The 55,229-nt window shown below is 70.2% G+C and carries 55 protein-coding genes, 1 tRNA gene and 2 pseudogenes; 29 read left to right on the top strand and 29 right to left on the bottom strand.

Annotated elements, in window-relative coordinates; translation table 11 throughout:
• Positions 1–12: 12 nt before the first annotated feature.
• From BGO91_RS11630 to BGO91_RS11670, 9 genes are all read left to right on the top strand, one after another.
• Positions 13–966, top strand: a complete 954-nt coding sequence (locus BGO91_RS11630; protein ID WP_290472918.1) for an ABC transporter permease — start codon at positions 13–15, stop codon at positions 964–966.
• Between the two features lie 2 nt (positions 967–968).
• Entirely contained in the window at positions 969–3,026 is a 2,058-nt protein-coding gene (locus tag BGO91_RS11635; protein WP_290472919.1) for a dipeptide/oligopeptide/nickel ABC transporter permease/ATP-binding protein, read from the top strand.
• Positions 3,023–3,814, top strand: a complete 792-nt coding sequence (locus BGO91_RS11640) for an ATP-binding cassette domain-containing protein (RefSeq protein ID WP_290472920.1) — start codon at positions 3,023–3,025, stop codon at positions 3,812–3,814. The genes BGO91_RS11635 and BGO91_RS11640 overlap by 4 nt, the downstream gene beginning before the upstream one ends.
• A 104-nt stretch (positions 3,815–3,918) precedes the next feature.
• The gene (locus tag BGO91_RS11645; protein WP_290472921.1) at positions 3,919–4,845 is read left to right on the top strand and encodes a dihydrodipicolinate synthase family protein; all 927 of its coding nucleotides are present in this window, start codon (positions 3,919–3,921) and stop codon (positions 4,843–4,845) included.
• 11 nt (positions 4,846–4,856) lie between these two features.
• A complete protein-coding gene (locus BGO91_RS11650; RefSeq protein ID WP_290472922.1) occupies positions 4,857–5,885 on the top strand; it encodes an ROK family protein in 1,029 nt (342 codons plus the stop codon).
• Positions 5,882–6,577, top strand: coding sequence for an N-acetylmannosamine-6-phosphate 2-epimerase (locus BGO91_RS11655; protein ID WP_290472923.1), 696 nt, complete (start codon positions 5,882–5,884; stop codon positions 6,575–6,577). Before BGO91_RS11650 ends, BGO91_RS11655 begins: the two co-directional genes overlap by 4 nt.
• Complete coding sequence (locus BGO91_RS11660) at positions 6,574–7,560, top strand: DUF4862 family protein (RefSeq protein WP_290472924.1); 987 nt, start codon at positions 6,574–6,576, stop codon at positions 7,558–7,560. The genes BGO91_RS11655 and BGO91_RS11660 overlap by 4 nt, the downstream gene beginning before the upstream one ends.
• 166 nt (positions 7,561–7,726) lie before the next feature.
• Entirely contained in the window at positions 7,727–7,876 is a 150-nt protein-coding gene (locus tag BGO91_RS11665; RefSeq protein WP_290472925.1) for a hypothetical protein, read from the top strand.
• Positions 7,873–8,160, top strand: a complete 288-nt coding sequence (locus BGO91_RS11670) for a hypothetical protein (protein ID WP_290472926.1) — start codon at positions 7,873–7,875, stop codon at positions 8,158–8,160. Before BGO91_RS11665 ends, BGO91_RS11670 begins: the two co-directional genes overlap by 4 nt.
• A 13-nt stretch (positions 8,161–8,173) precedes the next feature.
• Here BGO91_RS11670 and wecB read toward each other — a convergent pair whose 3' ends face one another.
• The 3 genes from wecB to BGO91_RS11685 all read right to left on the bottom strand — a co-directional run bounded on the left by wecB (position 8,174) and on the right by BGO91_RS11685 (position 10,532).
• Positions 8,174–9,295 (bottom strand): non-hydrolyzing UDP-N-acetylglucosamine 2-epimerase, encoded by a 1,122-nt coding sequence (wecB, locus tag BGO91_RS11675; RefSeq protein ID WP_290472927.1) that lies wholly within the window; start codon positions 9,293–9,295, stop codon positions 8,174–8,176.
• A gap of 393 nt (positions 9,296–9,688) precedes the next feature.
• Positions 9,689–10,315, bottom strand: coding sequence for an exosortase R (gene xrtR, locus BGO91_RS11680; protein ID WP_290472928.1), 627 nt, complete (start codon positions 10,313–10,315; stop codon positions 9,689–9,691).
• The gene (locus BGO91_RS11685) at positions 10,305–10,532 is read right to left on the bottom strand and encodes a hypothetical protein (RefSeq protein WP_290472929.1); all 228 of its coding nucleotides are present in this window, start codon (positions 10,530–10,532) and stop codon (positions 10,305–10,307) included. Before BGO91_RS11685 ends, xrtR begins: the two co-directional genes overlap by 11 nt.
• A 321-nt stretch (positions 10,533–10,853) precedes the next feature.
• Between BGO91_RS11685 and BGO91_RS11690 the strand changes: the two genes are divergently transcribed.
• Positions 10,854–11,774, top strand: coding sequence for a zinc-binding dehydrogenase (locus BGO91_RS11690; RefSeq protein ID WP_290472930.1), 921 nt, complete (start codon positions 10,854–10,856; stop codon positions 11,772–11,774).
• Between the two features lie 11 nt (positions 11,775–11,785).
• Here the strand turns inward: BGO91_RS11690 and BGO91_RS11695 are convergent, their stop codons facing one another.
• The 3 genes from BGO91_RS11695 to BGO91_RS11705 all read right to left on the bottom strand — a co-directional run bounded on the left by BGO91_RS11695 (position 11,786) and on the right by BGO91_RS11705 (position 14,149).
• On the bottom strand, positions 11,786–12,577 hold the full coding sequence (locus BGO91_RS11695; RefSeq protein WP_290472931.1) for an NAD(P)-dependent oxidoreductase: 792 nt from the start codon (positions 12,575–12,577) through the stop codon (positions 11,786–11,788).
• A gap of 61 nt (positions 12,578–12,638) precedes the next feature.
• Positions 12,639–13,454: an alpha/beta hydrolase gene (locus BGO91_RS11700; protein WP_290472932.1), complete on the bottom strand. Its 816-nt coding sequence runs from the start codon at positions 13,452–13,454 to the stop codon at positions 12,639–12,641.
• A 32-nt stretch (positions 13,455–13,486) separates the two neighbouring features.
• Positions 13,487–14,149: a DUF4097 family beta strand repeat-containing protein gene (locus tag BGO91_RS11705; RefSeq protein ID WP_290472933.1), complete on the bottom strand. Its 663-nt coding sequence runs from the start codon at positions 14,147–14,149 to the stop codon at positions 13,487–13,489.
• 230 nt (positions 14,150–14,379) lie between these two features.
• Here BGO91_RS11705 and BGO91_RS11710 point away from each other — a divergent pair.
• A pseudogene (locus BGO91_RS11710) lies at positions 14,380–14,550 on the top strand (helix-turn-helix domain-containing protein); the annotation flags it as partial.
• A gap of 144 nt (positions 14,551–14,694) precedes the next feature.
• A pseudogene (locus BGO91_RS11715) lies at positions 14,695–15,120 on the top strand (MarR family transcriptional regulator); the annotation flags it as partial.
• Positions 15,121–15,135: 15 nt separating this feature from the next.
• Here the strand turns inward: BGO91_RS11715 and BGO91_RS11720 are convergent.
• Entirely contained in the window at positions 15,136–16,602 is a 1,467-nt protein-coding gene (locus tag BGO91_RS11720; protein ID WP_290472934.1) for an MDR family MFS transporter, read from the bottom strand.
• Positions 16,603–16,675: 73 nt separating this feature from the next.
• Here BGO91_RS11720 and BGO91_RS11725 point away from each other — a divergent pair, with 73 nt between their 5' ends.
• Positions 16,676–17,308 carry a TetR/AcrR family transcriptional regulator gene (locus BGO91_RS11725; protein ID WP_290472935.1) on the top strand — a complete coding sequence of 211 codons (633 nt, stop codon included), beginning with the start codon at positions 16,676–16,678 and terminating at the stop codon, positions 17,306–17,308.
• Between the two features lie 36 nt (positions 17,309–17,344).
• Here the strand turns inward: BGO91_RS11725 and BGO91_RS11730 are convergent, their stop codons facing one another.
• Positions 17,345–17,899 (bottom strand): CGNR zinc finger domain-containing protein, encoded by a 555-nt coding sequence (locus tag BGO91_RS11730; protein WP_290472936.1) that lies wholly within the window; start codon positions 17,897–17,899, stop codon positions 17,345–17,347.
• Positions 17,900–17,969: 70 nt separating this feature from the next.
• Between BGO91_RS11730 and BGO91_RS11735 the strand changes: the two genes are divergently transcribed.
• A complete protein-coding gene (locus BGO91_RS11735) occupies positions 17,970–18,926 on the top strand; it encodes an EamA family transporter (protein WP_290472937.1) in 957 nt (318 codons plus the stop codon).
• Here BGO91_RS11735 and BGO91_RS11740 read toward each other — a convergent pair.
• From BGO91_RS11740 to BGO91_RS11810, 15 genes are all read right to left on the bottom strand, one after another.
• Positions 18,919–19,320 carry a hypothetical protein gene (locus tag BGO91_RS11740; RefSeq protein WP_290472938.1) on the bottom strand — a complete coding sequence of 134 codons (402 nt, stop codon included), beginning with the start codon at positions 19,318–19,320 and terminating at the stop codon, positions 18,919–18,921. The genes BGO91_RS11735 and BGO91_RS11740 overlap by 8 nt on opposite strands.
• A gap of 70 nt (positions 19,321–19,390) precedes the next feature.
• Positions 19,391–20,818 (bottom strand): aldehyde dehydrogenase (NADP(+)), encoded by a 1,428-nt coding sequence (locus BGO91_RS11745; protein WP_290472939.1) that lies wholly within the window; start codon positions 20,816–20,818, stop codon positions 19,391–19,393.
• A complete protein-coding gene (locus BGO91_RS11750) occupies positions 20,815–21,978 on the bottom strand; it encodes an acyl-CoA dehydrogenase family protein (protein WP_290472940.1) in 1,164 nt (387 codons plus the stop codon). The genes BGO91_RS11745 and BGO91_RS11750 overlap by 4 nt, the downstream gene beginning before the upstream one ends.
• A gap of 27 nt (positions 21,979–22,005) precedes the next feature.
• Positions 22,006–23,124, bottom strand: a complete 1,119-nt coding sequence (locus BGO91_RS11755; protein ID WP_290472941.1) for a CoA transferase — start codon at positions 23,122–23,124, stop codon at positions 22,006–22,008.
• Positions 23,125–24,576 (bottom strand): aldehyde dehydrogenase family protein, encoded by a 1,452-nt coding sequence (locus BGO91_RS11760; protein ID WP_290472942.1) that lies wholly within the window; start codon positions 24,574–24,576, stop codon positions 23,125–23,127.
• Between the two features lie 4 nt (positions 24,577–24,580).
• Positions 24,581–25,369: an SIS domain-containing protein gene (locus tag BGO91_RS11765; protein WP_290472943.1), complete on the bottom strand. Its 789-nt coding sequence runs from the start codon at positions 25,367–25,369 to the stop codon at positions 24,581–24,583.
• A gap of 28 nt (positions 25,370–25,397) precedes the next feature.
• A complete protein-coding gene (locus BGO91_RS11770; protein ID WP_290472944.1) occupies positions 25,398–26,153 on the bottom strand; it encodes a hypothetical protein in 756 nt (251 codons plus the stop codon).
• Positions 26,150–27,070, bottom strand: coding sequence for a carbohydrate kinase family protein (locus tag BGO91_RS11775; protein ID WP_290472945.1), 921 nt, complete (start codon positions 27,068–27,070; stop codon positions 26,150–26,152). The genes BGO91_RS11770 and BGO91_RS11775 overlap by 4 nt, the downstream gene beginning before the upstream one ends.
• Complete coding sequence (locus BGO91_RS11780; protein ID WP_290472946.1) at positions 27,067–27,642, bottom strand: isochorismatase family cysteine hydrolase; 576 nt, start codon at positions 27,640–27,642, stop codon at positions 27,067–27,069. Before BGO91_RS11780 ends, BGO91_RS11775 begins: the two co-directional genes overlap by 4 nt.
• Positions 27,643–27,664: 22 nt before the next feature.
• Positions 27,665–28,567, bottom strand: a complete 903-nt coding sequence (locus BGO91_RS11785) for an ABC transporter permease (protein WP_290472947.1) — start codon at positions 28,565–28,567, stop codon at positions 27,665–27,667.
• On the bottom strand, positions 28,564–29,673 hold the full coding sequence (locus BGO91_RS11790; RefSeq protein WP_290472948.1) for an ABC transporter permease: 1,110 nt from the start codon (positions 29,671–29,673) through the stop codon (positions 28,564–28,566). Before BGO91_RS11790 ends, BGO91_RS11785 begins: the two co-directional genes overlap by 4 nt.
• Positions 29,670–31,238, bottom strand: a complete 1,569-nt coding sequence (locus tag BGO91_RS11795) for an ATP-binding cassette domain-containing protein (RefSeq protein WP_290472949.1) — start codon at positions 31,236–31,238, stop codon at positions 29,670–29,672. Before BGO91_RS11795 ends, BGO91_RS11790 begins: the two co-directional genes overlap by 4 nt.
• Positions 31,239–31,251: 13 nt before the next feature.
• Complete coding sequence (locus BGO91_RS11800) at positions 31,252–32,322, bottom strand: BMP family protein (RefSeq protein WP_290472950.1); 1,071 nt, start codon at positions 32,320–32,322, stop codon at positions 31,252–31,254.
• A complete protein-coding gene (locus BGO91_RS11805) occupies positions 32,243–33,154 on the bottom strand; it encodes a GntR family transcriptional regulator (protein ID WP_290472951.1) in 912 nt (303 codons plus the stop codon). Before BGO91_RS11805 ends, BGO91_RS11800 begins: the two co-directional genes overlap by 80 nt.
• 373 nt (positions 33,155–33,527) lie before the next feature.
• The gene (locus BGO91_RS11810) at positions 33,528–34,592 is read right to left on the bottom strand and encodes a DUF4917 family protein (protein WP_290472952.1); all 1,065 of its coding nucleotides are present in this window, start codon (positions 34,590–34,592) and stop codon (positions 33,528–33,530) included.
• A 492-nt stretch (positions 34,593–35,084) separates the two neighbouring features.
• Between BGO91_RS11810 and BGO91_RS11815 the strand changes: the two genes are divergently transcribed.
• The 8 genes from BGO91_RS11815 to BGO91_RS11850 all read left to right on the top strand — a co-directional run bounded on the left by BGO91_RS11815 (position 35,085) and on the right by BGO91_RS11850 (position 42,937).
• Positions 35,085–35,639 (top strand): nucleoside triphosphate pyrophosphohydrolase family protein, encoded by a 555-nt coding sequence (locus BGO91_RS11815; RefSeq protein ID WP_290472953.1) that lies wholly within the window; start codon positions 35,085–35,087, stop codon positions 35,637–35,639.
• A 40-nt stretch (positions 35,640–35,679) separates the two neighbouring features.
• Positions 35,680–37,032, top strand: coding sequence for an ImmA/IrrE family metallo-endopeptidase (locus tag BGO91_RS11820; protein WP_290472954.1), 1,353 nt, complete (start codon positions 35,680–35,682; stop codon positions 37,030–37,032).
• Positions 37,016–38,674 carry an adenylosuccinate synthetase gene (locus tag BGO91_RS11825; protein ID WP_290472955.1) on the top strand — a complete coding sequence of 553 codons (1,659 nt, stop codon included), beginning with the start codon at positions 37,016–37,018 and terminating at the stop codon, positions 38,672–38,674. The genes BGO91_RS11820 and BGO91_RS11825 overlap by 17 nt, the downstream gene beginning before the upstream one ends.
• A 4-nt stretch (positions 38,675–38,678) precedes the next feature.
• On the top strand, positions 38,679–39,344 hold the full coding sequence (locus tag BGO91_RS11830) for a hypothetical protein (RefSeq protein WP_290472956.1): 666 nt from the start codon (positions 38,679–38,681) through the stop codon (positions 39,342–39,344).
• Between the two features lie 656 nt (positions 39,345–40,000).
• On the top strand, positions 40,001–40,447 hold the full coding sequence (locus BGO91_RS11835; RefSeq protein WP_081703984.1) for a MaoC family dehydratase N-terminal domain-containing protein: 447 nt from the start codon (positions 40,001–40,003) through the stop codon (positions 40,445–40,447).
• Positions 40,447–40,887, top strand: coding sequence for a MaoC family dehydratase (locus BGO91_RS11840; protein ID WP_290472957.1), 441 nt, complete (start codon positions 40,447–40,449; stop codon positions 40,885–40,887). The genes BGO91_RS11835 and BGO91_RS11840 overlap by 1 nt, the downstream gene beginning before the upstream one ends.
• Positions 40,884–42,035 (top strand): UDP-N-acetylmuramate dehydrogenase, encoded by a 1,152-nt coding sequence (locus BGO91_RS11845; RefSeq protein WP_290472958.1) that lies wholly within the window; start codon positions 40,884–40,886, stop codon positions 42,033–42,035. Before BGO91_RS11840 ends, BGO91_RS11845 begins: the two co-directional genes overlap by 4 nt.
• A gap of 98 nt (positions 42,036–42,133) precedes the next feature.
• Complete coding sequence (locus tag BGO91_RS11850) at positions 42,134–42,937, top strand: hypothetical protein (RefSeq protein ID WP_290472959.1); 804 nt, start codon at positions 42,134–42,136, stop codon at positions 42,935–42,937.
• Positions 42,938–42,956: 19 nt separating this feature from the next.
• Here BGO91_RS11850 and BGO91_RS11855 read toward each other — a convergent pair whose 3' ends face one another.
• From BGO91_RS11855 to BGO91_RS11875, 5 genes are all read right to left on the bottom strand, one after another.
• On the bottom strand, positions 42,957–45,053 hold the full coding sequence (locus tag BGO91_RS11855) for a RecQ family ATP-dependent DNA helicase (protein WP_290472960.1): 2,097 nt from the start codon (positions 45,051–45,053) through the stop codon (positions 42,957–42,959).
• 109 nt (positions 45,054–45,162) lie between these two features.
• Positions 45,163–45,975 (bottom strand): ABC transporter permease, encoded by an 813-nt coding sequence (locus BGO91_RS11860; protein WP_290472961.1) that lies wholly within the window; start codon positions 45,973–45,975, stop codon positions 45,163–45,165.
• Complete coding sequence (locus tag BGO91_RS11865; RefSeq protein WP_290472962.1) at positions 45,972–46,850, bottom strand: ABC transporter ATP-binding protein; 879 nt, start codon at positions 46,848–46,850, stop codon at positions 45,972–45,974. The genes BGO91_RS11860 and BGO91_RS11865 overlap by 4 nt, the downstream gene beginning before the upstream one ends.
• Positions 46,851–46,857: 7 nt before the next feature.
• Complete coding sequence (locus tag BGO91_RS11870; protein ID WP_290472963.1) at positions 46,858–47,295, bottom strand: hypothetical protein; 438 nt, start codon at positions 47,293–47,295, stop codon at positions 46,858–46,860.
• 8 nt (positions 47,296–47,303) lie between these two features.
• The gene (locus BGO91_RS11875; protein WP_290472964.1) at positions 47,304–48,938 is read right to left on the bottom strand and encodes a PspC domain-containing protein; all 1,635 of its coding nucleotides are present in this window, start codon (positions 48,936–48,938) and stop codon (positions 47,304–47,306) included.
• 116 nt (positions 48,939–49,054) lie between these two features.
• Between BGO91_RS11875 and BGO91_RS11880 the strand changes: the two genes are divergently transcribed.
• Both BGO91_RS11880 and BGO91_RS11885 read left to right on the top strand, forming a co-directional pair.
• Entirely contained in the window at positions 49,055–50,260 is a 1,206-nt protein-coding gene (locus BGO91_RS11880; RefSeq protein WP_290472965.1) for an ATP-binding protein, read from the top strand.
• Positions 50,257–50,955: a response regulator transcription factor gene (locus BGO91_RS11885; protein ID WP_290472966.1), complete on the top strand. Its 699-nt coding sequence runs from the start codon at positions 50,257–50,259 to the stop codon at positions 50,953–50,955. Before BGO91_RS11880 ends, BGO91_RS11885 begins: the two co-directional genes overlap by 4 nt.
• Before the next feature lie 5 nt (positions 50,956–50,960).
• Here BGO91_RS11885 and BGO91_RS11890 read toward each other — a convergent pair whose 3' ends face one another.
• Complete coding sequence (locus tag BGO91_RS11890; RefSeq protein WP_290472967.1) at positions 50,961–51,854, bottom strand: hypothetical protein; 894 nt, start codon at positions 51,852–51,854, stop codon at positions 50,961–50,963.
• A gap of 363 nt (positions 51,855–52,217) precedes the next feature.
• Between BGO91_RS11890 and BGO91_RS11895 the strand changes: the two genes are divergently transcribed.
• From BGO91_RS11895 to rplA, 5 genes are all read left to right on the top strand, one after another.
• Positions 52,218–52,290 (top strand) — tRNA-Trp (locus BGO91_RS11895).
• Positions 52,291–52,332: 42 nt separating this feature from the next.
• Positions 52,333–52,605, top strand: a complete 273-nt coding sequence (secE, locus tag BGO91_RS11900; protein WP_039923027.1) for a preprotein translocase subunit SecE — start codon at positions 52,333–52,335, stop codon at positions 52,603–52,605.
• Between the two features lie 73 nt (positions 52,606–52,678).
• Entirely contained in the window at positions 52,679–53,599 is a 921-nt protein-coding gene (nusG, locus tag BGO91_RS11905) for a transcription termination/antitermination protein NusG (protein WP_290472968.1), read from the top strand.
• A gap of 101 nt (positions 53,600–53,700) precedes the next feature.
• Complete coding sequence (gene rplK / locus BGO91_RS11910) at positions 53,701–54,132, top strand: 50S ribosomal protein L11 (protein WP_021764077.1); 432 nt, start codon at positions 53,701–53,703, stop codon at positions 54,130–54,132.
• 91 nt (positions 54,133–54,223) lie between these two features.
• On the top strand, positions 54,224–54,913 hold the full coding sequence (gene rplA / locus BGO91_RS11915) for a 50S ribosomal protein L1 (protein WP_021764078.1): 690 nt from the start codon (positions 54,224–54,226) through the stop codon (positions 54,911–54,913).
• Positions 54,914–55,229: the final 316 nt, after the last annotated feature.

A 55,229-nucleotide genomic window follows, 5' to 3' on the forward strand; every position in this document is an offset into this window, starting at 1 on the left:
TAGGAGCACCGCATGGCCCAACTCGTGCGCCTCGCCGGCCGCCGCCTCATCGCGCTGCCGTTCATGATCCTCGGCATCACCCTGCTGGTCTTCCTCGTCCTGCAGCTCGCCCCCACCGACCCGGCGACGAACGCCCTCGGCGAGAGCGCGAGCGACGCGGCGAAGGCGGCGTGGCGCCAGGACAACGGCTACAACGACCCCCTGATCGTCCGCTACTTCGGCTTCCTCGGCCACCTGTTCCAGGGCAACCTCGGCAACACGGTCCCGCCGGCGCAGCCGGTCGGCAGCCTCATCGCGACCGCCTTCCCGCTCACCCTGCAGCTGACCTTCCTCGGCCTGGTCATCGCCGTGGTCGTCGCCGCGATCCTCGGCGTCGTCGCCGCGCTCTACCGCGACCGGTGGCCCGACCAGGTCATCCGCGTCGTCTCGATCGCGGGCATCGCGGTGCCGTCGTTCTGGCTGGCCATCCTGCTCATTCAGCAGTTCGCGCTCACCTGGCCGATCTTCCCGACCGGCGGATACACCTCCCCGCAGGACTCGTTCACCGGGTGGCTGCAGTCGATGTTCCTCCCCGCCGTCGCGCTCGCCGTCCCGGTCGCGGCCTCCCTCACCCGCGTCGTCCGCACGTCCATGGTCGAGGAGCTCGACCGCGACTACGTGCGCACCGCCATCGGGAGCGGGCTGCCGCGCACGGTCGTGATCGGCCGCAACGTCTTCCGCAACGCGCTCATCACCCCGATCACCGTGCTCGGGCTGCGCGTCGGCTACCTCCTCGGCGGCGCCATCGTCATCGAGGTCATCTTCGACCTGCCCGGGATGGGCCAACTCATCCTCGGCGGCGTGACCGCGGGCGACACCAACCTCGTCCAGGGCGTCACCATCACGATCGCGCTCACCTTCGTGATCGTGAACACGATCGTCGATCTGCTCTACCTGGTCGTCAACCCCAGAATCAGGACGGTGTAACGATGAGACGCACCCTCGCCGAGCGGCTCTCCGCTCCGGGACTGCGCTTCCGGGCGCTCCCGATCTCCTCCAAGATCGCGCTGGTCTTCTTCGTGATCGTCGTCCTGGCGGCCGTGTTCGCGCCGCTCGTCGCGCCGCACGACCCCCTGAAGTCGGGCATCCCGGCCCAGCCGCCGTCGCTCGACAACTGGTTCGGGACGGACCGCAGCGGCCGCGACATCTTCTCGCGCCTCGTCTACGGTGCGCGCTCGTCGCTGGCGATCGGCGTGGGCGCCACGGCGCTCGCCCTCATCGTCGGCGGCACGATCGGCGCCATCGCCGCGACCGCGCACCGCTGGGTCAACGAGGGCATCATGCGGGTGCTCGACGTGATCATGTCGTTCCCGGGCATCGCGCTCGCGATCGTCTTCGTCGCCGTGTTCGGCAAGAGCCTCCCCGTGCTCATCGCGATCATCGCCTTCCTCTACGTGCCGCAGCTGGCGCGCATCGTGCGGGCCAACGTGCTCAGCCAGTTCGGCGAGGACTACGTGGCCGCGGAGCGGGTGCTCGGCGCGAAGACCGCGTACATCCTGCTCAAGCACGTCTTCCGCAACTGCGCCGCCCCGATCCTCGTCTTCGCGACGATCCTGGTCGCCGACGCCATCGTCTTCGAGGCCAGCCTCTCTTTCATCGGGGCGGGCGTGCAGGAGCCGGCGCCGTCCTGGGGCAACGTGATCTCCAGCGGCAAGAACCTGCTCCTCGCGGGCGGCTGGTGGGCGACGCTCTTCCCCGGCCTGCTCATCCTGATCACGGTGCTGGCGCTCAACGTGCTGGCCGAGGGACTGACGGACGCCATGGTGCGGCCGAGCGTCCGCAAGCGCGCCGTGGCCCCGGAGGAGCTGCCGAACGACGCGGGCACCGCCTCCCTCGCCGCCGCCGAGCCGCTGGACGCCGCCGGTGTGCAGGAGGAGGAGTTCGAGCTTCTCACCGACGCCGACCCGATGGAGAACCGCCGGATCGACCCGGCCCTGGCGCAGCACCTGCAGCGTCTCGGCGAGGCGGAGGCGCTCCGCACCGACCGGCTCGTCTTCGACGGGGACGTGCCGCCCCTCCTGCAGGTGGAGGACCTCTCCATCCGCTTCCCGGAGCGGCACGGAGACGTCGCCGTCGTCGACCGGCTCGGGTTCGCCGTGCGGCCGGGGGAGACCATGGCACTGGTCGGCGAGTCGGGCTCGGGCAAGAGCCTCTCCAGCCTGGCGATCATGGGCCTGTTGCCCGCCAACGCCGAGGTCACCGGCCGCGTGCTGTTCGAGGGCCGCGACCTCCTCACGATGACGGAGAAGCAGCGCAACGCCCTCCGCGGCCACGAGATGTCGATGGTCTACCAGGACGCGCTCAGCTCCCTCAACCCGTCGATGCTCATCCGCGCCCAGCTCAACCAGCTGCTCAAGCGCGGCGGCACACGCTCGGCCGAGGAGCTCCTCGAGCTGGTCGGACTCGACCCGAAGCGCACGCTCAAGAGCTACCCGCACGAGCTCTCGGGAGGGCAGCGCCAACGCGTGCTGATCGCCATGGCCCTGACCCGCAGCCCGAAGCTGGTGGTCGCGGACGAGCCGACGACGGCACTGGACGTCACCGTGCAGGCGCAGATCATCGACCTGCTCAACGACCTGCGCGCCCAGCTGGGCTTCGCTCTGGTGTTCGTCAGCCACGACCTCGCCCTCGTGGCGGAGGTCGCCCACCGGATCACGGTCATGTACGCCGGTCAGGTGGTCGAGAGCGCCCCCACCGTGGAGCTGCTGCGCAACCCGCAGCACGAGTACACCCGCGGCCTGCTCGGGTCGGTGCTGTCGATCGAGTCCGGCGCGTCCCGCCTCCACCAGATCCCCGGCACGGTGCCGACGCCGCGCGAGTTCGCGACGGGCGACCGCTTCGCCGCGCGCTCCGTCGAACGCCCCGGCGTCGGCCGCGACATCCGGCCCGAGCTGCGACTCGTCGACGGGACGAGCGACCACTACGTCGCGCTCGCGGAGCGATCCGCGCTCGCGGAGACGTTCGCACAGAAGGGAGCGGCCTCGTGACCGGAGACGACATCCTCACGCTGGACCACGTCCACGTCGGACACACCGCCCGCACGGGCAAGCTGTTCCGCCCCGACAAGGTGCACGCCGTCAACGACGTGAGTCTCTCCATCCGGCGCGGCGAGACCATCGGCATCGTCGGCGAGTCCGGCTGCGGCAAGTCGACGCTGGCCCGGGTGATCGTCGGGCTGCAGCAGCCGACCGAGGGCGACGTGCTCTACCAGGGCCGCAGCGTCCTCAGCCGCGATCGCGCCACCCGCCGCCAGCTCGGCCGCGCGGTGTCGATCGTGTTCCAGGACCCGTCGACCGCGCTCAACGCCCGCCTGAGCATCCACGACATCCTGCGCGACCCGCTGGATGTGCACGGGATCGGGACGGGCGCCCAGCGCGAGCGCCGCATCCTGGAGCTGCTCGACCTGGTCGGGCTGCCCCGGTCGGCGGCCGAGGTGCTGCCCAGTCACGTCTCGGGGGGCCAGCGGCAGCGCGTCGCGATCGCCCGAGCGCTGGCGCTGGAGCCGGACCTCATCGTCGCCGACGAGCCGACGAGCGCGCTCGACGTCTCGGTGCGCGCGCAGATCCTCAACCTGCTCGGCGACCTCAAGCAGCAGCTGAACCTCGCGATGGTCTTCATCTCGCACGACATCCAGACCGTCCGCTACGTCTCCGACCGCATCGTCGTCATGTACTACGGCCGGATCGTCGAGGAGGGGACGGCCGCCGAGGTCTTCGACCACCCCTCCGACGACTACACGCGCACGCTGCTCGGCGCCGCGCCGACGCTGCTCTGAACGGCCGGCCGGCGCCTGACCCGCCGGCCGGCACCGCACCACCTGCATCACCCGCACCGCCGCACCACCTGCACCGCCACTACGCACCACCATTGGAGAGAATTGTGAGCACTTCCCGTTTCGCCGGCGTCGTCCCGCCGCTCGTCACCCCGTTCGCGCCCGACGGCGCGCTCGACGTGGCCTCGTTCGAGCGTCTGATCGAGTCGCAGATCGCGGCGGGCGTCGACGGGCTGTTCGTTCTCGGCTCCTCGGGCGAGGTCGGATTCCTGACCGACGCCGCCCGCAGCGAGGTGCTGCGCGAGGCCGTGCGCATCGCCGCCGGCCGCGTGCCGGTGCTCGCCGGGGTGAACGACATGTCCACCTCCCGCGTCGTCGAGCAGGTCCGGCTGGCCGAGTTCGCCGGGGTGGATGCCGTGGTCGCGACCGTGCCGTTCTACGTCCGTCCGAGCCTCGAGGAGATCGAGGCGCACTTCCGCACCGTGGCCGCCTCGACCGCGCTGCCGGTGTTCGCCTACGACGTCCCGGTCCGCGTGCACGTCAAGCTGGGCCACGAGCTGCTCGTCCGCCTCGGTCTCGAAGGCGTGCTCGCCGGTGTGAAGGACTCCAGCGGCGACGATGTGGGCTTCCGCCGTCTGGTTGCGGCGAACCGCGCCGCCGGCAGCCCGCTCGTGCTCTTCACCGGGCACGAGATCGTCGTCGACGGCGCCCTGCTCGCCGGAGCGGACGGCGTGGTTCCCGGCCTCGGCAACGTGGACCCCGCGTCGTACGTGCGCCTCGTGGCCGCTGCGCGGGCGGGCGACTGGGCCGAGGCCAAGCGTATCCAGGACGGCCTGGCCTCCCTGTTCGAGATCGTCTTCCAGGCGCAGGGGGTGAGCGGGGAGGCGGCCGGGCTCGGCGCCTTCAAGACGGCGCTCCAGGCGCTCGGCGTGATCGAGAGCAACCGGATGGCGCACCCCGTGCCCGCGCTCGAGGGCGAGGCCGTCGAGCGCATCCGCGCGATCGTCGAGGAGTCGGGGCTCCTGGTCCGATGAGCCCCCGGCCGATGGGGTACGCCGTGGGTGTCGACCTCGGCGGCACCAAGACCGCGGCCGGTCTGGTCGCCGCGGACGGCTCGGTGCTGCTCCGGCGGGAGGCGCCCACCCCCGCGGCCGAGGGACCGGAGGCGGTGCTCGCCACCGTCATCGGACTCGCCGCCGAGGTGATCGCCGCGGCCCCGTCGGCACACGCGAGCGACGCCCCGCTCATCGGCGTCGGCATCGGCGCGGCGGGAGTCGTCGACCCGCGCACGCGCACCGTCCTCTCCGCCACGGACACCCTGCCCGGCTGGGCGGGGACGCGGATCGGAGCGGAGGCGGAGTCCGCCCTCGGGCTCCCCGTCGCGGTCGACAACGACGTGCGCGCCCACGCTCTCGGCGAGGCCCGGTACGGCGCGGGCCGCGGGCGGTCGACCGTGCTCCTCGTCGCCGCCGGAACCGGCGTCGGCGGAGCCCTGATCGTCGGCGGCGTTCCGCTCGTGGGTGCGTCGAGCGCCGCCGGCCACTTCGGGCACATGCCGGTCGTGGAGGCCCAGGGCCTGCCGTGCACCTGCGGCCGTCAGGGTCACGTCGAGACCATCGCCGCCGGGCCCGCGATCCACGCCGCCTACCTCCGCCGTGGCGGTCAGGAGCCGGTCGCCGACGCACGAGCCGTCTTCGCCCTCGCCGAGACGGGGGACCCGCTGGCGCTCTCCGTGGTCGAGATCGCGGGACGCGCGCTCGGCCGCGCGATCGGCGGCCTCCTCAACGCCCTCGACCCCGACGTCGTCGTGGTCGGCGGCGGACTCTCCCAGACCTCCGAGCTCTGGTGGGGACCGCTCCGCGACGGTGTCGCGGCCGAGGCGATCGACCTCGTCCGCGACCGCGCTGTCGTGCCGGCCGCGCTGGGCACGGCGGCCGCGCTCGCCGGTGCCGGCGCGCTGGCCTTCGACGCCGCTCTCGTGTCGTCGACCTCGCCCTCGTCGTCGTCGCCCTCGTCGGCTTCCTCGCCCGACTCCGACCCCGTCCCCTCCTCTCCGATCGGAGCCCGCGCATGACCTCCCGCACCCTCCCCGCCTCCGCCCCGCTCGCGGCGCTCCGCGGCGGCCTCGTCGTCTCCTGCCAGGCGTATCCGGGCGAGCCGATGCGCAGCCCGGAGACGATGGCGCAGATCGCCGCGTCGGCGCTCACCGGCCATGCCGTGGGCATCCGCGCCCAGGGGCTCGGCGACATCGCCCTCATCCGCGAGCGGGTCGACCTGCCGCTGATCGGCCTCTGGAAGGACGGCCACGACGGCGTCTTCATCACCCCCACGCTGCGGCACGCCATCGCGGTCTCCGCCGCGGGAGCGGACATCGTCGCGCTCGACGGCACCCGACGCCCGCGCCCCGACGGGCTCGACCTGGCCGAGACCATCCGCCGGCTGAAAGATGAGACAGGCACGCTCGTCATGGCGGACACCGGATCGCTCGCCGACGCGCTCGCCGCCGTCGAAGCCGGCGCGGACTGCGTGGGGACGACGCTCGCCGGCTACACGTCCGAGCGGCCGAAACTCGCCGGCCCCGACCTGGAGCTGGTGGCCGAGATCGCCGCCGCCGTGGAGGTCCCGGTGATCGCCGAAGGCCGCATCCACACCCCGGAGCAGGCGCGCGCCGCGATCGACGCGGGTGCCTACTCCGTCGTCGTCGGCACCGCGATCACCCACCCGGCGACCATCACCCGGTGGTTCGCGGACGCCGTCGCCCGATGAGCGTCCTCGTCGGGGCCTATGCGGCCTCTCCCGCGCACGCGCAGTGGGCGCCGGAGGCCGAGGAGGAGTACTTCGACGGCCTCGCCGCGCTGGCCACGGTGCGGGGACTGGAGCTGCCCTGGATCGACGGCCTGCACCCGCACGACGACGCCTGGCTGCTGCGCCGGTTCCCGCGCCGGTTCGACGCCGTGCTCACCGGCATCCCGGGCACGATGCGCCGGCTCGGCCGGGACCCGCGCTTCGGCCTCGCCTCCCCCGACGCGGAGGGGAGGGCCGATGCCGTGGCCGAGGCGGTCCGGATGCTGGAGGCGGCGGAGCGCCTCAACGACGCCTGCGGCCGCCGCGCGGCGATCGCGGTCGAGCTCCACAGCGCGCCGGTCGCCTCGGCGGACCCCGCGGCCGAGCACGCCGCGGTCGCCGCGCTTCGGGAGTCGCTGGAGTCCCTCGCCGAGACCGGCGCCGGCGACGGCGCGGCCCTCGTGGTCGAGCACTGCGACGCGCTCGTGCCGGGCCGGGCGCCCGAGAAGGGCTTCCTCGCCGTCGCCGACGAGCTCGCCGCGCTCGACGGCCTCCCCGACCGCTTCGGGATGAGCGTCAACTGGGGCCGCTCGGCGATCGAGCTGCGCGACGGGGACGCCGTCGCCGCTCAGATCGCGCGGGTCGCCGCCTCCGGTCGCCTTCGTGGACTCATGCTCTCCGGCGCCGCCGACCAGGCGACTCCGTTCGGCCCCGCGTGGGTCGACGCGCACCATCCGATGACCCCGGGTCCCGGGTTCCCGTACGGCGAGCCCGCCTCCCTCCTCACCGCCGAGCGGCTCGCCGCGGCCGTGGCGGCCGCCGGCCCGATCGAGTGGGCCGGAGTGAAATTCGGCTGGGCGGATCCCTCCGCCGGCGTCGCGCCGCGCGTCGCGATGGTCGACGCCGCCACCACCCTGCTCACGCGCACAATGGCCGCGCCACATTCGGTCCAAATGTCGCGTTAGGCGACGCGAAACGCGACATTCGGGCCAAATGCGGGCATTGCCTACCCAACGGCGAGCTCGGCACTACTGAAATCCGGGGCCCGCGTACCTCTCGCCGCGCTCGCGCGCTCTAGCATCGGCGCAACCCGCGTGCCCGCGCGGACTCCGAGCGTCGAAGGAGATGGCCGTGCACGCCGAGATCTTCATCAGCCAGTTGTCGGGCCAACCGATCCGGGTCGGCTGCCTCTGCGGCGAACGCCACGACCACGAACCAAGGATCGCCGTGCACCGCCGCAGCGACGATGCCGCGGCGACCCCGCGGACCTCGACCCGATGACCCGCCTGCAGCGCGTCTTCATCGGCGCGATCGGAGTGGCGTTCAGCGCGGTGGGCCTGTTCTGCGTCGCGGCCCTCGTCCTGGTGCTGGTCGGCACGCAGCTGCTCCCCGAAGCGGGCGACGCGGCCGGCAGCGTCGTGCTGACGGCCGCGGCGGCGCTCGCTGCGGCCGCGGGCGGCATCTGCTGCGCGGTCGTCCTGCGCCGGCGGCAGGGTCCGCCGCCGCGTCGAGGCTCCTTCATCGACCTGACGACCGGGAAGGGCAGGCACTCGACGAGCGGCTGACCCGGGCCGGTGCTCAGGCGGCCCGGCGCTCCACGCGCGGACCACCGACGAGGTTCTGGATCTCCCGCGCGACGCGCGCAGAGGCGGTGCCGTCGCCGTACGGGCTCGGGAGGCGCTCCAGCTCCGCGTGGACCGCGTCGAGGTCGCCGATCCAGCGCTCGACGATCTCGGAGATCTGCGGGCCCGGGAGCACGCGGTCGGCGAAGGAGCCCATCACCTCAGGGCGCTCGGTGGAGGCGCGGACGACGAGCAGGGGGCGCTTGAGCACGCTGCACTCCTCCTGCACACCGCCGGAGTCGGACACCAGTACGGCGGCCGCGGACGCGAGCGCGAGGAACTCCGGGGGCGTCACGGGGTCGATGACGTGCAGGCCCTGCAGCAGCGGGTCGAGCGCGAACGCGTGGATGCGGGCGCGGGTGCGCGGGTGCAGGGGGAGGACGACCGGAAGGCTCAGAGCGGCGAGCTCCGTCAGGATGGTGGCCAGCGCCTCCCGATCGTCGGTGTTCTCGGGGCGGTGGATGGTCGCCAGCACGTAGCCGTCGACGGAGAGTCGGAGGCCGGCGAGCACGGCCGCGGCCGCGTGCCGAGGCAGCAGCTGGGCCTGCACCGCCTCGACGACCGTGTTGCCGGTGAGCACGATGCGCTCGGCCGGTATCTGCTCGGCGCGCAGGTTCTCGACGTTCACGGAGGTCGGCGCGCAGAGCAGGTCCGCGATGTGGTCGACCATCACCCGGTTGTGCTCCTCGGGCATGGCGCGGTCGAAGCTGCGCAGTCCCGCCTCGACGTGCACGAGCGGGATGCCCAACGCGTTCGCGACGAGTGCGCCGGCGAGGGTCGCGTTGGTGTCGCCCTGCACGACGACGGCCTTCGGCGGGCGGGCGGTGAAGATCGTGTCGAGCTGCTTCAGCGTCGACGCGATCTGGGCCGCGCGGCCACTGCCGCCGGCGGAGAGGACCGCTTCGGGCTCCGGGAGGCCGAGGGCCTCCCAGACGGAGTCGGAGAGCGTCCGGTCGTAGTGCTGACCGGTGTGGATCACGCGGCTCTCGGGGCCGAGCTCGTGGATGATGCCGGCGAGCTTGACCATCTCGGGGCGGGTTCCGAGAACGATGGCGATGCCGTGAGGGGTGGCGGGCATGGGGGTTCCTCTCAGTCGGGTGCGCAGGAGGGAGCGGAGACGGGTGCGCTTCGGCCGTCGGGTACGGGGCGGCCGGGAAGGGGCGGGAAGGGGCGGGTGACGGGATTCGGGAGTGGAGAGGCCGGCCGCCCAAGGGAGGGACGGCCGACCTCTCAAAGCGCATGGACCACCCGTTAGTCCAGATACGCAACGCCGCCGCCAGAGGTAGGCGAACGAGATGCAGATGACGACCGAGGAGGCGACGGCGAAGATGGGTACCAAGGCTCTGCTCCTGACGGGTGGTGTCGGCGTTGCTGTGGGTGCTGCGGCGTGCGATCCGCAGCGGGCGGCTCCTTGTGAGCGTGTGGGTGGTGGAGGTGGTGGGCGCGCGGACCGCGCGCCCACCGAGGGGGACTAGTCGTGCCTGTCGGCGCGGGCGGCGCGTCGGCCCGTGCCTGCGGGTCGGCCGTCGGTCGTGGGCCGTTTGAAGGCGACGACCGTCATCACGATGAGGGCGGCTGCCATCCCGACGAGCATCAGGATGGTGCCGACGGGACCGTGGATCCAGCGGAACGCTTCGATGCCCCAGGTGCTCCAGGCGTAGATCAGCAGGCCGAGGCGCAGGAGGCTGAGCAGCATCATCCCGACGATGCCGGCCGCGGCGGCGAGCAGCACGCGGTGGAGCTTGACGCCGCGACGCAGCGCGAGCACACCGGCGAGGAACGCGATGGGGCCGAGGTAGAGGGCGATGGCGCACTGGATCGTGACGACCGCGAGCACCCAACTGTCGCCGGCGGGGAAGGCGATGCTCGGGTTGCCGTCCTTCCAGGCGAGGGCGGCCTCGGAGCCGAGGATGTCGTGGGCGATCGTGACCATGGTGCGGGCCTCGAACGTGCGCACCACGCTCTCGTTCAGCATGACGAGGGCGCCGGCCGCGAACAGGGCGAGCGCGGTCAGCCAGGCGGCGACCCGCTTCAGCGGGAATCCGCGGCGGGCGCGTCGGCGGGGAGCGGTGATCGTCTGGGTGGCGTCAACCGACATGGCGGCCTCCCATCGCGTGGCGGCGGGATGGCAGAGCGGCGAGCTCGGCCTTGTCTTCGCGGCGGTGGGCGGCGATCCGCAGGAGGATCAGCCCGCCGAGCAGGAGGAAGAGGCAGACGATGGTGACGCCGATGACGGTCATCATCGATCCACCTCCCGTGGCGGCGAGAACACCGCCGACGGTGAGACCACCGCCGATGGGAGCGGTCTGATACATGGGAAACCTCGCTTCGTGAGCCGGATGCGTTGGAGATCCCTCGAACGCCGACTCGCAAAGCAAGCAATGCAGGGACGCTAGGACGCCCGCTGCACATGCAACGTGATGCTGGTTCGGGTGGGGAGATCCTGATCGGGTTGGGATCGGATTCCAGTGTGCGATGCGAATACCCGCAAATCGGTAGTGCGTGCGGCCGCTCAGTAGTCTGCGCGGCCGGATTCCGTAGACACGTCCCCCCGGCCGACGTAGCAGGAGCCGGGCGTAACGGGGGAATACCGCGAGTCCGGCCCTGTTGCCGCATGCATGAGAGACGCCCCTCCGATGAGCCGGTTCGTGCAGCACGACGCGTTCGGCGGTCCCGACGTGCTGGGCATCGCGGAACGCCCGGTGCCCGCCCCTGACGGGTCCGACATCCGCGTGCGGGTGACGGTGGCGGGACTGAACCCGGTGGACTGGCAGATCGTCGCGTCACCGGAGCTCGCGTCGGCGTTCGGCGTGTCCCTCCCCTCCGGATACGGCAACGACTTCGCCGGCGTGGTCGACGCGATCGGACCGGAGACGACGCGCTGGGCGGTGGGCGACCGCGTGTACGGGGGCGCCCGCGGCCGCGCCCTCGCCGACCACATCGTGCTCGCGGAAGGCGATCCACGCATCCATCGCACCCCGGAGGGCGTCGCCGACCGGACGGCGGGAGTGGTCGACGTCGCCGGACGCACCGCCTGCGCCGTCGCCGACGCGCTCGCCGCGGGCCCGGGCGACGTCGTGCTCGTCGGCGCCGCGGGAGGAGGGGTCGGGACGATCCTGACCCAGCTGCTCGTCCGCTCCGGCGCCCGCGTTCTCGGCACCGGCTCGGAGGCCTCCGCCGACCACATCCGCTCGCTCGGAGCCGAGCCGGTGCGCTACGGGCCCGGGCTGGAGGCGCGCGTGCGGGCGCTGTCACCCGCGGGCGTGACCGCCGGGGCCGATCTGTTCGCGACCGAGACGGCGGTCGCGGCTCTCGCGCTGGGCGCGCAGCCCGGCCGCGTCGTCACGATCGAGGCGGACGATCCACCGCCCGGCGCCCGCGCGGTCAACGGGTCGGATGCGCGGTCCGGCGCCCTGGACGAGCTGCTGCTGCGTGTGCGCGACGACGGCCTCCGCATCCCCGTGGAGGCGGTGTACCCGTTCGCGGAGTTCCGCGACGCCGTGGATCACCAGCGGTCGCGGCACGCCCGCGGCAAGGTCGCGGTCGCGCTCACCTGATCCCCGCGTGGCTACCAGCGCAGCCCGACGGGATGCCGTTCGTCGCCGAACGGGGCGCCGAGCGGTTGATCGGGGTCAGGGAGCTCGAGTGTCGCTCCGGAGCGCTCGGCGATCGCGACGGCGTCGTCCTGCGGAAAGTAGCCGATCGCCTCGCCTTCCTCCAGTGCGAACCAACCGGGACGGTTGGCCGAGACGCCCCACACGATGCGGTGGCCCGGCTCGGTGAGCGCGCCCACCGCCTCGACGAGCCGCGTCGCGTCGCCGGGCGAGAGCCACGTCGCGAGCGAGCGCGACGTGTCCGGCAGCTCCTCGAAGGTGCAGATCCGCGCCGAGACCACCGCCATGCCGAACTGGTCCGCGTACAGGCTGCCCAGCGCCTCCATCGCGACCTTGCTCATGCCGTAGTAGGTGTCGGGACGGGGAGGGAGGACGCGGGCGTCCTTCGCGGAGGAGGCCGGGGTCAGGCCGACCGCGTGGATCGAGCTCGCCAGCATCACGCGCGGCACCCCCGCCACGTACGCGGCCTGGAGGGTGTTGCGGGTGCCGTCGATGTTCTCCTCGACGATCTCGCTCCACGGCCGTTCCGAGGCGACGCCGGCGAGGTGGATCAGCGTGTCCGCGCCCTTCACCGCTTTCGCGAGCGCATCCCTGTCCGAGATCGACGCCCGGACGTGCTCCCACGTGGCGTCGTCGGGAGCCTCGGTGACGTCGATCGAGCGCACCTGGTGGCCGTGCCGGAGCAGGCGCGGGATGATCGAGCGGCCGATACGCCCGTTGCCGCCGGTGATCGCGAACTGTGCCATTGCTGCCTCCATCGTCCGCACCATCAGTACACCGATCCGGACCATTGGTCAGCGGTGGGGATCAGCGGGCGGCTCCGAGCGCGGCGACCTCGCGGACGGCGGCGGCGACCGCCGCGTGATCCTTGCGGAGGATGGCGCCGTGGTTGCTGGGGACCTTCGCGCTGATCGCGATGTTGGGATTGCGGGCGATCACGTCGGCGAGGCCGGCGCGGATGACCTCCTGCTCGTCGCCGCGGCTGCCGAGGGAGGTGCCGGAGGCGACGACGTGGCGGGTGGGCACCACGATGCCGTCCAGCACCGGGCCCAGTTCGGCCGTGCTGCCGAGACGGCCGAGCTCGATGTTGCTCTCGGCCTGCTGGGCGGCGCTCATCCGAGGCGTGAGCCCGGTGGGCCGCAGGAGCGGCGTGAACCAGCCCATCCGGCGGAAGAGCGTGCGGATGCGCGCCTCCATCGCGTCGTCCAGCCAGTCGTAGGGCTGTGCGCCGTCGACCAGCACGGCGCCGATCGTGCGGGCCGGGTTGCGGTCGGCCCAGTGCGCCGCGACGTACGCGCCGTAGGACCAGCCCACCACGACGGCCCGCTCGACACCGCGAGCGGCGAGAACCGCGTCGACGTCGCGCACGGCGGCGGCGAAGGAGTAGTCGGCCGAGCGCCCCGACTTCCGCCCGCGGGCGCGCTCGTCGTAGGTGATGTGCCGCCAGGTCGGGCCGAGGTCGGCGATCACCCGACGCCAGTAGCCCTGGGTGGCGAACTGGCCGTTCAGATAGACGATGGGGGTGCCCGAGCCGCCGGTGTCGGTGGTGGCGAGGGCCGTGTCGTCGACCGGCACCATCCCGGTCCAGGCTGCGCGGGTCGAGGTCGTACTGAGGTTCGTCATGATCTTCTCCTGAGTTCCGGTGCGGTGCGCGTTCAGAGGGTGTGGGCGTCGATGTCGCCGGCGGCGGTGGTCGCCCGGATCCGCACCGTCGCCGATCCGCCGTCGTTGCGGAGGGCGTTGCTGATGCGGCCGTGCGGCGTGCCGGCGTCGAGGACGGCGGTGGTGCCCGCCGGGACGCCGATGGAGACGTCGCCGAGCCGGGTGCTGACGATCACGTCGCCGTGCCGCGCCTCGGCGATGCGGACCGCGCCTCGCGCGGTGGTGAGCTCGCCGGGGCCGGTGAGGCGCCCGACGGCGATGTCGCCGTCCAGGGCGCTGAGGCGGACGGTCTCCGCCTCGTCGAGAGTGATCGGACCGACCGCGCCCTCGACGACGACGTCGCCCAGACTCCCGGCTCCGCGCAGTTCGGCGCTCCCGATGACCCGCACGCTGGAGCCGGCGGGCAGCTGGACCGTCACCTCGACGGTGCCGCTGGGACCGAACGCGGCCGACTTCTCGCCGCCGGCGATGCGGAGCACCCCGTCGGCGAGGGCCGCCGTGGTGCGTTCCGCGGCCTTCACGTCCCGCGCCGTCGCGGCATCGGCCGGCCGGATGTCGACCAGGGTGTCGCGACGTTCGGTCGCGATGAAACGGAGCCGGCCGGCGGGCACGTCGACGACGGCGGAGACAGGGGTGGCGGTGGCGAAGGTCTGCATGGTGCTCAACTCCTTGATCTGGTGGCGCTGATTGTTTCTGACACGAGAAACGCTACGTTGCGTTCAGCGATTGGGCAATCAACAGATTGCGTTCGAATAACAAAAAACCTGATCAGGCCTCCCATATCGTTGCGCTGATTCAAAAGGTAACGCAATCACTCGTGCGTTGTTCGTTGCAATGAATCGCGGGTGAACGCTACGATCGACTCACCCAGGAACGGAGGCGGCGCGTGGCGGCAGGCAGACTCACCCGGCAGGAGCGCCATCAGATCGCGCTCGGTCTCGCGGACGACCTCGCGTACGCGGAGATCGCCCGTCGCCTCGGCCGGCCGACGTCGACCGTGACCCGCGAGGTGCTGCGCAACGGAGGTCCGGTCGGGTACCGCGCAGACCTCGCGCAACGCGCCACCGAGCATCGCGCCCACCAGCGCCGCGCCGCGCCACCGGGGGCCGCGCGGGAGCCGCAGGCGGACGGACGTGACTCCGCGGCCGTCCGCGCCTACGAGGAGACCTTCACCACGCTGTTCATGCAGTCGGGCCTCCCGCGCGTGGCGGCCGGCATCCTCACCAGCCTCTATACGACCGATGCGGGCAGCCTCACGGCCGCCGAGCTGGTCCGCCGGCTCGAGGTGAGCCCCGCCTCCATCTCCAAGGCCATCGCGCTCCTGGAGGGTCAGGGTCTCGTCATCCGGGAGCGCGGCGAGGGCAGGAGGGAGCGCTACATCGCCGACGCCGACGTCTGGTACCAGTCGATGATCGCGGCGGCTCGCTCCAACGCGCTGATCGCCGAGACGGCGCGCGAAGGGGTGCGACTGCTCGGCGACGATACTCCGGCGGGCGTGCGGCTCGAGAACATGGCGCGCTTCATGGACTTCGTCGGCGAGAGCATCGCCCGCGCCGCCGAGCAGGCGCGCGGGCTGCTGGCGGCCGGTGAGAGCGGTTTCTCCGCCTCACCGTCCGCCGGCAGCTGATCCGGGGTCGGGACCTCAGACCGTCTCGATCGCGGCCGGCGCCTCCTCGGCCTGCGCCGGAGCACCCGGCTTCTCGCCACCCGCGCGCCGCCGGGTCGCCGGGACGAGGAAGGCGAGGACGAGCGGCACCGCGCTCAACGCCAGCACCCACCAGAACGTCGCGTTGAACGCGCCGAGCGCCTGGCTCGCCGTGGTCGCGCCCGTGAGGTACTGCTGCAGGACGACGGCGATCACCGTCACGCCGAACGGGGCGCCCACCTGCTTCACGAGGTTGAAGGCGGCGCTGCCGCGGGGCGTCTCCGCGTGGCTGAGGCTCGCGAAGGCGAGCGTCATGACGGGGAGCGAGACGGCGGCCATCCCGAACCCCTGCAGGAACTGCCCCGCCAGGAGCAGCACGTCTCCGCCGGACGCGCCGGCGAGGGCGAACGGCAGCGTTCCGATCATCGCGAGCACGACGCCGCCGGCGATGACGAACCGGGTGTCGATCCGGTCGCCGAGCCTCCGGTTGACCAGGATGAAGCACATCGTGCCGAGCCCTTGCGGGATGAGCAGCAGCCCCGTCGTGAACACGGACTCCCCGCGGATCTGCTGGTAGAAGAGCGGCAGCAGGAACATCAGGGCGTAGATCGAGAAGCCGCTCAGGAACGTGATGACGCTGCCGACCCCGAAGCTGCGCCGCGCGAAGACGCGCACGTCCAGGAGGGCCGGCCGCGACGAGCGGAACGACCACGCGGTGAACCCGGCGAGAAGCGCTGCGCCGATCGCGAGCGGGAGCCAGGCGTCGACGGCCGCGAAGCCGTCCGGGGTGGCGCCGCGGCTGATGCCGTAGGCCAGGGCGACGACGCCGGGGGTCAGGAGCGCGAACCCGAGGAGGTCGAAGCGGTGCGACGACTCCCTTCCGCCCCGCGGCAGGAGGAGCGGAGCCAGCACGAGCGCCGCCAGGCAGAGGGGGGCGTTGACGAAGAACAGCCAGCGCCAGCCGACCGAGTCGATGAGGGAGCCGCCGATCAGCGGGCCGAGGATCGGGCCCAGCTGGGCGACCAGGCCGATCGTCGCGATCGCCCGGCCGATCCGCTCCTTGCCTGCCGCCCTCGTGAGGATCGTGATGGTGATGGGGAGCACCATCCCGCCGCCGACGCCCTGGAGCACGCGGAAGCCGATGAGGCTCGGCAGGTTCCAGGCGAGGCCGCAGAGCACCGAGCCGAGCAGGAAGGCGGCGACCGCGAACATCCACATGCGCCGCGCGCCGAATCGCTCGGACGCCCATCCCGAGACCGGGACGACGGCGACGTAGGCCAGGAGGTAGCCGGTCACGACCCACTGCGTCTGGGCGACGGTGGCGTGGAACACGGTGTGGAAGTGGTCGAGCGCGATGTTGACGATCGTCGAGTCGAGGATCGTCGTGATCGCCCCGAGGAGCAGCACGAGGCTGATCAGATTGAGCCGGCGCGAGCTCACGGCGGCGGGTGGGGTCATGGTCATGAGCAGTAAACTACACCGTGCAGTGTAGTAAGTAAACCGATGAGTAAGATCGTGGGGGAATCAGGGAGGTCCGATGCAGACGACGACGCCGGCGAAGGGTGTCCGCGAGGGGTCGGCGCAGAAGCGGGAGGCGATCCTCGCCGCCGCGCGCGAGCTCTTCCTCGCCGACGGGGTCGAGCGGACCAGCGTGGACGCGATCGCCGCGAGCGCCGGCGTCTCCAAGCGCACCGTCTACGACTACTACGGCGACAAGCGGAACCTGCTCCTCGCCGTGGTCGAGCAGGCCGTCGACGCGCTCGGCGCGGCCGTCACCGCCGCCATCGACGCCAACCTCCGCGGCGACATCGAGATCGAGTGTGCACTGACGCGGTTCGCGCAGGACATCACCGCCACCGCGCTCGGCTCCTCCGACTACATCGCGCTGGTGCGCCTGCTCTCCACGGAGTCGGTGAACCTGCCCGAGCTCTGGGACAAGCACTGGAACGTGGGCGAGCCGGAGGACGCCGTGGCCGAGCGGTTCGCGGAGTTCGACCGTCGCGGGCTGCTCGTCACCCCCGACCCGCGCCTCGCCGCCGACCACTTCGTGGCCCTCACCGTCTCCTCGTTCGCCAGCACGCTCGGCCGCCCGATCGAACGCGACGAGCAGCAGACGCAGCACCTGATCGTCGAAGGGGTGCGGGCCTTCCTCCGGGCCTACGGGGCCTGACGCGCCGCGGTGCTCCCGGCTCGCGGGGCGCTTCCGCTAGGCCCCGCCCTCCTTGCGCGCGCGGAACGCGATCATGTTCACGCGGTTGCCGCAGCGGACGCTGCAGAAGCGCTTCGAGCCGTTGCGGGAGAGGTCGAGCAGCAGGCCGGTGCAGTCGTCGGCGGCGCACACCCGCAACCGGCCGGTCTCGTGCGAGCGGATGATGTCCACCAGCGCGAGTGCGATCTCCACCCGGATGCGCTCGGCCAGCGGCGCATCCTGCGGGGTCGCGTGCAGGTGCCAGTCGAAGCCGTCGTGGCGCAGCAGATAGGGGAGCGCGTGCGCGTCGGCGAGGATGCGGTTGACGGCCAGGGCCGCCTCGTCGCGGTCGAGTGACCAGATGCGCCGCACCAGGTCGCGGGTCGCGAGCACCTCCGCCAGCTCGGCGTCGCTGCCGTCCTTCCTCCCGGAGTACTGGTTGCGCGCGAGCAGCGAGGCCAGTTCGGCGGGGGAGGGGAGCTCGTCGCCTCCGCTGCGAGACGCGCCGGGCGCCGTGTTGCCGAGCTCGACGGCGAACGCGAGCGCGTCTTCTGTGTCAGGGGTGAAATGCAAGTTGACTCCTTACTCGCGACAAGACTAGCGTCAGGCTCATCATCCTCTTCGACCCTGACAGGTGACTCGCATGTCGCACCGCCGCCCGACGACGCTCGGCCTCCTCATCGCGCTGCTCGCAGCGGCGACCTTCGGGATGTCGGGGGCGTTCATCAAGCCGCTGCTCGAGGGCGGGTGGTCGCCCGTCGCCGCCGTCACGCTGCGCGCGCTGATCGGCGGCCTCGTGCTCCTGCCGTTCGCGCTCCTGTCGTTGCGCGGGCGCTGGGCGGCCGCCTGGCGGGGCCGCTGGCGACTGCTCGGGATGGCGTTGATCGGCGTCGCCGGGACGCAGGTCCTCTACTTCTCGGCGATCCAGCGCATCCCCGTGAGCACGGGCATCCTGATCGAATACCTGGCTCCCGTGCTGCTCGTCGCGGTGGCGTGGGCCCGCACCCGCCGTGCACCGCACGCGGTGGTGCTCATCGGGTCCGCGGTCGCGGTCATCGGACTCGTCTTGGTCGTCTCGCCCGGCGGTGCCGGCCGCCTGGACCCGCTCGGCATCCTGCTCGCCACGATCGCGATGATCGGCTGCGCCGCCTTCTACGTGATCGCCGCCCGGCCGAGCGACGGCCTCCCCCCGGTCGCCCTGGCCTCGGGCGGCCTGATCGTCGGAGGCCTCGCGCTCGGCGCCGTCGGCGCGACCGGACTCCTCCCCTTCACCATGCGGTTCACGGACGTCGAACTTTTCGGACGGCCGACCGCATGGTGGGTGCCGCTCGCCGTGGTCGGCGTGCTCGCGACCGCCGTCGCCTACGCCTCCAGCATCACCGCCACCGAGCTGCTCGGGTCGCGCCTCGCCTCCTTCGTCGGGCTGCTGGAGGTCGTCGCGGCGAGCCTCTACGCCTGGCTGCTCCTCGGGGAGCGCCTGAGCCTCCTGCAGCTCCTCGGCGGACTGCTCATCCTGGGCGGCATCGTCCTCGTCCGCGCGGACAAGGGGGCGGATCCGGAGGTGGTGGCGGCGAGGCGGGTGCCCGAGCCGATCACCTGACCACGACGTCGGCCGTCTCGTTCATCCCGTCGCTGCGCGTCCACTCGAGCCGGATGCGCAGCGACCGCGCTCGATCCGCCCGCACCTCGCAGAGCACCGGCAGCGTCTGGCGAGGATGAACCGTGTACGGCAGACGGACCGGCACCTCGAGATCGTCGCGCGGGTCGACGAGGAGCACCCGGGTGACGGTGACGGCCGACTCGCCGAGGTTCCGCAGCCGCACGAGCCTGCTCCCCACGGTGCGTTCGATGCGCCATCCGTCGGGGGCGGTCTCCGGGTGCGAACGCGGGTCGCGCGTCGACCGCACGAGCACCCGCGTGGACAGAAGGGCCGACACCGACCCGAGGATGCTCCCGACCCCGTCCGGAGACGACCAGTGTGCGAGCTCGATCATCACGGGGTCCCCGATCGTCGAGAGGGAGTGGAAGAGGTCCGGGAGGGTCGGCCGTCGAGCTGCGCAGAGGCTAGGGGACGACGAGGGCGCCGTCGATCCGTCGGGGAATGTCGCTGTCGTCCGTGAGCTCGGGGGGCAACAGACGCGGCGGGCAGTCCTGATAGGCGGTCGGCGTCAGGAAGCGGCGGATCGCGGTCGCGCCGACCGAGGTGTGGACGGACGCGGTCGTGGCCGGCCACGGACCGCCGTGATGCTGGCTCCAGGCGATGGCCACTCCGGTCGGCCAGCCGTTGAAGATCACGCGGCCGACGCGGGCGGTGAGCTGATCGACCAGCGCGGTGACGTCGTCGGACGGCTCCAGATGAAGGGTGGCCGTCAGGGAGCCCTCGACCGCCTCCAGAGCCTGCGGCAGGTCCTGGCGACGGCGGTACCGGACGACGACGGTGACGGGACCGAAGCACTCGTCCGCGAAGTAGTCCGGACGAGAGAGGAACCGCTCCATGTCGATCGTGACGATGACCGGTGCCGTCTGCTCCTCCGTCGCGTAGCCCCGCAGGACGTCGTCCTCCTCGAGTTCCCCGGCCGCGAGGTGGTCGTCGAACGCGGTCCTCATCTGCTCGGTGAGGAGCGTCTGCGACGGCGCCAGCGCGAGACGGTCGCTCAGCGCCGTCAGGAGGCGGTCCCCGGCATCGCCGTCCGGGATGAACACGAGCCCGGGCTTCGTGCAGTACTGGCCGCCGTCGCGGGTGAACGAGTCGACGAGCCCGGTGGCGATCGACTCCGCTCGAGCCAGGGCGGCGGCCTCGGTGACGACGACCGGGTTGATGCTTCCGAGCTCGCCGTAGAACGGGATCGGCGCCGGACGGGAGGACGCGAGGTCGAAGAGCGCCCGGCCGCCGGTCGTGGAGCCGGTGAAGCCGATCGCGCGGATCGCGGGATGCCGGACGAGCGCGACGCCGTCCTCCACCCCCTCGACCATGCCGAGGAGGCCTTCGGGAGCCTCCGCCTCCGCGAGCGTGCGGCGGCTCAGCTCGGCCACCCGTCGCGACAGACGCGGATGCCCGGGATGCGCTTTGACGACGACGGGGCAGCCGGCGGCCAGAGCGGACGCGGTGTCGTTGCCGAGGACGGAGAAGGCGAAAGGGAAGTTGGATGCAGCGAACACACCGACCGGCCCGATCGGCCGGAGGATTCTCCGCAGATCCGGTCGCGGCGGGGTGAGGGTGTCATCGGCGGTGTCGATGGTGGCTTCGAGGTAGGAGCCGTCGAGCACCACCGTCGCGAAGAACCTCAGCTGAGCGGCCGTCCGGGTGACTTCGCCGTCCAGCCGTGCCGCCGCCAGGTGAGTCTCCTCCGCGGCGATCGCGACCAGCTCCTCCCTGTTGCGCTCGAGCATGGTCGCGAGGGCATCGAGCCAATCGGCGCGCCGCGCTCGAGACGCGGAGGCGGCCGGAGCGGCGGCGTCGGTGGCGGCGGCGACAGGGTCCTGGCGCGTCACGCGAAGGCCGCCAGACCGGTGAGCGCGCGTCCGATCACGAGCGCGTGGATGTCGTCGGTGCCCTCATAGGTGCGGACCGCCTCCAGGTTGGCGGCGTGCCGCATGACCGGCCACTCGTTCGTGATGCCGTCCCCCGCGAGGATCGCCCTGGTCGTGTGCGCGATCTCCAGGGCCTCCCGGACGTTGTTGAGCTTGCCGACGCTGATCTGCGCGGGCGTCAGCGCGCCTCGCTCTTTCAGCCGGCCGAGTCGATGCGCGAGGAGGACGCCCTTCTCGTACTCGACGAGCATGTCGGCCAGCTTCGCCTGGGTGAGCTGGTGCTGACCGATGGGCTTGCCGAACACGGAGCGGGCGGTGCTGCGCTCCAGGGCCGCTTCCAGGCAGGAACGCGCCGCACCCATCGCGCCCCAGACGATCCCGAACCGGGCTTCGTTGAGGCAGCCGAACGGCCCGGAGAGCCCGTTCGCCCCTGGCAGGATCGCGTCGCCGGCGAGTCGCACCCCGTCGAGGACCACATCGCACTGGATCGACGCGCGCATGGCGAGTTTGCCGGTGATCGGCGTCGCGGTGAACCCCGGGGTGTCGGTGGGGACCAGGAAGCCGCGGACGCCGTCGGGGGTCGTGGCCCAGACGACGGCGACGTCGGCGATGCTCGCCAGGCCGATCCAGCGCTTCGTACCGTCCAGGACCCAGTCGTCGCCGTCACGCCGGGCGGTCGTCGTCATCGCGGCGGGGTCGCTGCCGCCCTGGGCCTCGGTCAGGGCGAAGCACCCGACGGCCTCGCCGCGCGCCATCCGCGGCAACCACGTCTGTTTCTGCGCCTCCGACCCGTACTTGTGGATCGCCGACATCGCCAGCGACCCCTGCACCGACACGAACGTTCGCCAGCCGCTGTCGGCAGCCTCGAGCTCGAGGCAGACCAGGCCGTAGGCGACGGCGCCTGTTCCTGCGCAGCCGTAACCGGACAGGTGCATGCCGAGGAACCCCTGCTGACCGAGCAGGCCGATCAGTTCACGGCGGAAGTGCGCACGTTCGAAATCGTCCTCGATCACCGGGGCGATGCGTTCGCGGGCGAAGGCGCGGGCTTTCGCCTGCCATTCCCTTTCCGTGTCCGTCAGAAGGTCGTCGTAGTCGAACACGTGCTGGAGCTGGGTGGTCATGGGGGCTCTTTCTCTCGTCGGGCGGCGCTACTGCGCCCAGAGTGCGCCGTTGTGCTCGCCCAGTGCCGGGGCGGCACGGCGATATCGAGCGGGTCGGGCGGGGAAGTGGATGGGGTTGGCCGGTTGTGTGCTCGAGCGCCCTGTCGTCGGATCGACGAAGCGGGCGATCGGCTCGAGGCCGAGGGAGGCGGCGAACGCGAACGCCTCCGGGATGGTGTTGACGAGGCCGGCCGGGACCTGTGCCCTGGTGAGCGCGGAGACCCAGACGGCCGCTTCGTCGGTGCGGAGGGATTCCTCCAGCAGCACGCGGAGCCTGTCGCGGTCGCGCACGCGGTCGGCGTTCGTCGCGAACCTCGGATCGGCGGCGAGATCGAGCCGGAGCACGTCGCAGAGCCGGTGGAACTGCCGGTCGTTGCCGACCGCGATCACCAGGGGGCGGTCCGCGGCGAGGTACACGTCGTACGGCGCGATGCTGGGGTGGCCGTTGCCCAGCCGGGGCGGGGACTGGCCGGTCGCGAGGGAGCTGGACGCCTGATTGGTCAGGGCGGACAGCAGCGAGGTGAGCAGATCGACCTCCACGAGAACGCCCCGCCCCGTGCGCTCCCGCGCTCGAAGGGCCATCAGCACCCCGGAGAGCGCGTTCGACCCGGTGATGATGTCGACGAGCGCCACTCCGACCTTCGTCGGCCCTCCGTCCGGCTCGCCGGTGATGCTCATCAAGCCGCCCAGCGCCTGGACGAGGAGGTCGTATCCGGGGAGGGTCGCGGAGGACCCGAACCCCGTGATGGTGCAGTAGACCAGGCCCGGGTTCGCCCGCCGCAGGGTCGGCTCGTCGAGGCCGAAGCCGGCCATCACGCCGGGACGGAAGTTCTCGACGAGCACGTCGGCGCTCTCGGCGAGCGTGCGGGCGCGGGCGATTCCGTCCGGCCGCCGCAGGTCGCACACCACGGACCGCTTGTTCCGGTTGACCGACGCGAAGTAGGTGGAGTGGCCGTCCTCGTCCACGGGTGGCGCCCAGTGCCGGGTGTCGTCGCCCGCCGGACTCTCCACCTTGACGACGTCGGCGCCGTGGTCGGCCATCATCATCGTGGCGTACGGGCCGGCGAGCACGCGCGAGAAATCCACCACCCGGACTCCCGAGAGCATCTAGGCCTCCGGCAACCGGTGGCGGCGGATGCGGATGTGGCGCTGCTGTGAGAACCCGGTCAGTCCCTCGGGCCCGAGCTCCCGCCCGAAGCCGGACATCTTCCAGCCGCCGAACGGCGCCTGCAGCTCGGTGACGTCGTTCACGTTCACCCCGACGCCGCCCGCGTGAAGTCCTTCTGCGACCGCCCACGCTCGGTCGAGATCCCGGCCGTAGACGTAGGCGGCGAGCCCGAAGGGCGTGGCGTTGGCGAGCGCGGTGGCGCTCTCGTACGGCGCGAAGCGATGAACCGCCACGACGGGGCCGAAGGTCTCCTCGTTCATCGAGAGCGCCGTGGTCGGGACGTGGTCGAGCACCGTCGGCTGGAAGAAGAGGCCGTCCGGGAGGTCGTCCACGACCGCCGTCGACCCTCCGGCCACCAGCGTGGCGCCCCTGGCGAGGGCATCGTCGATGTGCGCCCGGGCGGTACGGATCACGCCGGCGGTCGTCGCCGGACCGCAGGTGACGTCGTCGTCCGTCCCGTGGCCGAGCCGGATGCGCGATGCCTCCTCGGCAAGGGCGGCGACGAAGTCGTCGGCGAGTGAGTCGGCGACGATGACCCGGTTCACCGCGATGCAGATCTGCCCGGTGTTCGAGAAGGACCGGCGGGCAGCGGCAGCAGCGGCCTCCTCCACGTCGGCGTCGTCGAGCACGATGAAGGGGCTCTGGCCGCCGAGCTCGAGGGACAGCCGTTTCATGGTGTCGGCGGCGGTCCGCATGAGCGCTTGTCCGGTGCGGGTGGAGGCCGTGGCGGTGATCATGTCGACCTGCGGGTGCGACGCCAACCGTTGCCCCGCCTCGATGCCGCCGGGGAGATCGGCCAGCACGCCGGCGGGGAGGCCCGCGTCGTGCAGGGCCTGGACGAGCAGCCCGACGGCCAGCGGGGTCTCGAGCGGGGGCTTCACGATCACCGCGTTGCCGGCGGCGAGCGCCGGCCCGATCTTCCAGCAGTACAGGTCGATCGGGTAGTTCCACGGCACGATCGCGCCGACGATCCCGAGCGGCGCCCAGCTGACGATCGATCGGATGTCGGGGCGGTCGCTCGGGCGTACGCTGCCGCCGAGCCGCTTTCCTTCCTCGGCGTAGTAATCGAGGACGACCGCGCCGAACAGGATCTCCTTGCGGCTGTCCGCCAGCGGCTTGCCCTGCTCGAGCGTGAGCGCTGCGGCGATCTCGTCGACGCGCTCGTTCACCAGCGCCGCGGCCCGATGCAGGATGGCAGCCCGTTCGGCAGCGGGCGTCCGGGACCACGTCGCGAACCCGATCCGGGCCGCCTCGACCGCCAGATCGACGTCGGGGGCGCCGGCCAGGGAGGAGCGGCCGACCAGGCGGCGGGTGGCGGGGTCGACCACGTCGATCGTCTCGCCGGAACGGGCGGCGACCCAGCGGCCGTCGATGTAGAGGGACCTGTCCATGCTGCTACTTCACCGCCGGGCCGGAGAACTCGCGGTCGCGCAGGCGGCGCCACAGCTCCTCGTAGTTGCGGTCGTTCTGCTGGTGGGCCTCCGTGGTGCGGTTCGAGTTCGTGTTGACCATGATCATCGGCTGGTAGCCGCGCGCGACGAGGGAGGCGGTGGTGGACGCGTTGATGGCGTGCGACACCGCGACCGCCACAGACGTGGAGGTCGGGCCGACCGGGTACTCCAGGCCGTCGATGAACTGGGACGCGTCTTCGAGCGGGATACCCGTATCCACCGTCACGTCGGCGATCTCGAACAGTCGCTTGCCCGACGAGTGGCGACTGGCGACCTGGGAGGAGTGCGGCACGCTGGTCACGCCGATGACCTTCAGCCCGCGTTCCTTGAACTCGATGGCCATGTCGAGGATGACGGCGTTGATCCCCGAGTGGCTGAACAGGATGAGCGCGTCGCCCTCCTTGATCTGGTGCGAGCGCAGGATCGCCTTGCCGTAGCCCTCCTGGGTGTGGAGGAACCGGTACTGGGCTGTCCCCATGTCTCCGAGTACGTGGTGCATCAGGGCGATGGAGGTCTCGACGATCGGCCGGAACCCGGTGACGCCGCCGGTGCGCGGGAACGTCTCGAGCGCGGCGAACCCGCCGTGCCCGGTCCCGAAGGCGAACACGAGGCCGTCCCCCGCGATCGTGTCGGCGCAGATGGCCCCGGCTGCGGTGATGTTCTCGTCCTGGGTGTCGCGGACCCAGGAGATCTTGGCGACGACATCGTCGAGGTAACGGTGGGCGATGGTCATGATGGTGTCCCTTCTGGACGGATGGAGGTCAGAGCGTGTCGGAGTCGGCGACGAGCGCGTCGAAGCCGGCACGGAGCAGTCGCGCCTCTGCTGCGACGCGCTCCTCGTGCGGCAGCTTCTCTCGCGTGCTGCCGTCGACGCTGGCGAGGCAGAGGGAGGCTGCCGCCACGCCCAGCGCGCGCGCCGCGACGAAGAGGGCGCTCGTCTCCATGTCGGCCGCGATCACGCCGTTCGCCGCGTGGAACGCGAGGGTCTCGGCCGCCCGGGTCGACCGCGGGTCGAGATCGAACATGTCGGTGTAGAAGCCGTCGAAGGTGGCGTACAGGCCGGAGCGGGTGGGGCTGCCGCTCGCCAGCGCCGCGCGTTCCGCGCGGCGGGTGAGGTCGAAGTCGGGCACGGCCGGGTACTCGACGGGGAGGTATCCGGCGGACGTCCCCTCGTTCCGCACCGCGCCGTGCGCGACGACGAAGTCCCCGAGGCGGGTGCTGCCGAGCGTGAGGGCGGTGCCGAGCCGGATGAACTGGGTCACGCCGAGGGTGCTGAGCTCGTGGAGCACGATGGCCGCGATCGGCGCGCCCATACCGAACGCGCTGACCGTGATGCGCTCGCCGCGGTAGGTGCCGGTCGCCGTGGTGAGACCGCGGTCCTCGTTGAGCACGACGGCGTCTTCGAGGATCGTCGCGGCGATGGCGACGCGCCCGCGGTCGCCGACGAGGACGGCGCGGTCGCCGACGTCGTCGCGCCCGCAGCGCAGGTACCAGGCGGTGGGGGAGGGGGCTGTCACGGTGTCTCCTTGCTGATCGACAGGGGTGTGCGGTGGCGGCGTTCGAGCATCGCGGCGGACGCGTCGCTGGCCGCGACCAGATGGTGGTGGAGGCGCTGGGGGGTGAGCCGAACGGTGGGTTCGTCGCCGGCCAGGCGGGCGGTGAGCGTGCCGATGAAGGTGTCGCCGGCGCCCGTCGCATCGGCGGCGGGCACCGGGACCACCTCCACGGAGCCGGCCATTGCGGCGTCGCCGGCGACCGCGTAGTCCACGCCGCGCGCGCCGCGGGTCTCGACGAGCAGGGTCCCGGGGCGGACCCTGGCCTCCGGCCGGACGCCGTCCCTGCTCAGGAAGGGGATCTCGCCGGAGCTGAAGCTCACGAGCTCCGCCCGCCCGAGGATCCGCTCCACGAGCCCGGGGGGAAAGGCGGACGCGTCCGACTTCACGGCCCACGCGAGCCTGGCCGTGTCCGGCAGGGTGTCGAGCACCTGCTCGACGACGTGCCGGGGCGCGACCGTCAGCAGGCACCAGTCCGCGTTCCGGATGAGCGTGGTCTGCTCGGCTGTGAGGTCGTTCCCGTGGCAGTCCCCCGGGTCGAACAGGCAGATGGTCCCGCCCGCCTCGAAGTGGATCAGCGTCGACGTCGGAGTGCGGGAGCCGGACGCGGCCACTCCTGTGTCCGAGGCGCCGTGGGCGCGGAGGGCGGCCCGCCATCGGGCGCCGTTCTCATCGCAGCCGACCCAGCTGACCGCGTCCGCCTCGGCGCCGGCGAGGTGCACGGCGCTGGTGATGTGGACGATGCCGCCCGCGTTGCCGTCCGCGAGCTTCGGGCCGACGATGCTGGTGGCGTCCAGCCCCTCGAACCGTGGGGAGCGGACCGTGGAGTCGAGGCTCGCGTAGCCGACGACGGCGATCCGGATCCCGTCCGTCGCCGTCATCGCAGCGCGTCCAGGGCTTCGTCGAGGGTCGGGACGCTGCCCATGTACCGCTCGATGTCCTCCAGGCTGGCCGCGGCCAGATGGGGGCGGTTGGAGTTCGTCGTCTCGCGGGGGACGAGCACCTCGAAGCCGCCGGCGAAGGCGTCCTGGGCCGTGGCCCGGATGCAGACGTTGGTCTTGACGCCGACGATCACGACCCGGCGGATCCCCTGCTCGCGCAGGAGCAGATCGAGGTCCGTCGCGTAGAACGCGGAGAACCTCCGCTTGGTGACCTCGGTCTCCCGCGGCCCGAACACCGGCTCGAAACCGGGCACATACGCCGCGTCAGCGCTGCCCTCCTGGTGGTGGCGCGGGAGCTTGGCGAACTCGAAGTCCTCGAGCCCGGCACGGTGGCGCTCGACGGCGTGGACGATGAACGCGTCGCTCGTCCGCGCCTGGTCGAGAAGGAGGTGGATGGGGTCGAGCGTGAGTGGGGCGTCCGGGTAGTAGTTCGCCTCGAGCGGCCGGTAGAACGATGCGATCACGTCGACGAGCACGAGCGCGGTCTGCGCTGTCGTTGGTGGGGTAGTCACGGCGGGTTCTCCTTCGGGGCGGTCAGACGAGTCGGCGGGCGTTGCGCCGCTGCTCGCGGATCGCGGTGAGGGTGAGGACGAGGACGACGGCCACGTACGGCAGGGTCGAGATCAGATCGGGGGAGAGGCCGCCGACCGTCTGCAGCCGGATCTGGAGCGCGTCGAAGAAGCCGAAGAGCACACAGGCGAGCGCCGTCGGCAGCGGCCGGGACCGGCCGAAGTAGAAGGCGGCCAGGGCGACGAACCCGCGGCCCGCTGTCATGTTCTCGTTGAACAGGCCGACGGCGCCGAGGCTCAGCGCGACGCCGCCGAGGCCGGCGAGCGCCCCGGCGATGACGCCGGCGACGTCGCGGATGCGGAGGGTGCGCAGACCGAGCGAGGAGCTGATGCCGACCGCCGCCCCGCTCGCCCGCAGCCGCAGCCCGCCCGGTGTCCTGGCGAGCGCCCACGCGATCAGCGGGATCAGGGCGATGGTCAGCCAGAACAACGGATCCTTCCCGGAGAGCGCGGCGCCGACGACGGGGATGTCGTCCAGGCCGGGGATGGTGATCGTCGGCAGCCGCTGCAGGCCCGGAACGTGGAGCGTCCCCGACACCGAGAAGACCGAGCGCAGGACGTAGCCGACCAGGCCGAGCACGACGATGTTGAAGCCGAGCCCGGCGATGATCTCGTTGGCCTTCAACCGGGTGATGATCGCGCTCATGAGCCAGCCGGAGAGGGCGCCGGCGGCGGCCCCGCCGAGCACGCCCAGGACCCAGTTCTGGGTGGCGCCGCTCACCAGCGCGCCGATGAACGCGCCGATGAGCATGTGCGCTTCCAGGCCGATGTTGACGATCCCCGCCCGGCGGTGGATGGCGCCGCCCAGTGCCGCGAGGGCGATCGGGACGGAGAGGACGAGGGCGGAGGAGATGATGTCGTCGATCATGCGTCGTCCCTTCCCGCGCCGCGACGGGCGCGTTTCATGAAGCGGGGGATCGCGAAGGACGCCACCGCGAACACCATCACGGTTCCCTGGAGGATGTCGATCAGCTGGATCGGGATGTTGACGAACAGCTGGACGGTCGACCCGGCGGAGTTCAGTGCGCCGAAGAGGATGGCGCCGACCACGATCCCGATCGGGTTGAACCGGGCGAGGAGCGCGATGGCGATGCCGGTGAAGCCGAAGCTGGCAGAGAAGCCGCTGGTGTACCGATGGACGATGCCGAGGGCGTGGGCGCCGCCGCCGAGGCCGCCGATGAGTCCGGCGCCGACGATCGCGACGAAGACGACGAGCCGCACCCGGAGGCCTTGCGCGAGCGAGAACCGCGGGGCGCTCCCCACCGCCCGGAACTCGAAGCCGAGGACGGATCGGCGCATCCAGATGGCGTATCCGACGACAACGACGATGGCGATGATGAGCCCGACGTTGGCCTGGTTGGGCGGATTCAGCGGGGGCAGTTCGGCGGCGGGGGCGACGTAGGCCGTGGCCGAGTTGGCCTGTCCGCGCTGCTGGAAGAAGGACTGGACGCTCCAGCTCGCGACGCCGATGACGATGAAGTTGAACATCAGCGTCGTCACGACCTCGTCGACCGCCCAGCGCGCGCGCAGCAGGGCCGGGATGACGGCGGCCAGTCCACCGGCCGCCGTCGCCGCCACGAGCGTGAGCACCACCGCGAGCACCGGTGGCAGGCCGCCGACGCTGGAGCCGACGACCGCCGCCGTCAGGCCGCCGAGCACGAAGCTCCCCTCCACGCCGACGGTGAACACCCCGGCGCGGTAGGCGAAGGCGGCGGCCACCCCGGTGAAGAGGAGGGGCGTGGCGGCGGCGAGGGTCGCGTCGATGCGGTTGATGTCGCCGAAGGACTCCCGGACGAGCATCCCGTAGATGACGAAGGGATTGTTCCCCGTCACCGCGAGGACGATCCCGCCGACCAGCAGGGCGATGGCGATGGGCAGTCCGGCTGCCTGGACGGCCGTGAGGATGCGGGCGCTCGCCGTCCCCGCCCGTGAGGCCGGTGAGGCGTCCACGGACGCGGTTCGCAGTTCGGTCATCGGCCCTCCTCCTTCGTGGTCGTGGCGGATTCGCCGAGCATGAGGCTGCCGACCCGGGTGCGCGGGGCGTCGCCGGGGAGCGTTCCGGCGACGCGACCCTGGCAGAGGACGACGATCCGGTCGGCCAGAGCGTGCAGTTCGTCGAGCTCTTCACTGAACAGGAGGATCGCGGCGCCGTCGTCGCGCGCCTGCCGGAGCAGCTCGTGGATGTAGCCGATGCCGCGGACGTCGACGCCGCGGGTCGGCTGGCTGGCGATGAGAACGCGCGGTTCGTCGATGGTCTCCCGGCCGATCACGACGCGCTGCTGGTTGCCGCCGGACAGGCTCGACGCCGGATCCTTCGCCGTGCCGAAGCGGACGGCGGCGCGCTCGAGCACCGCGCGGGTGCGGGCGCCGACGGCGGCGCGACTGAGCCAGCCGGCGCGCCCCAGTTGCGAGAGGCCGGACGACGCGATCGCGTTGTCGACGAGGCTGAGGTCGACGCCGAGTCCTTCCCGTTTGCGGTCGGCGCTGACGTAGCGGACCCCGAGCCGGCGCCGCTCGCGAACGGTGGCCCGGCGGATCTCGGTGCCGTCGAGCCGGATCGAGCCGGCGGAGGCCGCCCGGACGCCGAGCAGGGCTTCGGCGAGTTCTTCCTGGCCGTTGCCGGCCACGGCCGCGACACCGACGATCTCGCCGCGGTGGAGGCGGAACCCGACCTCGGAGAGCCGCGGGATCCCGCGATCGTCGGACGCGCTCAGGCCGTCCACGATCAGGACGGCCTCGCCGATCGCGGGGCGGTCCGCGTCGTCGCGCTCGTCGGGCGCGCGGTCGCCGATGATGAGCTCCGTCAGCCCGGCCCTGTCGATCTCGCCGCGGCGGAACGACGACACGGTGCGGCCGGAGCGCAGGATGGTGATGTCGTCCGCGATCTCGATCACTTCGTCCAGCTTGTGGCTGATGAAGATGACGGTGCGTCCGGCGTCACGCAGCGACAGCAGGAGCCGGAGCAGCTCCGCCGCCTGGGCCGGCGCGAGGACGGCGGTCGGCTCGTCGAGGATGAGGACGTTCGCGCCGCGGTACAGCAGTCGCAGGATCTCCACCTGTTGCTGCAGCGCGATGGACGCATGGGCGGCGGAGAGGTTCCAGTCGATCTCGACGCCGACGGTCGTCGCGAGCTCTGTGGCGGACAGGAGCGCTTGCTTCCGGTTCCACACCAGGCCGGCTCGCGGCTCCGCGCCGAGGACGAGGTTCTCGAGCAGGGTCAGCTCGGGGATGATCGCGAGCTCCTGCTGCACCAGGCCGATGCCGCGCGCGATCGCGTCCCGCGGGCCGGAGAACGTCACCTCGTCGTCGTCGACGAGGATCGCGCCTGTGTCCGGGATGTCGAGCCCGTAGAGCATGCGCATGAGGGTCGACTTCCCCGCGCCGTTCTCGCCGACGATCGCGTGCACGGACGCCTGCCGCACGGTGAGGCTGACGTCGATGTTGGCTCGGACGGATCCGAAGGAGCGGCTCACGCCCCGCGCGCCGATCCGGCAGGTCACCGAACCGGCGGCGGGGGTGGAGGGGGGAGGGATGGGCATCCGGGGGTTCTTCCTACTTGCCGCTGTAGTAGCTCGGGTAGCCCTGGTCGACCACGTTCCAGACCTTCAGGGAGCCGTCGATGATCTTCTTCTTGAGGGCGTCGACCTTGTCGATCTCCTCCTGGCCGATCGCGTCCTTGGTGTACTTGAAGTCGGTGAGCCCGACGCCGTTCTGGGCCAGGCCGTAGTTGACGGTCTTGCCGCCGGGGAAGGACCCGTCCGCGTACTGCTTGACGATGTCCTCGACGGCGACATCGGTCTTCTTCACCATGCTGGTGAGGACGTTGCCCGGCGCGATGCCGTCCTGGTCGTCGTCGACGCCGATCGCGTACCGGTCGGCGTCTTTCGCGGCCTGGATCACGCCGGCTCCGGTGCCGCCTGCAACGGCGTAGACGATGTCGGCGCCCTGGTCGAACATCGACTGGGCGAGCTGCTGTCCCTTGGTGGGGTCGGAGAAGCTGTTGGCGTAGGCCGTGAGCACCTTGACGTTCGGGTCGACGTCGTGCGCTCCCTGGATGTAGCCGACGATGAACTTGTCGATCCCGACCGACTGGGTGCCGCCGATCACGCCGATCACCTTCTCGGGATTGATCTTCGGGTCAGAGGTGTGCGTGGTCTGCATCGCGGCCAACGCTCCGGCGAGGTAGGAGCCTTCCTGCTCCTGGAACAGGACCGAGGCGACGTTCTTCCCCTTCGCCGTCGCGTTCACGAGCACCCAGTCGGTCTTGGCGTAGTCCGCCGCGACCTTCGAGAGGATCTCGTTGTGGGAGTACTCGAGGTCGACGACGAGGCCGAGGTTCTGCTCCCCGGCACGGCGGAGGATCTGCTCGCCCTGACCGACGACATCGGACGATTCGATCGGGGAGCCGGTCATCCCGTTCGCCTTGATGGCGGACTTGTACCCTGCGTAGGCCAGGTCGTTGTACGACTGGTCGCCGAGGCCGCCCTGTGCGATGACGAGCGCCGAGGTCTTGGCCGGGCCGGACGTCGAGGAGGATCCGGCGTCAGCGGCGCATCCGCTGAGCAGCAGCAGCGAGGCCGCCGCCGGAACGAGGAAAGCTGTCAGTACTGTCTTGTTCTTCATGGTTCACTCCGGGGGTAGAGGGGGCGAAAGTGATGTGATACAGGTACTGCGATCCGAGATAGCGGGCGCGGACGACTTCGACCAGGCGGCCGGTCGTGTCGCGGGAGTCTCGGACGATTTCGATGAGCGCCGTCCCCTCGTCGACGTTCAGCACCGCGGCGTCGGCGGCGTTCGCATTGATCGCCCGCAAGGTCTCCTCGCCGGAGGCCAGATAGATCTCGTTGGCCTTCAGTGCCTCGTAGAAGGAGAACCCGGGGCGGGCCGCCTCGCGTTCGCCCATGCTGATGAGGTCGGCGATGTCTGCCGGGACCAGGGCGCGGTGAATGCCGACCGGAACTCCGTCCACCAGCCGCACGCGCTCGACGGACACGACGGTGAGGTCGTCGGCGAACGGTGAGTCGGGTCGGTCGGCCGCGTGCGGCTCGAAGCGCTCGAACGACAGCAGCTCGCTGCCCGGTGCCAGACCGAGCCCGTGGACATGCTCCGAGAAGCTGGTGAAGTCGGGCAGCTGGCGCTCCATCGGGCGAGCATTGACGAAGGTCCCCCGGCCCTGTCGGCGCGAGATGAGTCCGCGTTCGATCAAGGTGTCGAAGGCCTTGATCACCGTGGCGCGACTCAGGTGGTTCTCGCTGGCGAGGGTGTTCTCGCTCGGCAGGAGATCTCCCGGCTGAAGCTGCTCGTCGGCGATGAACGTCTGCAGCGCATTGGCCAACTGGAGGTACATGGGCGGGCCTCCACGGCCCTGCTCGAGGTTTACTTTCATGCTGAACTCCTCCAGGTGCAACGGCGATGTCGTCGTCACATTGTTGCGCTTGACCAGTTGTCCGGTCAAGTGGAGATTGCCACGTGATCGCGCGGATGGAAAGAGGCGAAACCTGGATTTAACAAACGCTGCGATTGCGCGAAACATCGGGCGCGGGCGCCGTTCGGATGTCTGACAGCCCCTCAGCTCAAATGACATCTCTCACACTGTTGACACCGGGAAAAACACTGGGTTCCCCAGCAGGTACATGCGCGAGGTACTCGCAGAAAAGATGAAACCAATAGACGGTGCCGCGCTTCGACGAGCGAACGACCGATCAGAACTGGTCTTTCTCGAGGTCTACGCGATTCTCTGGGATACAGGCATTCTGGGCGACCCCGCGACTTGCCCGGAATGAGGCGATACGGAGCTATTGTGCCCCGCGCTAGCGCGTCTCCGCGTTTTAGATTTTCCAGAGCGGAACCGTTGTGGCGTCGAAGAACCGCACTTCGAGCGGGACCTTCGCGTGCCCAGCGGCGCGCCTGGACTTGAGGTGAAGGGCCGCGTCGATCAGTTCGCGGTTCGCATCCGAGCGAAGGTCTCCGTACACGGAGACAGCGAGCCTGCTGACCTTCGACGCGGCGACCGCCTTGAGAATATGGGCGTCGTTGGCGCTCATTGACAAGCCAAAGACGACCATACTGCCGCCGATCGCGGCGAGCGATCGAAGCCCACGCGCCAAGTAGTCGCTGGTCTGTATCCGCGCGAGCTTCTCGTTACTGCTACCTTCTGCAACGATCAGAGGGAATCGGTCTGCAGCTAGCTGACGTCGAATCTGCTCGATGAGCGGTTCGCCGGTGCGTACCCACGTCAGTTTTTGTAGCTCACCGTTGTCAATGTCCCGGTACAGGTGCAGAGCTCCGTGGAGGTAGTAGATCGTCTGGGCGTGTGGGTCCAGATAGTTCCACACAACGTATTCCGCGGTCGGGCCGTCCGGGTTGCGGAAGCCGTCGTCGGCAGTTGTGAAGTGACTTCCCTTCCCGGCGTCGTCGTGCATCGTCGTCCAGTAGAGAAGCAGGTCGTAGTTGGCGGAGTAGATGCGGCCGAAGGGCTCAATGAACGCGCGCACCCGCGCGTACGCGGCGTCGCTAATGTCTCCCGGGCGTTCTGGGTGCAGACCCGCGAGTGTACGCGCAAGACCATCTTTCAAGTCAGCCGCCTGCGCGCGAAGCTGCGCGATCTCGTCTGCGTGGGCGGCCTCATCCAGCACTTCCAAGGCGTTAGCGGCTGCCAACAGCTGCCGGATTACAAGCTCAAAATCGTAGGTGTTGAGCGAGTTAAAGAACTTGTCGGCAAGGCCGCCGATGTAACCAAGGTTGCTCGCGGTCTCGCGCAACGCCCGGTAAGTGAATCGCGACGCGTCGTAGGCGACGCTGAAACCGTTGCCCAGCAGGAGCGTCCGGGATTTCGCCGTGGCCTGATCTACCCAGGCCAGCGCAGCGTCGTACGTGAGCAGTGACTCCCCCATATATGCAGCTTATTGGTCATACGAACGCCCGAGGGGCTCGCGGGAGGCTGTGCGGGAGGGCGTTGCTGTCACAAGCGCCCGTGTTCCTCGCCCGCGCAGGCCCAGTGACGGGGCACGCATATTCAGGCTTCTCGGCCTCCTCGTCGCTCCCCACGCCCTCGTCCTATCCGCTGGCTCGTTCAGGTAGCGCTCCAGGCCGGCACGTAGTGGCGCACGCGTTCCAAGACGGGCCTGCGATGGCCGAGACGACCCCGAGGCGGAGCAACGGGAAGCGGTCGCGCAAGGCGAGCATCTACCGCCTCGGACTCGGCCGAAGGGCGGACTGCGAGCGGTCTCAGTCATTCCCTGGCGCCGAGTCGTGGATGAGGCGGGAAACTGATACCTCGAACTGATCTAGCGTCCAGCAGTAACTGTTTCGTCGCATAGGTTAGGCATGAGAACCATCGTTCCGACACGCCGGAGTCGGTCAAGAGCGCATGTCATGATTGACACATGTCCGCAAATCTCGCTCGCACGGAAACGGTCGAGTTTGACTTGGGCCTGCCGAAACCCTCCCGGGTCAAAGCCCCACAGCCACGGCGCAAACGCGATCCGCAGCCCAAGAGGCACCTCTGGATTCAGCCCGTACTGTCCGATGCGATGCTTGCGGTCGGAGAGTTTCACACAGCGTTCGAGCTGCCCCTCCACGTCGTCCCGCAGGGTCAAATCCCAGGCAGTCTGGCGGCGCTACGAGTGAACCTCTTGGAGGAGGAGGTCGCCGAGTTTAAAGAAGCGGTCGCTGACGGCAATCTCGTGGCCATCGCCGACGCGCTAGGCGATATTGCCTACGTGCTCTACGGAACCGCACTCAGTTACGGCATAGACCTCGACGCGGTGATTGCAGAGATCCACCGGTCCAACATGAGCAAGATCGGCCCTGACGGCAAACCGCTACTGCGTGAAGACGGCAAGGTGCTGAAGCCGAGTACCTTCACGAAGCCGGACCTGGAGCGTGTGCTGCGGGATCAGCCACCGCTACCTTTCAGCCCCACAACAAGGGGCGCGTGACGGGGTGCTTCATGTCTCACCTGCCGTCTAACCTGTACGCATGGGTCAGCAATGGACGAACAGCTCCGTTCTAGCGTTCGCAGATGGCGCCGATCCGATTGAACGCGCACGCAGCGTCGCAGAAGACCTCCTGCAGGCCGCAGCCTCGTTAGGGCTAGAAGGCCCACCGCTCGACGTTGCCCGACTGGCTGCCGCGTTAGGCGCGCGACTTCGTCCCACCGACTCCCTTACCGATGCCAGAACTGTGAACATCGACGGGGAAACGATTATCGAGTACAACCCGTCCCGTCCGCGCGGCCGACTTCGGTTTAGCCTCGCCCACGAGCTAGCTCATACGAGATTCCCGGACGTGGCTCGTGAGCCGCGCTATAGAACTGAACTGGGGGCGGTACCCGCCGCGGATGACAACTGGGAAGTTGAGTTGGTCTGCAACATCATCGCGGCCGAGCTACTACTCCCTGAAGAAGCCGTAGGACCGCTCGTCAACGTAGAAACCGACATCGACTTCATCATGGAGACTCGACGCAGGTGGGACGTGTCAACCGAAGCGCTCCTACGCCGACTAGTTGAAGCGTCGCCACGCCCGCTTGCCCTGCTTGTGACGTCCGCGAGAGCCGAAGGGTCACGAGTGGACTACCTGCTCACTTCGCCGAGCACCAAGTTGTCCTCAGTGATGAACGCCCTCGCTCACGGTGACCTCCTAGAAGCGAGCCAATTTCGCCGGCCCAGCGCCGTCGGCCAAACCTTGCATCACAAGATCCGTGTAGGCGATCGGACCCTCGAAGCCCAAACCGTTGGAACACCCCCGTTCCCGGGATCGTCCCGACCGCGGGCGATGACGCTGATTGAGCTGGCCGCCCCCGCAAACGCCGACCCACACCTGAGCTATGTGACGGGGGACCTGCTCACCGAACTCGACACGCGCTCGCCGATCATTTTCGCCCACGTCGTCTCTGACTCGACCAGGAGCTGGTCCCGGTACGGCGCCGCCGCAGCATTGGCGCGCGCATACCCTGATTTCCCGGGCGCCTACCGAGCGTGGACGATTGCTGACGCCTCCAATCTCGCCCTAGGAAACGTCCATTTCGTGCAGCGTCAAGACAGCGGAGGCCAGGTTGGAATCGCCAGCATCGTGGCGCAAGAAGGTTACGGCCCTGGGAAGGCCACCCGTCTCCGATATGACGCTCTCGAACAGGGGTTAACTCAAGTCGCGGAGATCGCGGGCCGTGAAGGTGCGAAGGTTCATGTGCCCCGGATTGGTGCCGGTCAAGCCGGAGGGCGATGGGACATCATTGAAACAATCATCAGGAAGACGCTGACAGTTCGCGATGTAGACGTCATTGTTCACACCCTGCGTGCGAAAGGCCCCGAACACCATGACGCTCGAAGCTGAAACGGAAACCCTCCAGCCTCGCATCGTCGTTATCAGCGGACCCGTCGGATCTGGCAAGAGCACGCTCGCGCAGCGGCTGGTCGAGCATTTCGGAGCGACCCACGTCCGCACACAGGAGCTACTCGCCGAGGAAGCCGCCAGAAGAAGCGAAGTTCTTCCTGATGAGCGACGCGCGCTTCAGGACTATGGCGACTTCCTCGATCGAGACACCGGTGGGCGGTGGGTCGCTGATGGCGTAGCGCTTCGCATCGCAGAAGGCGAAATACGGAGCGCGCTCATCGTTGTCGATGCGATCCGAATCCTTCCGCAGATCGAACATCTTCGTGAGGCTTTCCCATCTCGCGTCACCCACATTCACTTGTGGGCCCCCGACGATGAGCTCGCGACCCGCTACGAAGGGCGACGAGAATCGAGCCACATCCGAGAGCTAGATAACTACGGAGAGGTAGCGCAGAACGAAACCGAGCGGCGGACTCACGAGTTGGGCGCGGACGCTGACATTTCGATCAACACAAACCGGTGTTCGGAGGACGACGTCGAGACGCGCGCCGCTGCTGCACTACGGCTTGGGACCCCCCGAAGCGCTCGGCTAGTCGATGTCTTGGTTGGCGGACAATACGGGAGCGAGGGCAAAGGCAACATCGCATTCTTCCTCGCTCCCGAGTACGACCTACTCGTCCGAGTCGGCGGACCGAACGCCGGTCACAAAGTGCCGATAGCCGGCTCGTTCGTGCATCGCCTTCTTCCATCCGGCACGCTGGCAAACGAGACCGCGACTTTGCTCATCGGCCCGGGCGCCACACTGGATGTCGAAGTCCTCCTCAACGAAATTGCTGAATGCAACGTCGAAGTCGGTCGGCTCTTCATCGACCCGCAAGCAATGATCATCGAGGACCTCGACAAGGAAGCGGAAGGCGAACTCAAGAAGACGATCGGCTCGACTGGTAAAGGCGGCGGATCCGCGGCTTCGCGGCGAATCATGGGGCGTTCGGGAACCATCGTTCCAGCTGTCCGACTGGCGAAAGATGTCGTCGAGCTCCAGCCGTACATCCGTCCGGCACGAGACGTCATCGAAGAGACCCTGCGCCAGGGGAAGAAGATCCTTCTGGAGGGCACCCAAGGTACCGGGCTCAGCATCTACCATGGGCACTATCCGCATGTCACAAGTCGCGACACGACCGTGGGCGCCACTCTTGCGGAAGCGGGGATCGGTCCGCACCGACTCCGACGGGTCATCATGGTGATTCGTACTTACCCAATCCGAGTGGGTAACCCCATCCGGGGCGAATCCGGTCGAATGTCGCAGGAGCTCGAATGGCAGGAAATTGCCGACCGGTCAGGACATGACGTTGAGGACCTGATCAAGACAGAGAAAGGTTCCGTCTCCCACACGCAGCGACGTGTCGGTGAGTTCGATTGGGAGCAGCTGAAGAGGGCGTCGGAACTGAACGGAGCGACCGACATCGCACTGACCTTCACTGACTACATCAGTAAAGGGAATGAACGTGCGCGGCGCTTCGAGCAGCTCAGCATTGAAACCGTGAACTTCATCGAGGAAGTTGAACGTGTCGCCGCCGCTCCCGTCACCCTTATCGGAACTCGGTTCGATCGGCGCAGCGTGATCGACCGTCGAGAATGGTGAACAAATGGATGTAGATCAGTTGATTGCTGAGTACCCGAGGCTCTACCACATGGCAACTGCCGGGAGCTGGGACTCCATCAAGACGAATGGCCTCTGGACCACGGAGCAGATAACCACATCCGCAGGCCTACATCCGGATGTCGTCGAAGAATTGCTCACCCGCCGCCGGCCGCGATCGGTCGTGATCGACCATCCCGATCTTGGCGTAGTGAGCGTTCGTGACCAGATGCCCCTCAAAATGGTCTTCCTGAACGAGGTGCTGATCGACATGACAGTCGAAGAGTGGCTGGTCACCTTGAATAACCGGGTCTTCTTCTGGCTGCATGAGAATCGGTTGAACAGGCTTCTTGGTGCCAAGCAGTATCGGAATCACGAACAGGACGTTCTTGTCATCGACACCCGATCCCTTGTCGAAGCACACCACGATCGCGTTCGCCTGGCCCCGATGAACACAGGCTCCACATTGTTCCCTGGAGCGCCACTTCGAGGCACCGGCACCTTCGCACCGATTGCTGAGTACGACTACGCATCCATGCGCGTCGGCAGACTGTCAGAAAATCGAGTAGTCGAACTCGCCGTGATTGATGGAGTGCATGATCTGGCAGATCATGTGGTCGCGGTTCAGCGTCGCGTAGGCGCCACCATCTTGGGAGAGACTCGAGTCCGCTAACCGGCGCGCATCGGACGAACACTCACTGGGGCATGCTTCGCGTCGACATGAGTGCTTGCAATCGTTAGCCACCGCTCACGCCGCCTTGCCCATCATGCCCCTGATCTTGTCGACCCGAACGCGAGCGCCGGCCCCGCGATGCCGACGGGCGGAAAGTCCGACACGCCGACGGCCGTCGGCGATACGCCGGCGCGCAACGAGATGGGACCGCGTTGATGAGAATGGCCACCGCCCGAGGCCAAAAAGCGAAAACCGGTGTCAACAACGTGAGAACCGCGAAAACGCATGGATGACGTGCGAGTGGTGTCAGGAATAACGATTGGGGTGTCACGGTCTGTGCGAGCCGACAATGTCGGTGGTCCGCCGTATTCTCGGGGGAGAGCCAAAAAAAGTCGAAAACACTACATCTAGTGGAATGACAATCGTGTCATTCGGGTTATATAGTGGGTGAACACCGCACGAAGCGGTGAAAAACGAGACTTCAGGGGAGGCCATCATGGACTACGAAAACGACAGCGTCGGCGGCTACGCGGTTCCCGTCGACCCGATGGACCTGCTGCAGTGCGACAGCTGCCAGTAGGCACAGACCGCACGTAGAGAGAACCCCGGCCAGGCGGCCGGGGTTCTCTTTTTTCGTCGCCCCGTAGAATCGACGGGTGCCAGTGAATCCAGCTCTTCAGGGCCGCGCGTTCCCGCCGACCGCCCCGTATCTCGTGGGCCGGGAGAAGGTGCGCGAGTTCGCCCGCGCCGTGTTCGCGACCGACCCCGCCTCCTTCGACCTCGACGCGGCGCGCGCCGCCGGCCACGCCGACCTCGTCGCACCGCCCACCTTCTCCATCGTCGTGCAGCAGCTCTCGCTCGACCAGCTGCTCGCCGACCCGGAGGCCGACATCGACTTCAGTCGCGTCGTCCACGGGGACCAGCGGTTCACCTTCACGCGGCCGGTCATCGCCGGCGACGAACTCACCGGCACGCTCACCGTCACCGCGGTGAAGTCGCTGGGCGCGCACTCGATGGTGACCGCCGAGACCGTGATCGTCGACGCGGCCGGCGAGCACGTCGTGACCTCCACCTCCACCCTGGTCGTTCGAGGGGACGAGTGATGACCCAGCAGACCTCAGCAACGCCCGACTTCGACACGCTGACCGTCGGCGACGTGATCGCCGAGCGCAGCTACGAACTGAGCCGCGACTCCCTCGTCCGCTACGCGGGTGCCTCCGGAGACTTCAACTCCATCCACTACCGCGACGACATCGCGACCTCGGTCGGCCTGCCCGGCGTGATCGCACACGGGATGCTCACGATGGGCCTCTCGGTGCAGCCGGTCGTCGACTGGGCCGGCGACCCGGCACGCGTCGCCGACTACCAGGTGCGCTTCACGCGCCCGATCCTGGTGGACCCGTTCACGGGCGCGACCGTCTCGGTCACGGCGAAGATCGGCCAGCTCGACGCGGAGGCCCGTGTCGCCCGCGTCGACCTCACCACGACCTTCAACGGCGAGACCGTGCTCGGCAAGGCGCAGGTGCGGGTCACCCTGGCATGACCGACACGCCGTCGCCCGCCACCACCGCCCTCGCCGACCTCACCACGATGCGCGTCGGCGGCGTCCCCGCACGCCTCGTCGCCCCCGCCGACCGGGACGCGCTCGTCGCCGCGGCGCTCGAGGTGTGGGGGAGCGGCGAGGACTGGCTGCTCCTCGGCGGCGGCTCGAACACGATCGCCGGCGACGACGGCTTCGACGGGACCGTCATCCACATCGTCACCCGCGGGGTGGAGCGCCTCCCGGCACCCGACGGGCGCGTGCGGCTGCGCGTGCAGGCCGGCGAGCCCTGGGACGACCTCGTGGCGCTCACCGTGCGCAACGGCTGGGCCGGCATCGAAGCGCTCTCCGGCATCCCGGGATCCACCGGTGCCGCCCCCGTGCAGAACATCGGCGCGTACGGGCAGGAACTCGAGTCGGCGCTGCTCGCCGTCGAGTTCCTCGACTACCGCACCGGCGAGGTGACCACGCTCACGAAAGCGGAGCTCGGCCTCGGCTACCGGATGTCGGCCCTGAAGGGCGGACTGGAGGGCATCGTGCTCTCGGTCGACCTCGAACTCGCCGACAACACCGTGCCCGGCGGGGTCGGCGCCCCGCTCAGCGCCCCGGTGGGATACGCGCAGCTGGCCGACGCCCTCGGTGTCGTCATCGGCGCGCGGGTCCCGATCGCGGAACTGCGCCGGTCGGTCCTCGCCCTGCGCTCCTCCAAGGGAATGGTCCTCGACCCGGACGACCCCGACTCGGTCAGCGCCGGCAGCTTCTTCACCAACCCGATCGTGTCGGAGAACTTCGCACGATCGCTGCCCAAGGACGCCCCCCGCTGGCCCGTCACCCCACCGGAGCCGGACGCCGTCATCGGCCTGCAGCCCGACGGCGTGCACCCGCTCGACGTCCCCCCGCTGGCCGACGGCCCGTACGACGTCAAGCTCTCGGCCGCGTGGCTCATCGAGAAGGCCGGCATCCGACGCGGGTACGGCCTCCCGGGTTCGGCGGCCGGGCTCTCGTCCAAGCACACGCTCGCGATCGTGAACCGCGGCGGCGCGACGGCGCAGGATGTCGTCCAGCTGGCGTCGTTCATCCAGGCCCGCGTGCAGTCGGAGTTCGGGGTGCTGCTGCGCCCGGAGCCGATCTTCGTCGGCGTCGCGCTGTAGGCGACCGCCCGGCGCTCTCTGAGAAGATTCTCACGCACCGAACCTAGGCTGACGACAGCACGGCGCACCCGCAGAGCCGTCGACCGAAGGGTACGACCATGGGATTCCTCGACCGCCTCCTCGGACGCGAAGAGCCGCGTCCCGCCGACCAGCAGGCACCCGCCCCGCACGCCGGCCCCGCCGCGTACGCTGCGTCCGCCGCGCAGGCGCCGGGTCAGCAGACGCCGGGTCAGCAGGCGCCGGGTCAGCAGCCGCCGAGTCAGCAGCCGCGCTCGGAGGACGAGATCGCCGTCGAGCGCTACCGGTATCTGCTGCGCACCGCGCCGCCGGAGACCATCGAGCAGGTGCACGAGGAGGCGTTCACGAAACTGACGCCCGAGCAGCGCCGCCTGCTCTTCCAGCAGCTCAGCGAGAACGCCCCCGCCGGTGAGCAGCCGCGCGGCGACGACCCGCGCTCGCTCGCCCAGGCCGCCACCCGCTCCGAACTGCGCCAGCCCGGCACCCTCGAGCGTTCGCTCGGCGGACGCAGCGGCGGCGGTGGAGTCGGGTTCGGCGGGATGTTCGCGAGCTCCCTCCTCGGAAGCGTCGCCGGCTATGTCATCGGATCCGCCCTCGTCGGCGCGTTCCTCCCCTCGCCGACCGACAGCCAAGCGGGTGCGGACAACGGCAACGGCGACGGCGGAGACAACAGCGGCGACAGCGGTTCCGGCGACGCCGGCTCCGGGGACGGCGGCTCCGGCGACGCCGGCGCGACCGACACGGCCAGCGCGGACGCCGGTGGCGCCGACGCGGGCGGCTGGGGCGACAGCAGCGGCGGCTGGGGTGACAGCGGAGGCGGCTGGGGCGATTTCGGCGGCGGCGATTTCGGCGGAGGCGACTTCGGCGGAGGCGACTTCATCTAGTCGGCGGTACCCACGGCCATCACCCCCTCAGCGCTGCCGCGAAGGGCAGCACGGCGGAGGCGCCGGCGTCCAGCAGGGCGCGACCGGCGACGGTGATCGTCCAGCGGCTGTCGACGAGGTCGTCGACGAGCAGGACCGGGCGCCCGGTCGGCACATCGAGCCCGTCGGCGCCGAAACGATCCCAGACGGCGGCCAGACGGAACGCGCTGTTGCCGCCCGGGTCACCGGTCGGCCCTCCACCGCGAAGCGAGAGCGAGCCGAGGAACGGGAGCCTGCCGACCTCGGCAAGGCCCCGCGCCAGCGACTCGACGAACACCGGGCGCCGCCGCGACGGCATCGCGACGACCGCGGCGGGCCGCTCCGCCCAGTCCCAATCCGCCAGGACACGGATGCACGCGGCGAGCAGCTCCGGAGGGCACGGCGCATCCGGGGCCTGCGGAGAGAGAACCTCACGGAGGCGGTTGCCCCAGCCCAGATCGGTGAGCCGGGCGAGAGCCCTGCCCGACTGGAGCTGCTCCGCCGGGGCGATCTTGCCGCGCACGGAGACGCCGAGCCGGTCCGCCCCGGTCGGCCACAGCTTGCGCGGCTCGATCTCCACCCCCACCCGGTCGAGCATCGCCGAGACCGAACCGGAGGCCTCCGCGGCGATCGCGCTCGGGTACCAGGCGCCCGCGCAGTTGTCGCAGCGGCCGCACGGTGCCGCGGCCGGGTCGTCGAGGGCCTCCTGCAGGAACTGCATGCGGCACATGCCGGTGCGCTCGTACTCGAGCATCGACTGCTGCTCCGCCTCCCGTGCCGCGGCGATGCGCTCGTACCGATCGCGGTCGTAGACCCACGGCTGCCCGGTCGACACCCAGCCGCCGGAGACCCGGCGGACGGCGCCGTCCACATCCAGCACCTTGAGGAGCAGTTCGAGGGTCGACGCCTTGAGATCGACCCGGCTCTCCAGCACACGGGTCGACTGCGTCTCGTGCGAGAGCGCATCGAGGACGGCCGCCGCCTTCTCCTCCGAGGGCATGGAGGCGGTGGCGAAGTACTGCCAGATCGCGCGGTCCTCCGGGCCGGGCAGCAGCAGGACGTCCGCGTTCTCGGTCGCGCGCCCCGCGCGGCCGACCTGCTGGTAGTACGCGACGGGCGAGGAGGGGGCGCCGAGGTGGACGACGAAGCCGAGGTCGGGTTTGTCGAAGCCCATCCCGAGCGCGCTGGTGGCCACGAGCACCTTCACCTCGTTGCGCTTGAGCCGGCCCTCCAGATCCTCCCGCTCGGCGGTGTCGGTCTGCCCGGTGTAGGCGTACGCCTCGAACCCGGCCGTGCGCAGCACCCGTGCGGTGTCCTCCGCGGCCGCGATCGTCAGCGTGTAGACGATGCCGCTCCCGGGGAGCTCCGCGAGGTTGCTCGCCAGCCAGGCGAGCCGCGAGGTCGCGTCCTCCAGGGTCAGCACGCCGAGACGCAGGGACCGCCGGGCGAGCGGCCCGCGGATCGTCAGGACCTCCGCGTGTCCGCTGCCCTCGCCCATCTGCTCGGCGACGTCGGCGACGACGCGCTCGTTGGCCGTCGCGGTGGTGGCCAGCACGGGCACACCGTCCGGGAGGGACGCGATCAGATCGCGGAGGCGCCGGTAGTCCGGGCGGAAGTCGTGCCCCCAGTCGGAGATGCAGTGCGCCTCGTCGATCACGAGCAGGCCGCTGCGCGCGATCAGGTCGGGGAGGTGCTGGTCGCGGAAGTCGGGGTTGTTGAGCCGCTCGGGGGAGACCAGGAGCACATCCACCGAGTCCTCGCGCAGCCGGGCGGAGACGTCGTCCCACTCGTGCCGGTTGGCCGAGTTGATGGTGACGGCCCGCACCCCCGCGCGTTCGGCGGCGGAGACTTGGTCGCGCATGAGGGCGAGCAACGGCGAGACCAGGATGGTCGGCCCGGCCCCGCGCTGCCGGAGCAGCATGGTCGCCACGAAGTACACGGCCGACTTGCCCCACCCGGTGCGCTGCACGACGAGCGCCCGGCGCTGCTCGTCGACGAGAGCCGCGATCGCCTCGTACTGCCCGGAGTGGAAGTCGGCGTCCTCCCGCCCGACGAGGGCGCGGAGGCTGGTGACGGCGAGGTCTCTGGTGGTGCTCATGCAGCCATCGTTCCAGAGGGGGCCGACGCCCGATCGCCGCGCGTGAGGATCCGTGGACAAGTCCCAGGCGTGGGCGGGTGTGCAGAACCTTGTGCCGCCGCCGCGACGGTCAGCCGTCCTTGCGGATCCACCGGAACGTCAGACGGCACGCGATCAGCCCCGCCACCAGCCAGATCAGCAGGACGACGGCCATCCAGCCGAGCTGCCAGCTCCCGCTCGGCTCCTGCGACTCGAACGACGCGGGCAGGAACACGCTCCGCATCCCCTGCGCGATCCACTTCAGCGGGAACACGCTCGCGATGTTCTGCAACCACACCGGCAGAAGGTTGAACGCCAGATAGACGCCCGAGATGAACTGCAGCACCAGCACGATCGGGATGATCACCGCCGTCGCGCTCTTGCCGGTGCGTGGCACGGCGGACAGCGCGATCCCGAGCACCGCCGAGGTCACGATCCCGAGCAGATAGATCCAGACGAACCGCAGCCACGCCTCGGGGTCGGTCGGCAGGTCGACGCCGAACGCCAGCCGGGCGACCAGCAGCAGGAGCACGATCTGCAGCGCGCTCGTGACGATGACCTGGCCCATCTTGCCGATGAAGTACGAGACCACCGGCAGCGGCGTCCCGCCGAGCCGCTTGAGTGTCCCGTTGCTCTTCTCGATCGCGATGTCGACGGCGAGGTTCTGGACGCCGCTCAGGAGGACGCCCGCGGCGATCATGCCGGGCAGGTAGTAGGCGGCCTGGGTGATGCCGCCCGAGCCGTCTGGCGCCGCTCCGACTTTCCCCAGCCCCTGGAACGCGACCGAGAAGATCCCGAGCATGACCACCGGGAAGAGGAAGGTGAAGAAGATCGTGTCGCCCTGGCGGAAGTAGGTCAGGGTCTCGTATCGGGCGCGGGCGATTCCGAGCGGGATGGTCGTCATGCGATCGCCTCCCGCTCCGGGGCGCCGGCCTCGCGCACCAGTTCGAGGTAGATGTCCTCCAGGCTCGGCCGGATGACCTCGAGGCCCCGCGGCTCGCCTCCGAGGTCGGCGGTCAGGCGGGCGACGAGGGCGCCGGGCTCGTCCGTGCGCTCCTGCTGCGGCGCGCCGGCGGCGTCGCGCCAGCTGACGATCGGGACGCGCGCCGCCGCGCCGCCGATCTCGTCGACGGCTCCCATGTCGATGAGGGTGCCGCGGGCGATCACCGCGACCCGGTCGCTGAGCTGGGCGGCTTCGTCGAGATAGTGCGTTGTGAGCAGGATGGTGGTGCCCTCGCGCTTGAGGTCCCGGATCAGGTTCCAGAACTGGTGGCGCGCCTCCGGGTCGAACCCGGTGGTCGGCTCGTCCAGGAACAGCAGCTCGGGCCGGCCGATCACGCCGAGGGCGACGTCGAGCCGGCGTCGCTGCCCACCCGACAGGTTGCGGATGCGCGTCTTGGCCTTGTCGGTCAGACCGACTGCGGCGATGAGCTCGTCCACGTCGCGGCGCCGCGGATAGAACCGCGAGAAGTGCACGAGTTGCTCGCGCACGGTCACATCGGCGGCCTCGATGCCGGACTGGAGCACGATCCCGAGTCGGGCCTTCCAGGCGGTGCCGCCGTGCTGCGGGTCGACCCCCAGCACGTCCGCGGTGCCCCCGCTGCGGTCGCGGTACCCCTCGAGGATCTCGATCGTCGTGCTCTTGCCGGCACCGTTCGGGCCGAGGAGGGCGAAGGTCTCGCCCTCCTCGATGTCGAAGTCGACTCCGCGCAGCGCCTCGAACGAGCCGTACGTCTTGCGCAGGCCCCGGACGGAGACCGCAGCGCGGTGGGGTGTCATGCCCCCATCATGCCGTCTGGCGGCGCCGCTGTGCCGACCGGATCGCACCGAGCAGCGCGAACACCACGATCAGCACGCCCGCGGCCGCGAGCCACAGCGCCCACGCCGTGCCCGGGGTGAGGGCGGCGAGCCAGACCTCGACAGCAGCCAGGCGCTCGGGCGCCGACAGGACGAACAGCATCCCACCGGCGAAGACGACGAGCAGCAGGCCCCACACGACGCCGCCCCAGCGGATCGGGGGACGGGAGGCGGTGGCCGGCATCGGCGCCCAGGCGGACGGAGGCGGCGGGGTGAGCCATGGCTCGGCGGGGAGAGGGTGCGTGGGCTGGGGGGCGGTCGGCTGCTCCGCGGTGGGCAGGGCCTCGGTCGGCTGCGTCTCGGACGGCGGCGCGTCGGTCGGCTGCGTCTCGGACGGGTCGGGGGTCGGGTTCGCGTCGGTGCTCATGGCGTTCCTCACTTCTGCTCGCGCTGGACGAGCACGTCGTCGAGCTGGGCGATTCGGACGACGGCGTCGGGTGCTCCGCCCGGACCGACGAGGATGTTCGTGCTGCAGCTGCCGAGCGGGCGCGGCTGGCACCGATGGACGTGCTCGGCGCCCGACGGGTCGGTCACGACCACGGCGGCTGCGGTCGCGGCCTCCAGCCGCACGGTGGCATCCGCCGGGACGATCACCGTCGTCGTGTCGGACCCCTTGGCGAGGTCGATCCGGGGTGTGCCCGAGGCCGTCACCGCGTCCGTCAGGTCGATCGTTGTGTGCCCCCAGCCCTGGATGTAGGAGGCGTCGGCGGACGGCGCGAGCGTCTGATCGGCTCCGGCCACGATGGACGCTGCCGAGAAGCTCGAACGTGCACCGCTCGGGAGGGCCGCCGTGAGCGCCGTGAGTGCGGCCAGGATGATGCCGAAGGTGATGAGGAACCCGCTGCGGCGGCGCGCGAGGCCCGCGATGAGGGCGGCGAGGCCGAACACGAGGGTGGCCGCGGCGAGGGCGGCGGTCGACGCGTAACCGGACAGGCCGGTCAGCGGGACCCAGAGGGCGGAGGCGGCGGCTCCCGCGATGACGGCGAGGCCCACGGTCAGCCAGCCCAGGGGAGCGCCGACGCGAGGGTTGGCGGCGCGGTAGGCGGCGCGACGGGCACTGGCCGCTGCATTGGCGGAGGCCGCCTGCGCGCGGATCTCGGCGGAGCGCTGCGCCTTGACCGCGCGCATGTCCTCGGCGAGGCGGGCCTTCCAGCGGGCGTGCTCCGCCTTCCACTCGGCCTGGCGCTGCTGCCAGTCCGCGACGTCCTGCGGGCTCGCGCCCACGGTCGGAGCCGGTGGTGCGACGGGCTCGGCCGTGATGTCGAGCGGCGGCGTCGGTGCGCCGCCGTCGGTGGGCGCCTTCGGGTCGGCGCCGTCCTTCGCGTCGCCGGCCTTCTTCGTGTCCGCGTTCGTCGCGGTGGTCGTCGTCGCGCCGTCCGTTCCTGTCGCGAACGCGGCGGAGGCGGTGGGCGGCGCGGTGGGCGCGCTGTCCGTCGCCGGTGCGCTCGGCCAGGTGCCCGGCGCGGGAGGTGCAGGGCGGCTCGGCGGCGTCGCCGCACCCGGCCGCTTGTCGGCCGCGCGCACGGCGAAGACGATCAGCCCGGCGACGAGCGCCAGGACGAGGAGCGTCCAGAACACCCGTCCGACGATCTCGCCCCACCCCCAGTCGTTCCAGACGCCGCCGCCCCCGAACCAGCCGAAACCGCTCGACCAGGGCAGCAGCGAGAAGACGACGAGCACGCCCGCCGCGACGATCGGGGCATCCACGTCGCCCTCGAAGAGACGCTGGAGGTGGATGCGGCCGTCGCGGTCGGGGAGGAGTGCCCAGGCCAGCGCGTAGAGGAGCACGACCGGGGCGCCCAGCACGGCGGCCACGACGACGATGCCGCGGACGATGAGCGGGTCGATTCCGAGGCGGTAGGCGACGCCGGCGCACACACCGCCGACCCAGCCGTCCGCGCGGACGACGCCGAGGCTGCGCATCCAGTCGAAGAAGCGGGAGCCGCGGCCCGAGAGGCCGGTGCTCGGGCCGCCGTAGGGCGGCGGCGTGGTGGAGTCGTTCTGTGACATGCTCCGATCCTGGCGCTCGGAGGCGCCCCCGCGACATGGGGTGACACCCTGAGCGGACCCTGATTCCCCTGCCCGCGGGCTGTCCGGGTGGCTCCGGGTCTGCTTGGATTCTGAACATGACCCCCACCGTGCCTGCCGCCAGGCCGCCGATCGCCCGGCCGCCGCTGGCGCGTCCGCGCGACTGCGTGTTCGGCGGCGTGTGCCAGGCGCTCGCGGATCACCTCGGGTGGCCGGTCGCCGCGGTGCGGTGGATCTTCGTCGGCACGACGTTCCTCGCCGGCGCGGGCGTCCTCTTCTATCTCTGGTTGTGGGCACTGGTCCCCCTCCGCGCTGCAGACGGCGACGAGCCCGCGCAGCGCGTGCATCGCCGGATCAACATCCCCTGGTTCTTCGGAGTCACCGGTGCGGGGGCCGGTCTCGTGTCGATCGTGCTGGTCGCGACGGGCGCGCTGGGCTCGGCCATCGGCCTCCTCTTCCTCTCGATCGTCCTGCTCGTCGCCGCGGTGGCCTGGGACCAGCTGGTCGAGGACGACAGCCTGCTGCCCACCCCGTTGTCGACGACGGCGTTCCGCATCGCCGCGGGCGCGTTCCTCGTGGTCGTCGCGCTCGTGCTCAGCGTGCTCCAGAACGCGCACGGGTCGGGGCCGCTGTGGATCGGGATCATCGCCGCCACCTTCGCCGGTGCGGCCGTGCTGGTCGCGCCCTGGGCGCTCCGGCTCTGGCGTGAGCTGATCTCGGAGCGCACGGCGCGGATCAAGGAGGAGCAGCGCGCGGAGATGGCGGCGCACCTCCACGACTCGGTGCTGCAGACGCTCGCCCTCATCCAGAACCGCGCCGGGGCGTCGAGCGAGGTCGGTCGCATCGCCCGGGCCCAGGAGCGGGAACTGCGCGACTGGCTGTACGCGGACGCCGCCCACGCGGCGGAACGGGAGGATGCGGACCTGGCGGGCGAACTGCGGGAGGTCGCCGCCGCGCTCGAGGTCGACCACGCCGTGCACTTCGACATCGTGTCGGTCGGCGAGCCGGTCCGGAACGCGCCGGCAGAACTCGGCGCGGCCTCCCGGGAGGCCATGCTGAACGCCGCGCGCCACGCCGGCGGCGAGGTGTCCGTGTACATCGAGAACGGGGCCGGCTCCGCCGACGTCTTCGTGCGCGACCGCGGTGCAGGCTTCGACGTCCACGCCCTGCCCGAAGGCCGGCTCGGTGTGCGGGAGTCCATCATCGGCCGGATGCGCCGCGCCGGCGGCACGGCCACCGTCAGCTCTCGGCCCACCGGCACCGAGGTCCACCTGAGCATCGAGTTCGCGAGCGAGGCACCATGACAGACAACACCGACACCGCCCCCTCCGCCGGGGAGGCCGACGCGGGACGCATCACCGTGGTGATCGTCGACGACCACTCCATCTTCCGCTCCGGCTTGCGCGCCGACCTCGACGACCGCCTCGAGGTGCTCGCCGAGGCGGCGGATGTCGATGCCGCCGTCGAGGCGATCGTGCGCACGCAGCCGGCGGTCGTGCTCCTCGATGTGCACCTCCCGGGCGGTGCCGGAGGCGGTGGCGCGGAGGTCCTGCGCCGCACCGTCTCCGAATGCCCGCACACCCGCTTCCTCGCCCTGAGCGTCTCGGACGCCGCCGAGGACGTCGTCGGCGTCATCCGCGCCGGTGCCCGCGGCTACCTCACCAAGGGCAGCTCGGGCGGTCAGGTGAGCGACGCGGTGGTCGCCGTGGCGGGAGGAGACGCGGTGTTCTCGCCCAAGCTCGCGGGGTTCGTGCTCGACGCCTTCGGCGCCGCGGCCGGCGAGCAGGCGGAGAACACCGACGAACTCGACCGTCTCTCGGCTCGCGAGCGCGAGGTGATGCGGCTGATCGCGCGCGGCTACGCGTACAAGGAGGTCGCGGCCGAGCTGTTCATCTCCATCAAGACGGTGGAGACCCACGTCTCGGCGGTGCTCCGCAAGCTCCAGCTCTCGTCGCGGCACGAGCTGACGGCGTGGGCGTTGGAACGCAAGCTGCTGTAGACGCGTCATCCGTCCCCTCCTCGATGGACGGCGCGGTCGAGGATCGCCCGCACCCGGCGAGCGAGACCCGGATCGGCCAGATCGTCCGGTCCGAGCTCCACGATGGTCCAGCCGTCGGCCTGAAGGTCGAGGCGGCGGCGCAGGTCGCGACGGTACTGCTCGCGCTCCCGGTGGTGGTCGCCCTGGTACTCGAGGATCACCCGGCGCTCCGGGAACACGAGGTCCCCGCGGTAGTCGCTGCCGCTCGCCGTCCGGATGGGCAGATTCGATGCGAACCCGAGTACGCCACCGCTCGCGAGCCGGAAGCGGAGGCGGGACTCCTGCGGCGACTCGGCCCGGGGGTCCAGGAGGGCGAAGGCCTGCAGCAGGTCCGGCAGGCCGCGTCGGATCACCGAACGGTCCAGTGCACCGCGCAGCTCGCGGAGGCGGTCGCGGCCCGTGCAGCGTCGCGCGACCGCGTCGCCGACGACCACCAGCTCCTCGACCGTGACGATCCCGGCGAGCTCGCACCAGGCGCGCGGCAGGGAGCTCAGCGGCAGGCCGTCCTCGACGATCACGTCCCCGAACGACACTCTGACCGAGTGCCCGCGGATCCCGGGCCTGCGCGGAGCGCGTGCCGGCGCGGGGACGGACACGTGCAGGCCCGACGGGAGCCGGGCGAGGGGGAGTCCGTGGAGGGCGGCGGCCGTCGGTCCCGAGAAGAACGCGCCGGGAGGAGCGACGGCCAGATAGGCCCTGCACCAGTCGTCGAGCCGGCTGGGCGTCTCCGTCGCCACCACCCCGTGGAACGGCCGGCGGACGGTCGGCCCGCGCAGGCGTTTCTCGGTGTGGCCGAGCGCTCGCGCCTCCCGCACGGCGAGGGGCTGGCGTCCGAGCTGGAGGGCGAGTGCGCTGTTCATGCGCCTCACTCTGCCGCGCCGGCACCCGCCCGATCCGGTTGTCCACAGGCCGGATTCGTTCCCATCCGCCGAGACGTCGCAAGCCGCCCCGTCGAAGCGTGAGTGGTCGCGGAAAAGGGCGTGTCACGACGGTTCACCGCCGCGGGGCAGCGCGTTTTGCGCAGGTGGTGCAGCGTCCCGTACACTGGACGCGGTGGTTGAATCTGCCAAGCTTTTCTGCGCCTTTTTTCGGTGACGGCGACGGCAGTCATGCCGAGCTGTGATCAGGCATTCGGAGCACATTCGGATGCGTGATCGGCTAGCCTTGACCGAGGCTAGGTTTGTCTCAGGACGTGCGGAGCGCTTCGCGGGTTCGTCTTCCCTAGGGCGGTAGCTCAATTGGCAGAGCAGCGGTCTCCAAAACCGCAGGTTGCAGGTTCGATTCCTGTCCGCCCTGCAAGTCGACATTCCGATGTCGGCCCACGAAAGGTGTAACGAGGTGGCCCGAAAAGTTATCGACGAGCCGAGTGAGGACATCGTCGCCAACGCGAAGAAGGATCGCGCTGCGAAGCGCAACCCCTTCGCGCGCATCGCGCTGTTCATCCGCCAGGTCATCGGCGAGCTCAAGAAGGTCGTCACGCCGACCCGCAAGGAACTCCTGAGCTACACGGGGGTCGTGCTCGTCTTCGTGGTGATCATGATGGCGCTCGTGTCCCTCCTCGACTGGCTGTTCAGCCTGGGCGTCGTCTGGGTCTTCGGCAACCCCACCTAGAGCGGACGACTCCCGCTCGAGTGGAAAGCTCGGCCGGACCACCGGCCACCCCGACAGAAATGGAATGAATTCAGTGTCTGAGACGAATCGCGACGACGTGGACTGGGCCACCGCTGCCGAGCAGTCCTCCGAGGACGACGAGGCGCAGACCGGCAACGTGCTGGAGCACGACGAGGACTCGTCCGACGCCGCCGAGCACGAAGCGCTGCACGTCGTGTCCGAGGACGGCACCCAGATCGATCTGGACGCCGTGCTGGACGCGATGGCGGAGGCCGTCGACCCCGAGGCCGACCACGCCGTCGACGAGGCCCTCGAGGTCCACGACGACGAGGAGGCCGAGGCCGCCCAGGAGGCCGTCGAGGACGAAGAAGAGGTCGCCACCGACCCCTACGAGGAGTTCCGCACCGAGCTCCGCGGCAAGATCGGCAAGTGGTACGTCATCCACTCCTACGCCGGCTTCGAGCGCCGGGTGAAGTCCAACATCGAGAACCGCATGGTCTCGCTGAACATGGAGGACTACATCTACGAGGTCCAGGTCCCGATGGAGGACGTGGTCGAGATCAAGAACGGCCAGCGCAAGATGGTCAACCGCGTGCGCATCCCGGGCTACGTGCTCGTGCGCATGGACCTCAACGAGGACAGCTGGTCGGTCGTCCGCCACACGCCGGGTGTCACCGGCTTCGTCGGCAACGCGCACAACCCGACGCCGCTGCGCTTCGAGGAGGCCTTCTCGATGCTGAAGAGCCTCGTCCAGATCGAGGCCGCGCCGGTCAAGGGCGCCGCCAAGGGTCAGAAGGCCACCGCCCGGGTCATCCCGGCCGAGGTGGACTTCGAGATCGGCGAGACCATCACGATCAAGGAAGGCTCGTTCGCGGGCCTGCCCGGATCGATCAGCGAGATCAAGCCGGAGAGCGGCAAGCTCACCGTGCTGGTGTCGCTCTTCGAGCGCGAGACGCCGGTCGAGCTCAGCTTCGACCAGGTCACGAAGCTCTGACCCCCTAGTTTTCAGATCACCGGGTCTCGGAAGGGCCGAGAAACCGGGAGAGCGGCACGGAGCGATCCAACGCCGCTCGAATACACAAAGAAGGAAGAGACATGGCACCGAAGAAGAAGGTCACCGGTCTGATCAAGCTTCAGATCAACGCCGGCGCTGCCAACCCGGCCCCGCCGATCGGCCCGGCCCTGGGTCAGCACGGCGTGAACATCATGGAGTTCTGCAAGGCGTACAACGCCGCGACCGAGTCGCAGCGCGGCAACGTCATCCCGGTCGAGATCACCGTCTACGAGGACCGTTCGTTCACGTTCGTCCTGAAGACCCCGCCGGCTGCGGAGCTCATCAAGAAGGCGGCCGGCGTCGCCAAGGGCTCGGGTGTCCCGCACACCAACAAGGTCGGCAAGCTGACCCAGGAGCAGGTCCGCGGCATCGCCGAGCAGAAGATGGTCGACCTCAACGCGAACGACATCGACGCCGCGTCGAAGATCATCGCCGGCACCGCCCGTTCGATGGGCATCACCGTCGAGGCGTAAGCCCCGACCGCCCTCACACACCCTCCGCCGCAAGGCATCACAGTGGCAGAGCCGGCCAGGCTCGCACCACATTCTCGTTAGGAGAAAACTCATGGCACAGAAGTCCAAGGCCTACCGGGCCGCCGCCGAGAAGATCGAAGACGGCAAGTTCTACACCCCGACCGAGGCCGTCGCGCTCGCGAAGGAGACCGGTTCCGCCAAGTTCAACTCGACCGTCGAGGTCGCGCTGAAGCTCGGTGTCGACCCGCGCAAGGCGGACCAGATGGTTCGCGGTACCGTCATCCTTCCTCACGGCACCGGCAAGACCGCGCGCGTCATCGTCTTCGCGACCGGCCCTGCGGCCGAGGCGGCCATCGCGGCCGGCGCGGACGAGGTCGGCGGCTCCGAGCTGATCGAGAAGGTCGCCGGCGGCTGGACCGATTTCGACTCCGCCGTCTCCACCCCGGAGCTCATGGGCCAGGTCGGTCGTCTCGGAAAGGTGCTCGGCCCGCGTGGCCTCATGCCCAACCCGAAGACCGGCACGGTCACCCCGGACGTGGCGAAGGCCGTCTCCGACATCAAGGGCGGAAAGATCGAGTTCCGCGTCGACAAGCACTCCAACGTCCACTTCGTGGTCGGCAAGGCGGGCTTCACGCAGGAGCAGCTCGACGACAACATCAAGACCGCGCTCGAGGAGATCGTGCGTCTGAAGCCGTCGGCCGCCAAGGGCCGTTACATCCAGAAGGGCGCCGTGTCGACCACGTTCGGCCCCGGCATCCCGCTGGACGTCAACGCGATCTGATCGTCTCGCAGACACTCGAAGGGGTCGTCACCGGCAGCAGCCGGTGACGACCCCTTCGGCGTTGCTGGGGCGGTCGCGGAGATTCTGAGAGAACGTACACACTCGTCAAGGATCGCGACAGACCCGTCTACCCCCTCTTGTGTGGCAGAACGACGGGGGTTTACGCTCGCTCTGGCGCGCGCCGCGCGCCGACTCGATGTCGAGTCCGTCCGAGTGAAGGATGACGTTTCCATGACTCCTCGCACCACACGATCCCTCCACAAGAGGGTCGTCGGAATCATCGCCACCGTGGCCGCCACGGTGGCTTTGTCATTGG

The organism is Leifsonia sp. 71-9, assembly GCF_001898805.1.
Lineage (GTDB): Bacteria > Actinomycetota > Actinomycetes > Actinomycetales > Microbacteriaceae > Leifsonia.

Coding starts and splice junctions, on each gene's coding strand:
- BGO91_RS11630 (WP_290472918.1), top strand. CDS start 13: ATGGCCCAACTCGTGCGCCTCGCCGGCCGCCGCCTCATCGCGCTGCCG.
- BGO91_RS11635 (WP_290472919.1), top strand. CDS start 969: ATGAGACGCACCCTCGCCGAGCGGCTCTCCGCTCCGGGACTGCGCTTC.
- BGO91_RS11650 (WP_290472922.1), top strand. CDS start 4,857: ATGGGGTACGCCGTGGGTGTCGACCTCGGCGGCACCAAGACCGCGGCC.
- BGO91_RS11655 (WP_290472923.1), top strand. CDS start 5,882: ATGACCTCCCGCACCCTCCCCGCCTCCGCCCCGCTCGCGGCGCTCCGC.
- BGO91_RS11660 (WP_290472924.1), top strand. CDS start 6,574: ATGAGCGTCCTCGTCGGGGCCTATGCGGCCTCTCCCGCGCACGCGCAG.
- BGO91_RS11670 (WP_290472926.1), top strand. CDS start 7,873: ATGACCCGCCTGCAGCGCGTCTTCATCGGCGCGATCGGAGTGGCGTTC.
- wecB (WP_290472927.1), bottom strand. CDS start 9,295: ATGCCCGCCACCCCTCACGGCATCGCCATCGTTCTCGGAACCCGCCCC.
- xrtR (WP_290472928.1), bottom strand. CDS start 10,315: ATGTCGGTTGACGCCACCCAGACGATCACCGCTCCCCGCCGACGCGCC.
- BGO91_RS11685 (WP_290472929.1), bottom strand. CDS start 10,532: ATGTATCAGACCGCTCCCATCGGCGGTGGTCTCACCGTCGGCGGTGTT.
- BGO91_RS11690 (WP_290472930.1), top strand. CDS start 10,854: ATGAGCCGGTTCGTGCAGCACGACGCGTTCGGCGGTCCCGACGTGCTG.
- BGO91_RS11695 (WP_290472931.1), bottom strand. CDS start 12,577: ATGGCACAGTTCGCGATCACCGGCGGCAACGGGCGTATCGGCCGCTCG.
- BGO91_RS11700 (WP_290472932.1), bottom strand. CDS start 13,454: ATGACGAACCTCAGTACGACCTCGACCCGCGCAGCCTGGACCGGGATG.
- BGO91_RS11705 (WP_290472933.1), bottom strand. CDS start 14,149: ATGCAGACCTTCGCCACCGCCACCCCTGTCTCCGCCGTCGTCGACGTG.
- BGO91_RS11720 (WP_290472934.1), bottom strand. CDS start 16,602: ATGACCATGACCCCACCCGCCGCCGTGAGCTCGCGCCGGCTCAATCTG.
- BGO91_RS11725 (WP_290472935.1), top strand. CDS start 16,676: ATGCAGACGACGACGCCGGCGAAGGGTGTCCGCGAGGGGTCGGCGCAG.
- BGO91_RS11735 (WP_290472937.1), top strand. CDS start 17,970: ATGTCGCACCGCCGCCCGACGACGCTCGGCCTCCTCATCGCGCTGCTC.
- BGO91_RS11740 (WP_290472938.1), bottom strand. CDS start 19,320: ATGATCGAGCTCGCACACTGGTCGTCTCCGGACGGGGTCGGGAGCATC.
- BGO91_RS11750 (WP_290472940.1), bottom strand. CDS start 21,978: ATGACCACCCAGCTCCAGCACGTGTTCGACTACGACGACCTTCTGACG.
- BGO91_RS11755 (WP_290472941.1), bottom strand. CDS start 23,124: ATGCTCTCGGGAGTCCGGGTGGTGGATTTCTCGCGCGTGCTCGCCGGC.
- BGO91_RS11760 (WP_290472942.1), bottom strand. CDS start 24,576: ATGGACAGGTCCCTCTACATCGACGGCCGCTGGGTCGCCGCCCGTTCC.
- BGO91_RS11765 (WP_290472943.1), bottom strand. CDS start 25,369: ATGACCATCGCCCACCGTTACCTCGACGATGTCGTCGCCAAGATCTCC.
- BGO91_RS11775 (WP_290472945.1), bottom strand. CDS start 27,070: ATGACGGCGACGGACGGGATCCGGATCGCCGTCGTCGGCTACGCGAGC.
- BGO91_RS11785 (WP_290472947.1), bottom strand. CDS start 28,567: ATGATCGACGACATCATCTCCTCCGCCCTCGTCCTCTCCGTCCCGATC.
- BGO91_RS11790 (WP_290472948.1), bottom strand. CDS start 29,673: ATGACCGAACTGCGAACCGCGTCCGTGGACGCCTCACCGGCCTCACGG.
- BGO91_RS11795 (WP_290472949.1), bottom strand. CDS start 31,238: ATGCCCATCCCTCCCCCCTCCACCCCCGCCGCCGGTTCGGTGACCTGC.
- BGO91_RS11800 (WP_290472950.1), bottom strand. CDS start 32,322: ATGAAGAACAAGACAGTACTGACAGCTTTCCTCGTTCCGGCGGCGGCC.
- BGO91_RS11810 (WP_290472952.1), bottom strand. CDS start 34,592: ATGGGGGAGTCACTGCTCACGTACGACGCTGCGCTGGCCTGGGTAGAT.
- BGO91_RS11815 (WP_290472953.1), top strand. CDS start 35,085: ATGTCCGCAAATCTCGCTCGCACGGAAACGGTCGAGTTTGACTTGGGC.
- BGO91_RS11820 (WP_290472954.1), top strand. CDS start 35,680: ATGGGTCAGCAATGGACGAACAGCTCCGTTCTAGCGTTCGCAGATGGC.
- BGO91_RS11825 (WP_290472955.1), top strand. CDS start 37,016: ATGACGCTCGAAGCTGAAACGGAAACCCTCCAGCCTCGCATCGTCGTT.
- BGO91_RS11830 (WP_290472956.1), top strand. CDS start 38,679: ATGGATGTAGATCAGTTGATTGCTGAGTACCCGAGGCTCTACCACATG.
- BGO91_RS11840 (WP_290472957.1), top strand. CDS start 40,447: ATGACCCAGCAGACCTCAGCAACGCCCGACTTCGACACGCTGACCGTC.
- BGO91_RS11845 (WP_290472958.1), top strand. CDS start 40,884: ATGACCGACACGCCGTCGCCCGCCACCACCGCCCTCGCCGACCTCACC.
- BGO91_RS11850 (WP_290472959.1), top strand. CDS start 42,134: ATGGGATTCCTCGACCGCCTCCTCGGACGCGAAGAGCCGCGTCCCGCC.
- BGO91_RS11855 (WP_290472960.1), bottom strand. CDS start 45,053: ATGAGCACCACCAGAGACCTCGCCGTCACCAGCCTCCGCGCCCTCGTC.
- BGO91_RS11860 (WP_290472961.1), bottom strand. CDS start 45,975: ATGACGACCATCCCGCTCGGAATCGCCCGCGCCCGATACGAGACCCTG.
- BGO91_RS11865 (WP_290472962.1), bottom strand. CDS start 46,850: ATGACACCCCACCGCGCTGCGGTCTCCGTCCGGGGCCTGCGCAAGACG.
- BGO91_RS11870 (WP_290472963.1), bottom strand. CDS start 47,295: ATGAGCACCGACGCGAACCCGACCCCCGACCCGTCCGAGACGCAGCCG.
- BGO91_RS11875 (WP_290472964.1), bottom strand. CDS start 48,938: ATGTCACAGAACGACTCCACCACGCCGCCGCCCTACGGCGGCCCGAGC.
- BGO91_RS11880 (WP_290472965.1), top strand. CDS start 49,055: ATGACCCCCACCGTGCCTGCCGCCAGGCCGCCGATCGCCCGGCCGCCG.
- BGO91_RS11885 (WP_290472966.1), top strand. CDS start 50,257: ATGACAGACAACACCGACACCGCCCCCTCCGCCGGGGAGGCCGACGCG.
- BGO91_RS11890 (WP_290472967.1), bottom strand. CDS start 51,854: ATGAACAGCGCACTCGCCCTCCAGCTCGGACGCCAGCCCCTCGCCGTG.
- rplK (WP_021764077.1), top strand. CDS start 53,701: ATGGCACCGAAGAAGAAGGTCACCGGTCTGATCAAGCTTCAGATCAAC.
- rplA (WP_021764078.1), top strand. CDS start 54,224: ATGGCACAGAAGTCCAAGGCCTACCGGGCCGCCGCCGAGAAGATCGAA.